This is a genomic window from Nitrospira lenta (genome assembly GCF_900403705.1).
GTDB lineage: Bacteria > Nitrospirota > Nitrospiria > Nitrospirales > Nitrospiraceae > Nitrospira_D > Nitrospira_D lenta.
Genome location: NZ_OUNR01000012.1, coordinates 573,269 through 630,131, shown reverse-complemented (window position 1 = coordinate 630,131; position 56,863 = coordinate 573,269). Strand labels below are relative to the sequence as shown.

Sequence of the window (56,863 nt, the reverse complement as noted above, 5' to 3'; positions counted from 1 at the left end):
GGCAGGCTGGCGGCGAGTCGATCAATTTCTGGAGCGCATTCGCGCGGTGACAACCAAAGACATTCAGCGAGTGGCGAAACACTATCTGACCTCGGATAATCGGACCGTCGGCATTCTGATTCCTCAACCGCCCAAAGCGCCGGAGCCCCAACCAACCGCCGCTCATGCCGGGAAGCCCTAACCACGATGCCCCAATTCGTCCGCCGCCCATGCCGGGAAGATCTGATCATGATGTCCCAATTCGTCCGCCGCTCATGCCGGAAAGATCTGACTATGATGGTCATTACCACAGCAGCAGGACGATTCACTCGAATGAACCGATGGCGTAGCACCGGCGCACTGCTTTTCATTACGGCCGTCGTTTCTCTCACTACGCCCGTACAGGCAGCCGATATCACTCCGATCAAATTCACCACGCCCAACGGAATGACCGTGCTGGTCCTGGAGCAGCACTTTCTCCCGATCGTGGAAATTCATGCCTTGGTTAAAGCCGGGTCGGCCTACGACCCACCCGACAAGGCCGGCGTCGCCAATCTTGTTGCGAGCCTCTTGGATGAAGGAACCACCAGCCGGTCGGCGAAGCAATTGGCCGAGCAAATCGATTTTGTCGGCGGGTCCTTGGAAGCGAAAGCGGGAGAAGACTTTACGACCGCCTCCGCGCGTATCCTGAAAAAGGACGTCGATCTGGGCTTTACCCTCCTCGCCGATGTGTTGATGCATCCCGCCTTCTCCAAGCATGAATTCGAACGAGTGCGCTCACAGATCCAAGGTGAAATCGCCAGCGACAGCGACGATCCCGGCCACGTGGCCATGAAAGCCTTCAACCAACTGGTTTTCCACAACCATCCCTATCGGTGGCCGGCACAAGGCACCGAAGAGACGGTCGGCAAGATAACGTTGGCGGACGTACAAAGCTTCTACGCAAAGGAATATCTCCCCAATCAGGTCATCCTGACCATCGTCGGAGATCTGTCCGTTGAACAAGCGACGGCCCTCGTACAGACCCATTTCGGAAGCTGGAAGAAAGGCACGCCGCAGAACCGCACCACAAAGAAGCCCGCTGTGGTCGATAAAAAGTCCGTCCAGCTCATCGAGAAAGACCTGACCCAGTCCACGATCGTCCTCGGCCACGGGGGAATCAGCCGGAATAATCCGGACTACTATGCCATCACCGTCATGAACCACATTCTCGGCGCCGGAGGGTTTTCGTCGCGGCTCATGGACTCGATTCGCGACAAGCAGGGACTCGCCTATGGCATCATGAGCCACTATGACGCACGCATGCAGCCCGGCTCGTTTTGGGTGAATCTTCAAACCAGGACCGAAGCCACCAATCAAGCGATCACCGGCGTGCTGACGGAGATCAAAGGAATCCGCGACAGCCCGGTCAGCGACCAGGAATTGTCGGAAGCGAAATCGTTTCTGGTAGGCAGCTTCCCGCTCCGCCTCGATTCGACCGCCAAACTGGCTCAGGTGCTGGCCCAGGTCGAGTATTATGGATTGGGATTCGAGTATTTCAGCCAGTATCCGAAATGGATTGAACGCGTCACGAAAGACGACGTGCAGCGCGTCGCTAGGCAGTACCTCGACCCGCAGCACTATGCGCTTGTCGTCGTAGGTAACGTGGCTAAAGCCAAGGTCCGCCAGTAAGAGATCTCACGACACCGGGCCGCTATGCAGCCTCTTTCACTCGAACACAAGCTCCTTCATTTACGCGAGATCTTCGCGGCCATGGATTCTGTCCTGGTTGCTTATTCAGGCGGCATCGACAGCACGGTGGTCTTGAAAGTTGCCCATGACCAATTGCTGGACCGCGCCGTGGGGGTGACGGCAATTTCACCGACCTTCCCTGCCGTCGAATTGGATTCAGCCACCCGCGTCGCAAAAGAAATCGGGGTGCGCCATGAACTGGTCCAGACCGATCAGCTGCTGATCTCCGCCTTCACCGAAAACGATGCCAACCGCTGTTTCCACTGCAAAACCGATCTCTATCACTTGCTGGGCAAGTTAAGAAAAGCACGCGCGGCTGCCGTCATCGTGGATGGAACCAATCTCGACGACCTAAGCGATGATCGTCCCGGCCTCAGAGCCGCCCGTGAATGGGGAGTCCGCAGCCCGCTGGTCGAAGCCAATCTCTCAAAAGCTGAAATCCGATCGCTCGCAAAAGATCTCGGCCTGTCGAACTGGGACAAACCAGCGGCCGCCTGCCTGTCTTCGCGCATTCCCAGAGGCATCACAATTACGAGGGAAAAACTCAGCCGGGTGGAACAAGCCGAAGAAGTATTACTGGCAGAAGGATTCCGGCACTGCCGCGTGCGCGATCACGGTGAGATCGCCAGAATCGAAGTCAGCCAGGATGAACTGGCTCGAATAATCGAAGGTGAACGAGGGACGAGGATCAGCCGTCACGTGAAGGAACTCGGCTTTCGGTTTGTGACGATTGACTTAGATGGGTATCGGCCTGGCGGGGTGAGCATAGACCCACCGCGCCCGGCCAAGTAGAGCAATGAACGATTGATTAGGAGTGTGACTTCGACAGGGCGCTGAGCGCTTCGTCGGCAAATTTCCGGTGATCCGCATCTGTAAGACTGCGCTGCACCACCTTTTCCGCCACCGCCAACGCCAGCTCCGTAGTCTGATTGCGAATGTCCTGGATGGCCTTCCGGCGCTCATGGTCGATTTCCCGTGTAGCATCGCCCTTGATGCGCTCCGCTTCCGTGCTCATCCGCTGCTCGTTCTCATCAAGCAACCGCTGCGCCCGCTCTTGAGCTGCGGCCAGAATGGCTTCGGCTTCCTTCGCCGCTGTACTGAGCTTTGCCTCATAGGTCTTCAAGGCCCGCTCAGACTCTGCACGGTGACGTTCAGCCTGGTCGAGGCTGTCCTTGATCTTCTTCTCCCGCTCTTCGAGGGCGGCCAGGATGCCTGGAAAGGCAAACTTATAGAGCACGAAGAACAGAATTCCGAAGGACAAAATCTCCCAGAAAATCAACGACGAGAAAAACCCCGATTCAAACTGCGGCATAGTTTTAACCTACACGACTGTGGCTGAATCCCGAGTACTGAGCGCAGGACTCCGCACTGAGCACCCATGGCTCAACACGGTTATTTGCGAAGACCCATGATGATGAACGCAATGACAAGCCCGTACAGTGCGATGGCTTCCACGAGCGCAAACCCGATCCACATGTACTTGCCGACGCGGGCTTCCGCTTCAGGCTGGCGAGCCACGGCTTCAATCATCTTGCCGAAGATGTACCCGATTCCGATACCGGCACCGGCAAACCCCGCCGCCGCCAATCCCATACCCAATAATGCTGCTGCTGCTGAATCCATTGTGTCCAACTCCTCCCTTGTCTGGCTGACACGCGATCAATGCGCGTGGTCATCATGGCCGTGCAGATGGAATGCGTCACCCAAATAGACGCACGTCAACACGGTAAAAATATAGGCTTGAATAAACGCAATGCCGACTTCCAACCCGTTCATTGCAATCGTAAAGGCAAACGGCAACCAACCGATAAGCAGCCCGCCGCTGATCGACAAACCGAAGAGCACCCCGAGAATGACGTGCCCGGCTGTCATGTTGGCAAACAATCGAACCGCCAATGAAATCGGCCGAGCTAATTGGCTGATCAATTCGATAGGAATCATCAGCGGCAAGAGCCATCCTGGAGTTCCCGGCGGCACGAGAATCCCCAAAAACTTGCCCCCATGCAAGAGGAATCCCATGACAAGACTGAGCCCATACACAACGCAGGCAAACACGGCTGTTACGATAATCTGGCTTGTGACTGTATACGAACCGGGAATGAGCCCGATCAGATTGCAAAAAAGAATAAAGAGAAATAGCGTCGCGACAAGCGGGAAAAACTGCATCCCCTCTTTCCCCATCGTATCGAGGATGATGCCACGAATGAAATCAACCAACATTTCAGCCAGACTCTGTAATTTTCCCGGCACAAGTTGGCGAGCCGATCCTGCTTTGAGCATTAAGAATGCGACCAACGCCACCACCACCCACATGATGATGACCGCTTTGTTAATGGAAATATCGATTCCACCAAGGGAGAGCGGGATGTAGTTATGCAGTTCAAACGAATGGAGCGGACTTTCTTCCACAGCTATTCCTTGCTTTCTGTATCAGGTGGCGAGCCCGGCCACTGCATAGCCGCCCGATATGCGTTTCGTATTCCGGCGATTACTCCAAGCACTAGCCCCACCACCATTCCCCAGGGAGTGGAATCAAGGAGGTAGGTATCTAACACCCAGCCTACACCACCCCCGACAATCAACGAGGCTAGCAGGTCGGTTCCAATTCGAACCGCCTGGCCGAGCCCCGCATAAAACGGATCTTGAGAAGGGGGCATTCTGTTACTCACCGGTCAATGCTCAGACAAGAATCTGAATGAGGCGCTCAACCGATTGCGAGCGCGCAATTCAAGCAGAATCCTCATTGAAATGTCAAGCCGTTAGGGGCCCTGTCTCTCTCGAAAGCGCTACGGTATAGTATGGCCCAACTGAAATCGGTCGGATTTTCTGAATTCATGTCAACGACACGACCATCCGCCACAGCCTTTCTTCACGGGGCTCCGCAACCCCTGTGCGTGAGCCAACGAGGCTGGCCGCTCAGCCCATTCGAACGGTATGCCCGCGTGGCGTCAGACCGGCACCCCTCATTTCTCTTTGAAAGCGGCAAAGGACCAGCAACCACTGGGCGCTACTCATTCTTCGCGACCGATCCCTACCAGACCTTTTCGGGCAAGCATCACAACTGGACTCTCCGGTCAGCCGATGGACAAACCCAAACCGGACAAGCGCCGTTTTCAACACTCGCGCGCCTGATGCAACAATCCACCATTGCTCGCCCTCCTGGAACTCCGCCGTTTTTCGGAGGGGCCGTGGGGTATCTGAGCTATGACCTGGTGCGTCAATTCGAATCATTGCCGAACGACGCCGACGACGATCTTCATTTCCCGGACTTGGAGTTCGCCTTTTACGATCTGGTGGTCGCATTCGATCACTCATCCGACGAATGGCACTTGATGTTCTGCCCCCCGCTCAAACGATTCCTCGGGGAGCCTCGAGAGAAGCTCTATCGGGAGGGTTGCGACAGACTCGCGGCGTTAGAGGCGCAATTGTCTTCGCCCCACCCCCAAGCGCCGTCAGCCCATTCATTCGCCCCAGTCAGCTTTCGACCGCAACAAACCCAAGACTCCTATATGGACCGCGTCCGACGCTGCCAGGAATACATCGCCGCCGGAGATCTGTATCAAGCCAACCTCTCACATCGCTTTTCAGTTACGAGCGACAGCTTCACTCACCAGGCGGGACTCGCGACGGAACTCCAAGCCTATGCGCGCCTGCGCCGCATGAACCCCTCACCGTTCTCCGGCCTGTTGCGCATGGGGAACACCAGCTTCATCAGTACATCGCCGGAACGCTTAGTTCGGCTGGAAGGCCGATCGGCCGATACCCGCCCGATCGCCGGAACCCGGCGCCGAGGCCGGGACGCTTCCGACGACCACAGGTTGCGGGAAGAACTGCTGAGCAATGAAAAAGAACGCGCCGAACACCTGATGCTCGTCGACCTCGAGCGAAACGACCTCGGCCGCGTGTGTGAGTTCGGCTCCGTCCTCGTCGATGAACTCATGTCGATTGAGCAATATTCCCACGTCAGCCATCTGGTGTCGCACATCTCTGGACAACTGCGGACCGAGGTGACCGGATTCGATTTATTGCAAGCCGTCTTCCCCGGTGGCACCATCACGGGCGTACCCAAGATTCGCTGCATGGAAATCATCGACGAATTGGAACCTGTACGGCGAGGCCCCTATACCGGATCGATGGGCTACCTAAGCTGGAGCGGAGACCTCGACTTCAACATCATCATCCGCACGCTGGTGCTTCACGAAGGACAGGGCTCCCTCCAGGTCGGTGCCGGCATTGTGGCGGACTCTGATCCGGCCAAGGAATACGAGGAGACGATGCATAAGGCACAGGCATTCCTGAGCGCGTTGTCGTAACATCCAGCATGTGGATTTTTCTCAACGATCGATTCGTCACGGAACAGGACGCGAAAATATCCGTCTTCGATCATGGCTTTCTCTACGGAGACGGGGTCTATGAAACGATCCGCTCATACGGAGCGCGGATCTTCATGCGCGATCATCATCTATCACGCCTACACCGCTCCGCCGACGCCATCGGACTGACTGTCCCCATCCCGCCGAGCGAGTGGCCGCGCCTCTTGCACGAAGCGATGGATCGCAATCAGCTGGGGAATGATCAGACCGACGCCTATCTCCGAATTACCGTTTCCCGCGGAGTAGGAGAGATCGGCCTTGACCCGGCCCTCTGCCAGACACCCACTGTCGTCATCATGGCCAAACCGCTCCATCCGCCCGCTGCCGAGTTGTACCAGCGCGGCGTGTCACTCGTCATTGCGCAGACAAGGCGCAACCTGCCGAGTGCGCTCTCCCCGCAAATCAAGGCCACCAATTTCCTGAATAATATTCTGGCGAAACGGGAAGCGATTGCCGCGCGGGTCTTCGATGCGCTCCTGTTGAATTGGGAAGGGCACCTCACGGAAGGTACCGTGAGCAATGTATTTTTCATCTCACAAGGCCGGCTGTACACACCTTCCGTAGAATGCGGCCTCTTAGACGGCATTACGCGAACGATCCTGTTGCAGATGGCGGGAGAGCTGAAGATCCCCGTGCACGAAGGACGATTCACTCCGGAAGAGCTGCTGCATGCCGACGAATGCTTCCTGACTAATACCAGCATGGAGGTTATGCCGGTCGTTTCAGTCAACGGTCAATCTATAGGACACAGCACCCCAGGCCCACTCACCCGCCAATTACACCGCCATTTTATCGACAATCGAAGTCGATTCCTGGAACCTCTCGGCTAACCGCTTTCCAGTCAAACCATTGCTTTCATTGCAATACCCTCACGACAAGAGAGGGCATAAGACGTGCAAATCCTTGACACCCAGGTGCAGGCTGCTATCGTTTGACCATGCCAAACACAACAAGCGCGCGAAGGAACGGTCAATTGAAAACCTCTCGACTACTTCTCGGAACAGCCCTCGTGGGAGCGCACTGGCTTCTTCAAGGACTCCCTGCCGCACAGGCAGAGATCTACCAATACATCGATGCCAACGGGACCATCTCACTGACCAATGTGCCGACGGACCTGCGCTACCGGCGAATTGCCACACAGCCAAACAGACTCCATCCCGTTCTGTCGGAACGGGAGCTCGAACCGATGATCAGCCGGTACTCCCGGCGGCACCAACTACACCCCGCCCTCATCCGGGCGGTCATTAAAGCGGAATCTGGCTTCGACCCGATGGCCGTGTCACGCGCCGGCGCCATCGGCCTGATGCAGCTGATGCCACAAACCGCCATTCGCCTCGAAGTGCGGGACCTCTACGATCCTGAAGATAATATCGGGGGAGGGACGAAATATCTGCGTCAGTTGCTGGATCGTTTCCGGGGAAATCTTCCGTTGGCCCTTGCAGCCTACAATGCCGGGGAACATACCGTGGATCGCTACCGCGGACTTCCGCCGATCGACGAAACCCGCCAATACGTCAGGAAAGTCATTCGTTATTACCGAACGTTTCTGATTAAGGACGGCGCGATGACCGGGCGCGTGCTCGCGGCTGCCGAATCTGCAGCGCCACAACCACTCCCCGCTTCTTTGCCGACCTCGGCTCAGTAGTATCGCTGGCGATCCGCAACTGACTGTGCTGCTTCCAGCCTGGCCGTTTCGCCTCGGGGCAATCTGAGCGAAAATGCGCCCCGACGCTGTTTTCCCGCCACAATGCGGCTTCCGCGACACAATGCGCGACCTGCACCATGTTCTTCACTTCCAGCTCAGCTCTCGTTGTAGAGAACCTGGCAACAAGCTGGGCCCAGCGGGATAATTGAGCCGTAGCGCGTATGAGCGACTCCCGCGACCGGATCACCCCGACCTGTCCCCACATCGTCCGGCGGAGCGAACTCCTGAGCTTCTCCACATCTTCGAGCGTCGCCTCTCCTGTGGGCTGAGGGGGCTCTGCGCGGGAAGACAGCTCAGGAAACGCGTGTCCCTGAGCAAACGCGATCGCAGTGACACCCGCCCGCATACCAAAGACCAGTCCTTCCAATAACGAATTGCTCGCCAGACGATTGGCTCCGTGCACACCACTACAAGCCACTTCGCCGGCCGCGAATAGCCCTGGCAGTGTAGTAGCCCCGTTTATGTCGGTCCACACCCCGCCCATCATGTAGTGGGCGCTAGGCGAGACAGGAATCCACTCTTCCGTGATATCAATATCGGACCGCAGACAGGTGGCATAGATTGTTGGGAATCTGCGCTTGATGAACTCGGCCCCCAGATGTGTGACATCAAGGTACACATGCCGGGCACGCGTCGCCGCCATCTCAGCCCAGATTGCCCGCGAGACGATATCCCGCGGGGCAAGGGCCCCGAGCGGATGGTATCGCTGCATAAACAGTTCGCCCTTGTTGTTGCGCAACTGCCCGCCTTCGCCGCGCATTGCTTCGGACAGGAGAAACGGCGGACTGGAAGGGAGATAGAGCGAGGTCGGATGAAACTGGACGAACTCCATATCCTGCAGCATGGCTCCCGCCCGAAACGCCATCGCCATGCCGTCACCGGTGGCGTTGGGAGGGTTCGTCGTCCGGGCGTAAATCTGCCCGGCGCCGCCTGTCGATAATACAACGGCTTTTGCGGGGATGATGAACTGCTTCGACGATGCCTCATCAAGCACAACAGCCCCGCAACAACGTCCCTCTTCAACTACCAGATCAACCGTGAAATGATAGTCGAGCCGTTGGATGCGCTTCTGCCGCGCGACCTGCGCCATCAGCGCGCGCACCATTTCGTTGCCCGTGGCATCTCCGCGCGCACGCAAAATGCGGCTCCGGCTATGCGCCGCCTCTCGGGCAAAGGCAAACTTCCCATCCGTCTTGTCGAATTTTGCGCCCCACCGGATTAACTCCTGAATCCGCGCCGGCCCTTCCTCCACCAGCACCCGAACCGCCTCGGGACGACACAGCCCGTGGCCGGCCCTCAACGTATCGGTCCGGTGAATCGCGACATCATCCTCTTCACTGAGGGCCACCGCCACGCCCCCTTGCGCGTAGATCGAATTGCTCTGCAGTGGATGCCCCTTCGTCAGCATGATGACACGGCCTTCACGGCTCAACTCCAGTGCCGCACGCAACCCGGCAACACCGCTCCCGATGACGAGGAAGTCAGCTTGAGGGCTAGTAGAAGATTTTCGCGACCGCGAAGCTGATGGTTTCATTGGGGAAGCGATTTCTGCGGCGCTGCGGGGAGGTCGGATAACGCCTGGCGCACTTTCATCCCGAACGGCAAATCACCCTGTACACCACGGAGAAGAATCGACTGTTTACCTATCCACTGTAGACGGGCATGTCCACGTTGACGAATGCCGGCATCGTCCGGATTTTTCTTCCAGACCCCCTGCCAATGCACATATACGTCAATATTCTCCCCGTCGATCATGATGCGCTCGGTCTTGAAGTCCAGCTGAATGGATTGAAATAATTCGAAGTCCTGCGCGGCTTCAGCTTGGATTTGCTCTAACGACTCCGCGGGCAGCATCACGTCCTGAAACGCAGAACGGTCTCGATGCTGATACGCCTCCCGTAGCGCTTCCACCGCCCGATCGATATGGATAAAACGCTCATGATCCTCAGGATACTGAAGCGTCTTCGATGAACAGGCCACGGCAGTCAGTAATACCGCCACTCCGCACCAACGGAGCATGCGCAGATAAAACGGAGATACCGGAAGATTCGTATCCATAGGCTTGCAGTATAGGAACGTCCTGGGGATCGGTCAAGGCGCGGCGATGCCGTCGAACCAATCGGGGAACAGCCGCATCACAATTATGCATTCGCAGCCAGTCATCGACAGGCTTGCTTTTTGACCTAAAAGTCTCTAGACTCCCGCGTCTTTGGAGATTCATTGCATGTCGAGCGTGTTAAAAAAGCGGCGGAAAAAAATGCGCAAGCACAAGTACAAGAAGTTGCGCAGACGCCAAAAATTCTTACGTCGTAAGAGCTAAGCTCACCCCGTTTACCGGGAGGAGGACATTGTGCCGGAAGGCAAGAAGGTTCGCATCCGCGTCCGTACGGTGAATTGCACCTACGTGGGGGACTTTCTCGTTCCGCCAATGCGTCATCGCGTCTCGGACGCGATCAACGAGGAAGTGCGGCTCTTTATCAGCCTGACGGACGTGGTCATTAACGATACTGATCGTTCTGACTATGTGGCCCTCAATAAGAACCTGATCGAGTCTATCTCGCAGCTCTAGCGCCTTGTCTTTCCGCCATCTCGGCTGCATCTCATCGACCTGCGTACCCCATATGGGGATAACCCAGGGCGGTGGGATTAGGCTCTCACATCGATACTCCCGCGCCCATGTCACCCTTTAGACGCTTTCTTCCATTTGTACGGCCCTACTTCCCACGAATGATCCTCGCGGGACTTCTCGTGATGGGGGTCGCCGCCATCAATCTGGCCCTACTGCGCCTGGCCGGCACGCTCTGGGACGTCATTACCGTCCAACACGATCGTGACCGCATGACGGAATTGATCGGGATATTCATCGGCCTGGTTCTCCTGCAAGGCCTCTGCTCGATGGGGCACAGCTACCTCACCGCCTGGATCTCCCAACGGGTTGTCGCCGATTTCCGCACCCATCTCTTTGCGCATTTACAAAGCCTCGCGGTCAGTTTTTTCTCCAGAAGGCGAACGGGAGAATTACTGTCCCGGCTGATGAACGATGTCACCGTCGTTCAGTCCATTGTCACGGAGACCCCCATCGACACGGCTAAGCAAGTGGTGACGTTCATAGGCGGCATCGGCTTCTTGTTGGCCATGAACTGGCGGCTCTGCCTCCTGATCCTGCTGCTCCTCCCATTGCTGGTGCTCGTCGCCAAGTTTTTTGGACGTAAGCTGAAACTCCTTTCGACCTCAATCCAGGATCAAACCGCAGCGCTCAGCACCCTACTGGAAGAAGTCATTTCCGGCATACGCATTGTGAAGTCGTTCGTGCAAACAAAACGGGAAGAAGACCGTTTCTTAACCGCGGTCCAATATGGCCTATCACTCTCACTGAGACGGGCCAGCATCATGGCCCTCTTCATCCCTGTCATCAGCCTGCTGACATTTTCAGCCGCCGCCGCCGTGCTGTGGTACGGCGGCACCCAAGTGATCGAAGGCACCGTCACACCGGGCGATCTCTTCGCTTTCGTCCTCTTCGCAGGAATTCTGATCGGGCCATTCAGTTCGGCCGCCCGCGTCTTCGCCCAAATCAAAGAGGCTCAGGGCGCCACCCAGCGCGTATTTGAAATACTCGACGCACAACCGGACATCCAAGATGCCCCGAATGCGCACGTCCTCTCCACCGTCAGGGGCCACGTGCGGGCGGAACAGGTCAGCTTCAGTTACGACCCGCGCACCCCGGTGCTGTCGCACCTGTCGTTCGAAGCACAACCGGGCGAACTCGTTGCCTTTGTCGGACCGACGGGAGCCGGTAAAACCACCATCATCAATCTACTCCATCGCTTCTACGATCCCGTCGACGGCCGCATCACCGTGGATGGGCACGATCTGAAACAGGTCACGGTGGATAGCTGGTATCGGCAAGTCGCGCTCGTTCCGCAAGAAACCATCCTCTTTGGCGGAACCATCCTCGACAATATTCGCTATGGGAACCCCGAGGCGAGCGAGGCGGAGGTGCAGGAAGCGAGCAAGGCAGCGCACGCGCACGAATTTGTCTCAGCCTTTCCTGACCAATACCTGACTGTGGTGGGAGAGAAGGGGATCAACCTGTCCGGCGGCCAGCGGCAGCGTATCGCCATTGCCCGGGCAATTCTCAAAAACCCTCGCGTCCTGCTGCTCGACGAAGCCACATCGGCGCTCGACACCGAGTCGGAACGGCTGGTTCAGGAAGCACTGGAGCGACTGATGGACGGACGGACGACCTTTGTCGTCGCCCACCGACTCTCCACGATTCAGCGTGCAGACCGCATCCTCGTCCTGGACAAGGGCCACGTCGTCGAAGCAGGCACCCACGTGCAACTCCTGGAGCGCAAAGGTCTCTATCACTACCTCTACACCATCAGGTTTAGCGAACAAGCACCCTAGCCCCGTCCGCCACGACCCGGCCCCGCCGCTCACTCACTGCAGTTTTTCCACCCGCACGCCTAAGAGCCGGATCCGTTGACGACGCGGGTTCTCCCGCCGATCGAGGAACGGGAGCAGCAGCTTAAGCAACTCGCGGCGCACCGCCGGCCCATCCCGCACCGGGTCAGGAAAGGTGTGGGCCCTGGTGACTGTGGTGAAGTCCGCGAACCGCACGGTAATCGCAACCGTCCTGCAGGCGTCGAATCCCTCCTCCACCAGTCGCGCAAACACCCCATCGCCTAACTGCGACAACCGCTCCACCAAAATCTGTGAATCCAACGTATCCTCATCAAAGGTCTCTTGCTCGCTGATTGACTTCGGCTCCCAATGCTCCTCCACCGGCGAGTCGTCCTGTGCGCGAATCTTGGCATACCATTCACGCCCCCGCTTGCCGAAGCGCGCGTCCATCTCAGCCGGGCTCAGCTGTTTCAGCTCTTCAACCAGACGAATATGCTGCGCGGCCAGCAGCGCTTCCGTCTTTGGCCCGATTCCCGGAATCGCCCGTACCGACAACGGCGCAAGAAACGCTTCCGCCTCAGCCTCTGTGACGACCGTAAACCCGTCCGGCTTGTGCATACCGGAGGCAATCTTGGCGATCAATTTATTGGGTCCAATCCCGACCGACGCCGTCAATCGTTCCTCCGAGAGAATTGCCGCCTTGATCGAACGGCACAACTCAGACGCGGCCTCGAAGGATCCGGCGCCGGAGACATCCCCGTAGGCCTCATCGATGCTCGCCTGCTCAAGCACAGGAACGGCACGGCGGGCAATGGCCATCACTGCGGAAGATACGCCGGCGTACTTGCGCATATCGACGGAGACAAATGTGACCGGAGGCTGCCCCCTTCGACGAGCTTCTTCCGAAAAACGCCAGGCTGTGGAAATCGGCGTGGCCGAATGAATCCCGTACGCGCGCGCCTTGTAATTCGCGGTCGAGACAACTCCACGCCCCCGCCCCTGCGCCGGATCGGCCCCTACCACAAGAGGAAGCCCACGAAACGCAGGCGTATCCCGCTCCTCAATCGCAGCATAAAACGCATCCATATCGAAATGTACGATGATCCTCGGCACGCCTAGGTCTCCGGATTCCCCCTGAGCCTCCACTCAAGCCCCAGGGGACTATACCGGCTTCGCCTGCGTCTACACTAGTTGCCAGAGAGTCTCGGTAGAATATGGGCACTGAGGTAGGATGAGTTGAGCCGGTCGCATGCGGAAAGCACAGACAGACGCGAACAGAAAAACCGTAGCCGGTTATCCATAGGCCAGAATCTCGTGCGAGATGGACGTCAAAGGAATTTCCCGTTCGGTCGCTCCGCGCTTCATGGCTTCTTTGGGCATCCCATAGACGACGCACGTGGCCTCATTCTGCCCCACCGTGCGGGCGCCTGCCTGCCGCATCTCAAGCAGCCCCGCAGCCCCGTCGTCTCCCATGCCGGTCATGATGATCCCCAGTGCGTTTCGCCCGGCAAATTTCGCAACCGATCTAAACAGCACATCGACCGACGGGCGATGGCGGTTCACCAGCGGGCCCTCAACCACTTCCACATGGTATTGCGCACCGCTTCGCTTGAGCAGCATGTGCCGGCCGCCCGGCGCGATCAGCGCGCGGCCTGGAATGACGCGGTCGCCGGTCTTCGCTTCCAGGACCTCGATCTGACAGATACTGTTCAACCGCTCGGCAAACGCAGCGGTGAACTTCTCGGGCATGTGCTGGACAATGACAATGCCCGGACACACGCGCGGGATTCCGGTCAGCACCACTTCAAGCGCTTGCGTGCCGCCGGTGGAGGTGCCGATCGCCACCAGCCGATCGGTCGTCTGAGCCATCGCATGGGTGCTGGCGGATAAGACCGCATCGGCGGTCAGCTTCTGCGCCACGGGAACAGCGGGAGGCGTCCCTCCCTTCATACATTTCATGTTGGCCTGAGCCGCGGCCTTGACCGCCTCGATCAATTGAGACGACGAATCTTCCAGAAACTTCTTCACCCCAAGCTGCGGTTTCGTGACAATGCTGACCGCGCCGGCGGCCAGCGCCTGCATGGTCGTTTCCGCTCCCTTTTCCGTCAATGACGAACAGATGACGACCGGCGTCGGATGGGTCGCCATGAGATGTCTCAGAAACGAAATCCCGTCCATGCGAGGCATTTCGACATCCAGAGTCACGACGTCCGGCCACTGCTTCTTCATATGCTCCATGGCAAAGAGCGGATCGGAGGCCGCGCCGATCACGCGGATCTCCGGATCTTTCTTGAGCAGGTCGGTCATCACCTGCCGCACGGTGGCTGAATCGTCCACGACAAGCACATTGATCGTTTTCATCCTATGCGACCCCCACCACATTTGGCCCGCCATTGGCGGGAATCCGTTGATGCCTCACCCACACGTCTCCGCTCCAGACATCGAAAATCACCTGGCGATGTCCGACATCGCCGACATGCTCCGCCGCCACGGGCACGCCCAAATCTTCCAGCGCCTTCCGGGCCAGCTCGACGTTGCGCATGCCGATCTCCAACGCCTTTCCCCGCTTATCGAGCGAGGGAAACATGTCCCCGCCGCCGAAGACCTTGACCTGATACTCCTTCAACGTCGTCCCCTTCCTGGCCATCTCCTGCAAAAACAATTGCAGCGCATCGCTTCCGTAGCGCCCATCCAATCGCTCCGAGGCGCGGGTGTCCCGCGACGGCAGGAGAAAGTGGCACATGCCGCCGATGTGCAGGATCGGATGCCACATCGTAATCGCCACGCACGAACCCAGGATGGTCTTGATCCGCGTCTTCGCATGGCCGAAATGAAACTCTCCCGGCTGCAAAAACACCTCCGTGACGTTCGCAGGCAGTGCCATCGCCTAGGCCTTACGATAGATCGATGACCGGACCATCTTCAGGTGATCGGTAATACCATGCAGGCTTTCCGAATGGCTGATGATGAAATACCCTCCGGGCTTCAGCACGGAAAGCAACCGATCCACGACTTGCCGCTTCGTCTCCGCATTGAAATAGATCATGACGTTGCGAAGGAAAATCACATCGAAGGTCCCGGTCTCCGGCAACGACGCATTCAAGTTGACCGACAGAAACCGAATACGGCTTCTGAGCTTCGGATCGATCAGAAAGGTTCCCGCCTGCTCCTCGACCCCTTTCAAGCAATAGGCCTTGAGATAGGCCTGCGGGATTTTTTCGGCGCGCTCCATGTTGTACTGGCCGGTTTGTGCGGCGGCCAAGACTCGCGAGCTGATGTCCGACGCCAGGATGTTCCAGGGCGTCGTCCCCAGACTATCCGCCAATACCATCGCCAGGGTGTAGGGCTCTTCTCCGCTCGAACAGGCCGCGCTCCAAATCCGGAAGGCTTCTCCCGGCTTTCGGGCAGGCAGGATCGTCGTGCGAAGATACTCGAAATGCTTCGGCTCTCTGAAAAAATAGGTCTCGTTGGTCGTGAGAAGATCGAGTGCCGTTTGCAGTTCGGCGGGTTCCTGCCCGTTCATGATCAACTGAAAGTATTCGCGGTAGGACGCCAGCTGATAGTGGCGCAACCGCTTGAGCAACCGCCCGGACACCAGCGCTTTCTTGGCAGCGGAAAGGGTGATTCCCGCGCTGTGATGGACAAATTTCTGAAAGTCGGCGAATTCCTGATCGGAAATCGCAATCTCGCCGGTAGAGGCATTCGAGGCAGACACGTCCACGATGTTCCTCGGCGTCGCCCACGCCGCTCCAAAATATCTGGGTGAAGATGATCGACTCCGTTCGAGCGCACCGCCCGGAAAGACAAGACACGACCTCGTGGTCGCCCCGCTCCACGGCTCGCGTTCGCGCCCGATCCGGTCCGCGCGCTACCCGGCCACTTGCAATGCCGAAGCCGCTGGCCCGCTGGCCGAAGTCAGCGCATCCTGTCCGCTCCGGAGCTGCGCCATTTCGTCGATCGAGAGCACCCGCGTGATTTCGAGAATGATCACAAAACGGCCATCCACCTTCCCCATGCCCTGGATGAACTCGCCGCGAAGGTTCGCCCCAAAGCTGGGCGCCGGCTCGATTTCTTCCGGAAGGATCTCGATCACCTGATTAACGGCATCGACAATAATGCCGATGTCTCGATGATCCCCCTCGGTGGCCACTTCGACGATCACGATACAGGTGCGCCGCCCCGGCTCTGTCAGCGGCCGCCCAAACCGTACCGCCAGATCGACCACCGGAACCACGCGCCCGCGGAGGTTGATCACGCCTCGCACGCACGGCGGCATCATCGGCACCGCCGTGAGGGTGCCGTATTCGATGATCTCCTTCACCCCCAAGATCCCGATGGCAAAGAGTTCCTTTCCCAAGAGAAAGGTCAGGTATTGATGCTGTTCTTCTCCGGCCTCGTCCACGCCGGCCGGTTCCTGCGATGACAATGCGGTTCCCATAACGACCTCCTAGAATCGGACAAACTGTGCCGGATCGGGCTGCGCAACGGTCTCCGCCTGGGAGGGAACACCCGGCGACGACTCCTTCCGGTTCCCCGGCTTGAACGCCTGTCGCGGTTTGTCGTTGGCTGGCCGCGCGGAACTCGCGCCGGGGGTTTGACTGCTGACCTTGAAGAACGCGATGGCCTGCTGGAGTTGCTGCGCCTGGCCGCTCATTTCTTCCGAAGTGGCCGCAAGCTCTTCCGACGCTGACGCGTTCTGCTGAGTCGTCTGGCTCAGCTGCGTCATCGCCGTATTGATCTGCGACACACCGGACGCCTGTTCGCTGGAGGCCGAGGCGATTTCCTGGACCAGGTCGGATGTCTTCTGGATCGCGGGAACCATTTCCTGGAGTAGTTTGCCGGCCCGTTCCGCCATGCTCACGCTGTCGCCGGCCAGATTGCCGATTTCCTGGGCCGCGACTTGACTCCGCTCAGCCAGCTTGCGTACCTCCGCCGCCACGACCGCAAATCCCTTGCCGTGCGCGCCGGCCCGCGCGGCCTCGATCGCCGCATTCAGCGCGAGCAGATTGGTTTGATAGGCAATGTCGTCGATGATGCCGATCTTCCCCGCGATCTGCTTCATGGCCGTCACGGTTTCTTGCACGGCCTGCCCGCCGTCATTCGCTTCCTTCGATGCCTGGGTCGCCATGTTGTTGGTGACCTTGGCATGCTCGCTGTTCTGGTTGATCGAAGCCGTCATCTGTTCGATCGACGCCGAAGACTCCTCCACACTCGACGCCTGCTCGCTGGACCCCTGGCTCAAAGACTGCGCCGTGGCGCTCACTTCTTCCGACGCGCTGGCCAGGGCGTCGGCCGATTGCCGGACCTGCCCAATCACCTGCGTCAAACTCACGACCATGCCCTTCAGCGCAAATAAGAGGCTGCTCTTGTCCCGGTCACCCACCTGAATGTCGAGCGTTAAATCGCCCTCGGCAATCCGGCGGACACTGTCCCGCGCGTACGCCGGCTCACCGCCAATGTCGGTGAGAATCGACCGTGTGATCCAGAGGCCGACCCCAGCGCCCATGACGAGCGCGATCACCATGACCGCCACGAGGACGTTGCGGGCGCTCTCATAGGTATCCGCCATCGTCTTCGCTTCTTTGTCCATCAGTTCCGACTGGAATTTCGCCATGACTTCGAGCGATTCCCAGAATGCGTTGTTGGCCGGCCCGAACTCTTGCTTGATGAACAACGTCAGCGCCTGCCGATCCGAGGATTTGATCAATTGTCCGAGCGCGGCATACTTCGTCCCCAAGGCCGTCCGCTTCTCCGTAATGGCCTTGAACAGTTCTCGCCCGCGCGGCAACGTCAGCAGCTTATCGAGCTTTTCGAGGGCTTCTCCGTTTTTGGCCCGCACGGCCTCCATCCGCTTAAACAGCTCGTCTATTTCCACCTGCGTGGTGGCGAGCGCGATATTGCGGACGGTCCGGCCGTTGTCGAGGGTGTTCTTGATGACCTCATTGGCCAAGGCCACCTTCGGCACTACTTGATTGACCATTACGCTGGTCACATCCTTGAAATTACTCAGATTGTAGATGCCGATGCCGCAGGCGATCACCAGCAGCACCAAGACCGTGGCAAACCCCAACCCTAATCGCACGCCTAACTTCATCTGCTTTCCCATCGCCCGCCTCCTCTATGTAAGACCTTCATGCCGCCTGTTCATACATCTCTTGCCTCGCCGCCTCGGAAACGCCCGCCCCGCCAGGGCTGTATCCGCTATGAGTCACCGCATAGATCAACGCCGGCACATCGAGAATCAGTGCGACGTCGCCGCTCCCGAGAATCGTAAACCCGCCGAACCCTTTGAGTTGCGCAAACAGCTGACCGAGCGGCTTGATGACGGTTTGAAACTCTCCCTGCAGTGAATCCACCACCAACCCGATCTTCTGCCCGCCGTACTGCACCACCACAATATTCTCGCGCAGCCCCGCTTCCCCGCCCAAGACAAACAGACTGCGGAGACGGATAAAGGGAAGCACCTGCCCGCGCAGGCTGATATGGCCTTCGCGCCCGGCAAGTTGTTTCTCGGCCTCGGGCATTTCCACGCATTCCAACACCATATCCAACGGAATCACGTAGCGGCTCTGCCCGACCCCGACGAGGAACCCGTCGATGATCGCCAAGGTCAGGGGTAGGCGAATTTGCACGGTGGTCCCCACCGTTTCCTTGCTGAGCAACTCCACCGTCCCTCGGAGCGCTTCGATATTCCGTTTGACGACGTCCATCCCCACGCCTCTTCCGGAGAGGTTGGATATCTGCTGCGCCGTCGAGAACCCCGCCGCGAAAATCAGGTTGTAGATCTCAGCCTCCGTCGGCACCTGGGTCTCTCCGATCAATCCGCGCTCTCGTGCTTTCTTCAGAATGCGCTCACGGTTCAAGCCGCCGCCGTCGTCCGTGACTTCGATGACGACGCTGCCCGAATCGTGATAGGCATTGAGCGTGATATGGGCCTTCGCGGGCTTGCCTCGCTCCAGCCGCAACTCGCGCGGTTCGATCCCGTGATCCATGGAGTTCCGGACCAGATGCATCAGCGGATCTCCGATGCGCTCCACGACCGACTTATCCAGCTCCGTCTCGCCGCCGGTGATCGTTAACTCGATGTCTTTCCCAAGCTCGAGGCTCACATCACGCACCACCCGTTGAAACCGTTGGAAGGTCGCGCCGATCTGCACCATCCGTAAGCCGAGTGCGTTGTTGCGGACTTCTTCCAATAAACGGCAGACGGTCGAGGTCGATTCGAGCACATCGCCCAACCCGGCCCGCTTCGCGAGCAACTGCGTGCCCGCTCCCGCAATCACCAGCTCTCCGACCAGGTTGATGAGCTGATCCAGCTTGTCCGCCTCGACACGAATGAACCGGGTTTCCTGTGACTTATGCTCTTTGACTTGCTGCTGCTTCTCTAGTGCGGCGTGCACCAGTCCCGGCGCGACCACGCCCTGCTGGATGAGAAGATCTCCCAACTGAGGGTTGCCGGGAGGAGGGGCCGCCTCCGTCGTCTGTGAAGGACCGCCGACGCTTTGCTGAGCCAGCGCCTGCTCCAATTCCGCCTTGGTCAGGGCTCCGCTCTTGATGAGGATTTCCCCCAGGCGCATGGAGTCTTCCGGCAGTGCCTGAATCAACTGCACGTACTCGGCATGCTTGCTGCGCGGAGAAAGGATGCGAATCTGGCAATCATCGCGCACAAACTCGAAGACGTTCTCGATCTGCGCCTTGTCCGCCTGACTGCGCAGCCTGATTTCAAATCCGAGGTAACAACTCTCGGGATCCATTTTGTCGACGGACGGAAGGGCGTCCGTGATCACCGTAAGATGCAGCACATCGCCCAGCGTGCCCAAGAACCGGAGAAACGACAGCGGATCCATGCCGTTCCTGAGCACCTCTGAGCCGAATCGCAGCGAGATATGCCAGGCAGAGTCGGCCGGATTCTGTTCAGAACGATCTCCCACCGAGGTCGCGGGTGCCGGAGCCGCCGGTGCGGTATGCACCGGAGCGAGCGCCGCCGCAGGCGTGACCCCAAGCTGGATATCCAATCGCGAGACCAATCCATCCCCTGTCTGCTTTGCGTCGGGAGTCAGCGGTTCACCGGTTGAGATGGCTTCGATCAGGGCGCGAATAAAATCGCAGCAGGTCAGCAAGAGCGCAACGCAATCCGCATCCAAGCTCAATTGTTTCCCGCGGATTCGGTCAAGAAGATTTTCCACTCGATGCGTGAACCGGACCACGTCGTCGAAACCGAAGAGCCCGGCCGAGCCCTTGATGGTATGGGCGGCTCGGAAAATGGCATCGATGTCCGCCCCCCCGTCAGGATTTGCTTCGAGCTGGAGCAGCTGTTCTTCCATGACATCGAGAAGCTCGCGGCTTTCTGCCAGAAATGTCTGTGCGGCTGAATCAAGATTCATAAGGCAATCCCTGTTGTGATTGTCCGACGTCTACCCTACGCAACGGCGTCGCCATGCTTCTAGAGACTCTCCAACGCTGGACTGAGAGAAAACTGCTGCAACGCTTCCTGCATGGCCGGACTCGGAGCGGACACCTGCATCCGCTTCCCGGCCGACCGCGCCTCACGCTTGGCCAGCAGGAGCAGCTGCAATCCGGCTGAATCCACTTCGGTCACGCTTGAACTGTCCACGTCCACCTCGGCATACCGGGCCAGCGATCCCAGCAAGCGCTCTTTGAGTTCGAGCGCCGAATAGATGGTCATCTCTCCGGCCACGTGCAACCGACAAACCGTTCCGGCAACTTCTTCTTGAACGTCCATGCGCCACTCCTGTTCTTCGGATCAGCCCGGCCCTTATGGAAGAATCAATTTGGACACCGCCTGCAACATCGCTTCCGGCTTGAAGGGCTTCACCACCCAGGCCTTGGCGCCGGCTTGCTGGCCTTCACTCTTTTTGGACTCTTGCGACTCCGTGGTCAGCATGATGATCGGCGTGAACTTGTAGTTCGCCAGTTTCTTCACTTCTTTGACGAACGTGATCCCGTCCATGTTCGGCATGTTCACATCGCTGATAATGAGGTGGACCTTCTGGCCCGTCAGCTTGGACAGGGCATCCTTGCCGTCACAGCCCTCAAGAACCTCGTAGCCGGCGCCCTTCAGCGCAATGCTCACCACCTGTCGCAACGAAGCCGAATCATCGACGACCAACACTGTCTTTGCCATAGTGCCCCCTAGAAGAAAGTGATCTCTGCGGCTTTCGCCTGAGCCGGTGCCCCACCACCATGAGCCGTCATTTCCTCTTCCATGGTGTAGGAACTCCGGAGTGCCCCTGCCACCTCCACGACGTCTTCCGATTGGAGCAGTCCATGTGGCGGAACCAACTTGCTGCAGAGCTGATCGATGTTCGTCTGCACATGCATCAACACTTGATTGACTCGGTCCTGGGACTGCAGCTGGACGAGCGCTTCGGACACCTCGAGCGAGATGCGCTCTGTCTCCTGCTGCAGCAGCCCCGTCGACTGCTCCAAGCCTTTGACCGCCGAGCCGAACTCATCGAGGACTTCTCGAATCTTCGCCATGGAAAATTCGAGCGCCCGCGTATCCCGCTCTGCGGACGATTCCACCATGGCCGTTGAACTCAGAATGGCCCGGTTGATCATTTCAACCTTGCTGTTGATCCGCTTGCCGTTTTCGCCCGCCCTCGTGGACAATTTGCGCACTTCGTCCGCCACCACAGCGAAACTGCGTCCGGCTTCCCCGGCGCGGGCGGACTCGATGGCGGCATTCAGCGCCAATAAATTCGTTTGGTCCGCGATCCCTTCGACCTCTGCCGCCATCTGCCTCAGCTCACGAATCACCTCCACCATCTTCCGTGTTTCATTCAGCAGGTGTTCTTTATCCTGACGCGCTTCACTGAGTGCCGTGACAATGGTATTGAGGCGCGCTTCCGTAGACGACAGCATGACGACAAGTCCATTCCTCCCCTGTTGATCTGCCGCCGCGCCCACAACCGTACGAGAGGACTCTACGGCGTCGTGCAACTTCTGGACGATCTCTGCAAATCGAACAGTCAGCCCGACGAACGCCTCTTCCATTTTTGTCCGGGAGGATTCGATCTGTTTCCCCCAAACCGCGATCACCTGGGAGGCCAGCTTCTGCATAATGGCGTTGACTTGATCGATCGCAGCATCCCGCGCCTGAAGCTCCTGCACCTCACGGTCCCGCAGCGCCGCCGCCACCATTCGATCGCGATCAACCGACAACTTCATCCCAGCCAAGAACCCAAGGCCAAGAAAGCCGGCGGCCGCCGCCACCGTACCCCAATGCCATTCGTGCTGCGCCATGAGCAGCGCAGATCCAAGGACACCGAGCCCAAAAGGAATGAGTCGATGGTGATTCACCGTTGCATTCATTGTGATTCCAAACACTCGAAGGTGAGTTGTTCAACAGCTATTGCAGCTACTTGCGCAACTGTTATCGGCCCACCAAGTCCAAACTTGATAGAGATACCAAACGAAAGTGACCCGAGCCTCACAAAGCCATGATCGACGCGACCGCGACCCTCTACATTCCGTTACTCTGTCAGATTTCGTCTGACATGCACGCCTGCCCCAAGGGCATGTCCGAACTCACAGGGGGGACGCTATGCGCGGGCAAATAGATTTGAGCGCGGCATTCGGATTGCTCATATATAACCAATCCAACGGCTCCCAGGGATGGGGAAGGCGGTCGCCCTTCACAGGGGATGAGTCAGCCTGACCAGACTATCTGTATGGATATACGCGAGGGGAAAGGGGAGAAGAGCAAACCGCTCACTCGGCTGCAGAAATGGATAGGTCAGAAACCAAGACCGGCCTTCACAGGGGATTCGAGAACGCGCAATCCCCTGAGGAAATCCTTATCGCACTTTGGAAAAGTCCGCGTCGAATTCGCTGGTCTTCCCGTCCGGGAAGAACACGATGATCTTCGTCTTCCCGTTCGGATCGAAACTATCGTAGGCGAACCGTGCGGTAAATCGCGATCGGAACGCGGGGCCCTGCCCATCGTTTTTACGGCCCTTTTCCGCAGGGCTCACATCAATGGCCTTGATATTCTTGTTCCCTTGCTGAAACGCAACCTGCGCGCCTTCGGCAAAGTATTCGTCGTCCCCGCAAAGTTGCACTTCCACTTCCATGTTCGGCATGTCGACGACTTTCTTGATGAACTCATCCGGCATGCGGATCTCTTTCTTCTGCTTCTTGGATTCCGCCGCTTCCTGGCGCCCGAAAGCTTCGAGCCGGAATCGCTTCGTACGGAGGATGGCGCTCGCACCGCAGGGATCTTTCTCAGGATCGGACCCGACCCGGGTGGCCAAGGACGCTTGCTGCAGGACCTTCTTGACGTCTTCAGGAGAATTGGCTTTGTCCATCGGAATACGGCCGGCTTCCAGAGCCTTCTGCGCGTCATCTACGGACAGCTTCACATCAATGGCTGACGCTGCCGGTGGTCCGACGAGCGACAGAATTCCCAAGAGACTCGCAATCGCCACCATTCCTTGACGCCGATGGGTACTGCTCTGCATAACCGCCTCCCTGAAGATAAAGCCAAGAAAAGAATGATGTATTGTAGGGGAAGCGCCGGGGCATTTCAATCGCGCGAAAACCGCGCCCAGTTTGGATAGGGCTTCGCCCGATAGAGGGCCTCGATATCGACGGGCACAGGGACGCCAGTATCGGCAAGTAAGGTCGCCACCTTACGCAACGGCAACCCGACGATGCCAAGAAAATCGCCGCAGATCGTCTCGATGAACTCCCCACCCATGCCCTGAATGGAATAGGCGCCGGCTTTCCCCATCGGCTCTTGAGTCGCCAGGTATCGCTCGATGGCGGCTTCGTCGTAGGCGTTCATCTGCACCGTGGCCGTCTCGATCGCGACGGCTTCATGATGAGGGGTCTGCCGACAGAGGGCCACCGCCGTATGGACAGAATGCGGCCGCCCCGCCAAGCTCGTCAGCATCGCACGCGCATCGGCCAGATCCACCGGCTTGCCCAGCATCTGTCCGTCCAGTTCAATTGCGGTATCGCTGCCGAGTACCAAAGCAGCCGATCGCGTAGTCGCAATGGACCGGGCCTTTTCACGCGCAAAATGCTCGACCTGTTGCCTCGGACTCCATCCCGGCTGAGGCACTTCTTCAAAATCTGGAGCAACAATCTCAAAGGGAAGACCGAGCAGCGCGAGGAGTTCGCGGCGGCGGGGAGAGGTCGAGGCGAGAATTAACTGCATCGCGAGACAAGGGCCTGGGTCTCATTCGACTGATCATCGCCGGACACGCCATCGGTGGCCGGACTATCAACGATCTGATTGGCCTGATAGCGGGCGATCATGGCCTCCACATCCTCCGCGGATGACACACGGAACATCTGGCCGCGCAACGCCGCCGCATGGGGGAAGCCTTTGCAATACCATCCCAAATGTTTCCGCATGCGATGAAATTGTCCCGGGCCGCAGGTCGCCTGAAACTGCCGCGCGTGGTCGAGCATCAGCGCGAAGCGCGCGGCAAGCTCTATCGGCAAGGTTTCGACGTGAGCGCCGGACGCGACCGCCTTCGCCAACGTCCGAGCCTGCTCCTTGGCGTGAAAAAACCACGGGGCTCCAAGCACGGCTCGTCCGACCAGGACTCCGTCCACCTGCGTGGAGTGGACACGGCTTACCACCTCACTGAGGCTTTGCACATCGCCGTTCCCCAATATCAAGATGCCGGTCCCTCGGGCTAACTCGACGGCCCTGGCAATCGCCGACCAATCCGCTTCGCCGCGGTACATTTGCTGGAGCGTGCGCCCGTGCAGCGTGATCGCCACAGGCTTTTCTTGAATCAGATGCGACACCCAGTCTTCTACAATCACGGAATCGTATCCCAGCCGAGTCTTCACTGACAGCGGCAGCTCGCGCCGCGGCACCGTGGCCGCCCCTTGACGCCCAACATTCATCGCCTGAATCGCCGCAATCCTGGCCGGCTTAAATCCGACCTGCTCCAACGTCTGCCCGTTCGCCCAATCCTGAATCGCACGACGCGTTGCCTGCATAATGGCATGGGCCACCTCAGGAGTCTTAATCAGGCCGGCCCCCGATCCGGATGAGGCGACGTTCTTCGACGGACACCCCATATTAATATCGATCCCGTCAAACCCTAACTCACAGGCCGCATGCGTGGCCTGGTAAAACAACGCCGGATCCTTGCCATACAACTGTGCGACGACCGGCCGTTCCAATTCACTATAGATCAGCGTGTTCAGCAAAAACTCCGGCCCCCGACACACATCATGCACGTGCGTGAACTCGGTAAAGGTCACATCCGGCAAGCCGTGCTGGGCAATCACTCGACGAAACGTCGCATCCGTCACTCCATCCATCGGAGAGAGGCCCATGATCGGACGCGGCAATGTCGACCAGAAACTCATCGGTGCACACCCGTCGACTGCGAAGACGCCTCGTTGGCAGCCTGATAGGCCAGGCGCAATTCAGTGGCTTCCCGTTGTACCAGCAGTGTCAGCTCCGAAGCGTTCTCACTGATAAACTCCACGAACCGATCGATCTTCACGTCAAAAAAATCATAGGACCGAGTCACCGGATGCGGCCGGTGAAACCAATAGGACACAAAACTGTCCGTGACGATTTGCCGACCAGCCAATTCCCGACAGGTTTCAGGGAACATCGCTTCGACATCGCCGCCCCAGTGGAGAATTTCATAGGGAAGGTACTTCGTTCGATACCAGTCAAGATCCTCGGCACAGGCCGTTGCCGCCATCCAATTCGGTCCGACCGGCTCGGCCCGGCCCGATACAATCTGCGCATACGCTTCATAGGCCTCAGCCAGAGACTCGGTCTTCGATACTACGCCGCTATCTGTCGAGAACCGTGCGTGGACCGGCAGGGAGGAAGATACACCGGCGACCGAACCTTGCAACACAGGTTGATCGAACACCTGTTTATATCGTTCTAAAAACCAGGCCAGTTCGTCTGCGATGAGACCGTTGGGCTTCGTATCGACTTCGAGCGCCATCCCACGCAATTGCTCCAACCGCCCGCACCGAAGAATCTGATCCAACATCTCGAACAACACCGAGGGAATCGGCGCGGCATGGGCATCCGTCCATCGCGGAAGCAGATTCGGGTCCGCACTCTTCGCGATACCCGCCTCGCCGACCAGAGACTCGTGAACGGCCAGCCCCGCGACATGAATCTCCACGACCCGCTCGACCGGAAACTCGCGCAGGAAGTCATCGACGAATTGCATGAGGGACTGAGTCCGCCAGGCTCCAGAATAGCGATAGACGGTCCATAGATGCCCGACATCCAACACCAGCCCACAGGCGGCTTGCTCGGTGACGCAACGAAAGTAGGCTGGAATCGAAAGGGTCCCGGCGACAAAAAATGTCAATGGCGGCATCTCCAGCAGAAAGAGCGGAGAGCCGCCGCCCGGCAGCGCAGCTGATTGATCAAAGATCGCCTGAACCATATTGATGTTCTTAGCCACAATGTCCGCGCTCGCGGTCGTGTACAACGGCGGGAGATAGGTCCCGAACGAATACCCGGCGATATGCTTCGTCGCACATTCATGATTCGACCAGGCGCTCCGAAGCAAAGAAAGGTTGGAAGCTAACATCCGCGCTTCTTCTTGAAACAACGGATCATTCCCAGCCCCCGGTTGCGTCACCCAGAGCCCTTCTCCATGATAGGGAAGTGGCAAATTCGTCTGATCACGAACCGCGGCCAGCGCACTGGAGGTCGCATGAAACACCTCCAAATACATCGGAAGGACTTGACGGCTGGTCAGATCGGCGAGCAAGCTATGAAGGTCTGGTGAATAGACATCCACCGACAGCCCAAGCCCGTGAACCGGGATCCGGTCCACTCGGCCTTGAAAATCATGACACACATCACGCGACAGGGTCATCCTCCCACCCTTCCACTCCGGCACCATCCCCAACATCAATCAGACTCAGTGTATGCCGATAAACTGTTGTCTGACAAGGCTTTGGCGGAGACAGGGAAACTCGCATTCGTCTGCTATACTTCCCATACACCGCTGCAGCCAGGATACGCACCGGTCACCCTGAACACCCTGGCGATGCGATGATACATCCAAACGATCAACAACCGAAAACGCCAAACCCCAAACTTACAGTGGTCGCACACATGATGACTCCAGGTGTCGTTCAAATTCCCGGTGACATTTCCGTGACCGAAGCGGCCACGCTCTTAGAGCGTGAACAAATGCCCTGCCTGCTGGTGAAAGACACGGAGCTGCACTTCGGCTTGATGACACCTGCAGACATTGTGAAAAAGGTGGTCGCGCTGGGCCTTGCCCCGGATGATATCGAAGTTCGAGCAATCATGTCTCACCCGGTGCACTTTATTGAATACGACCGCGCGGCGGATGAGGCCACGACTCTCATGATGTCTTCGGGCGCCCCCATTCTCATTGTCACCAAACAGGAACAGCCGGTCGGAGTGTTGACTGCGCGGGATCTCGTCTTATCCCCTAAACGCTGTCAGACTCGAGTCCCCGCGACGATTGGCGTCATGGATTCCCACTCACCCGGCGCGCAACACCAAGCCATCATCGTACAGCTCAGCCATGTCGGGGCCATGGTCCAGACCGCAACCCTTTTATTACCCGGCACGCGCGTCTTCCTCAGATTCACCCTTCCCGATCTCACCGCTCCTCTGACCGTGACTGGAACGATCCTCGAGGACTATGACCCGGTCTACGAATCCGGAAGAGCCGGAACGACGGGAAGCCCCAGTGTCGATGTGCAATTCACCGGGCTCTCTCCAGCCGATCAATCACGCATTAAGGCCTGGGTCCTTCAGAACTCGCCCAAATCAACCGATCTCGCCTAATCGTCGCGCATCTCACGATCTTCTTTGACCGCGAGAACCGCGACTGGTAGAATTTTTTCACTGACTCTTGTTCACTCGACCTAACGGTGCCTATGGACTCCCCTATGAAATCGACACAAAATCGACCGCGCACAATCCTTTCCAACGATGAGGTCCTGAACCAGGTTCGCGGCCTCCTGGATAGTCCTGAAGACGACCTTCATGCCACGCTGATGAGGGAACTGCTGACGGGAGTGCTGAAGTTCCATGACTCGCATCTCGACCTCTTGGATCTGAAAATCATTAACCGCGCAATCAAGGAACTCCGCCACGCGTTTGCCGTCTTTAACGGTTATCACGATCGGCGAAAAGTCAGCATCTTCGGCTCTGCGCGTACACCCTCCGATGATCCCAATTATCAGTTAGCCCATCGCTTCGCGGAACAAGTGGTGAAAGCCGGCTACATGGTGATCACCGGCGGCGCAGACGGCATCATGCGCGCCTCACAAGAAGGGGCCGGACGCGAGAACAGCTTTGGGGTCAACATCATGCTCCCGTTCGAGCAGGGCGCGAACGCTACGATTGCCAACGATCCCAAGCTGATCACCTTCAAATACTTCTTTACCCGCAAACTGATGTTCCAAAAAGAAGCCAACGCGATTGCTCTGTTCCCAGGCGGCTTCGGGACGCACGACGAAGGCTTCGAGATCCTGACGCTGGCGCAAACCGGCAAGAGCGACCCGCAACCGATTGTCTGCATCCAAGCCCCCGGATGCGATTACTGGGATGACTGGTCCGCCTTTATTGTGAAGCAACTCCTGAAGCGACGGCTGATCAATCAAGAAGATCTCAGCCTCTTCAAAGTCGTGAACTCAGCAGAGGCCGCCGTGGAGGAGATTTCAACGTTCTATCGCCGCTACCACTCCATTCGATTCGTCGGAAGATTGATGGCGATGCGGTTGAATTCTCCCATCTCAGCGGAACATCTCGAGCACATCCAGACTCAATTCAGCGACCTCCTCTCTGAAGGACGTTTTGAACTGCGTGCGGCCTTGGAAGAAGAACTGGACGAACCAGCCATCGTCAACCTGCCCCGACTGGTTTTTCCATCCAACCGCCGGAGCGCCGGACGGCTTCGACAACTCATCGACTATGTGAATAGTCTTTGACGATCACGCCCATTGCTGCAACCGCCCCTTTAGTCCACCCCCATACACATGGTATTGTGGCGAACTACTATGAGTGATTCGCCACGCAGCCGCCAGTTCAGCACCCCCCCAAGCACCGTCCTCTATCATGCCGACTGTGCGGATGGATTTGGCGCAGCCTGGGCCATCTGGACGCAATATCCGGCGGCTCGATTCATTCCCGTCAAGCATGGGAATCCACCTCCACCCGATATCAAGGATCAGCACGTCGTTATCGTCGATTTCAGCTATTCGCGACCGGTGCTCGAAGCGATGGCCGCTGAAACGAAAAACCTGCTGATCCTCGATCACCATATTACCGCCGAACAAGCCCTTGCCGACCTCCCCTACGCCTACTTTGACATGAAGAAGTCCGGCGCGGTCCTGGGATGGGAATGGGCGCACGGCACGTCGGCTCCGTGGCTACTGCAATATATCCAGGATAAAGACCTCTGGAATTGGGCGCTGCCGGGCAGCCGCGAAATCAACGCCGCCATTGCCTCCTATCCATTCGAGTTTGATCGATGGAACCGATTCACCCAACTCGAGTTGGAACAGGAAGGCCGCGCGATCCTTCGATATGAACAGGAGCTCGTCGGAAAGCTTGCCGCTCAGGCCGTGATGGTCGAGTTTCAAGGCGCCGTTATCCCAGCCGTACACAGCGCCATCCTCACCAGTCAAATCGGAGAGCGCCTTTCTCCGGACCATCCATTTTGCCTGATCTGGCACGACCGAGACAGCCGTCGATACTTCAGCATGCGATCACGTGAAGACGGCACCGATGTGGGAAGCATTGCGGCTTCTTTTGGCGGCGGGGGCCATACCCATGCGGCCGGGTTTTCCGTGCCTCTCAACGGCGATGGATCGCTTCCGTCAAACCCGGATCTACCTCGGCCTCTCATTGATCGTCGTCGAACGCCTTAGCGGGCTCCCATGCTCCCCCTGCGCGACGATAACCCGACTGAGCGCCCCCCGATCGTGACGAGTGCCATCATTGCAGTCTGCGTGATGGTATTTGCCTACCAGTTCACGCTTCCTGACAAGCTCGGCGAAGCATTTGCTTTTCAGTATGGGGCCATACCTGCCGTCATTTTTAACCATGCGGCGCTCCCAAACGACATTGTCTCTATTCCGGCCACACTGACCCTGATCACGAGCATGTTTCTCCATGGCGGCTGGATGCATTTGCTCGGCAACATGCTCTATCTCTGGATCTTCGGCAACAATATCGAAGATGCGATGGGTCATCTTAAGTTTGCGGTCTTCTATGTGCTCTGCGGAGTCCTGGCAGCCCTCAGTCACGCATTCACCGACCCGTCCTCTCAAATCCCCATGGTCGGCGCCAGTGGCGCCATTTCCGCAATTCTAGGAGCCTATCTCCTGCTCTATCCCAAAGCCCGCGTACTGGTGCTGATCCCACCTCCCTTCTTTGGAACCACCTCGGTACCGGCCGTCATCGTCTTGGGCTTGTGGTTCTTGGGACAGCTGTACAGCGGAGGAATGTCACTGGGGTCACGCGGCGGAGGGATCGCGTTCTTCGCTCACATTGGAGGATTCGTGGCAGGCATGGCCTTGGTAGGAATCTTCAAACAACGGGATGTGCCCTTCTTCTCCCCAGACCACTCCGGACGGTACTGATGGCCCTGAGCGTTAGGCAGCATCGAGCATCTCTCTGACTTTCTCCACCAATCCGACTTGCCGATAGGGGTGCTGCAGCACCCATCGTCGATTGATCCGATGATGCGCAATCGTCTCATCGTCATAGCTCGACACAAACAGCGCTTTCATCGCGGGGTGATGGTTGAGGAGCCGGCGAGCCAATTCCCGACCACCGATCTCGGTCATGACCAAAGGACTCACCGTTAAATGCACAACACCTTGGTACCGCTGGGTCAGCATCAATGCTTCAACGGAAGACGCGGCCTCCAGCACGCGGTACTTGTGCCGGACCAGCGTCGAGCCGACCAGCTTGCGCCGAATCTCATCTTCCTCAACCAGTAGAATCGTCTCGTCTCCCTTCGCCTGCGTCGACTTGGGAACCGGTTCCTCATGCGCCGTGACAGCTCGTGCGCCTGGCAGCCAGACTCGAACCACTGTCCCTTGCCCGGGCCGGCTATCCACCTCGACCATTCCCCCGTTTTGTTTGACAATCCCGTACACCGCCGTCAGTCCGAGTCCGATATTGGTTTCTTTCGTCGAAAAAAACGGTTCAAACATCCGCGCCTGCGTATCCAGATTCATTCCCGTTCCGGTGTCGCTGATCTGCACCAACACATCATGAGCCGGCTTCTTACCAATCCCGCTGGCATGAGTAGCGCCCGGCAGGCCTGCCCCCGAGCGAGCCTCAATCACGAGTTGTCCGCCGTTTGGCATGGCATCCCGCGCATTGACCACCAGCTGGAGCAGAACCTTTTCCAGCCCCTCACGATCGACCTCCGCATAAATCGGGGATTCGTCTTGATGAATCGCGAGATCAATCTGCCCCGGGAGTACGCTCTTGATCGCGCCCTGAAGATCCGCCAAAACCGTCTGTACCGAAAGCACCTGTCGGACCTGCCCCTCCTCCAAATTGAGCGCGATCAGTTGGGCCGTCAATGCGGCGGCTTTCTCACCGGTTGTAAAGATCTCGTCCGTTGCCACTCGCAGAGGATCGTTGGACGGCAACTGGGCCAGCAGCACCCCGGTCTGCTTCCCAATCACCACAAACAACTCGCCGAACTCCTTGGCAATCCCAGCCGCCATCCGTCCGACAGCCTCCATCTTCTGCGCCTCGCGCAAGCGCCGTTCTAACCCTTGTCGCACAGCCAGTCCCTGCTGCAACTTGTCCTGGGACTGCGTCAGGTCCTTATTCAATCCAGCAATGCGGGCTTCCAACTGCACCTTGCTCACTGCCAATTGCTCTTCGGTACGCTTCAATGATTCGATGTCTTTCAACAACGTCGACTTCTCTTCTTGGACAACGGTCACGGTTTCCAGCGCCAACCCATAAAATACCGCCATCACCAGAAGTACCGGTACGCCAAGTAAATGGCCGACCGCAACGGTTTCACTGAGGACAATACCCTCATACAACAGTGCGGCATACCCGACGCAAAGGAAAAGACACAGCCCCATCCTATGACTCAGACGCCGCACTGAGGCCGCCACCAGCATCACGATAAAGTATGCGGTATAGAGATCCGGGCGCGCGTTCCCTGACAGATAGATCGTCCCCGTTACCAAAACAGTATCAACCGCCACAAGCGCGCCATTGACCCAAGCTAACTCAAACCAGACACTCGGCAACAAAACGAGCATGCTCACGAATGCCCACATTCCAACGATCATCCCGTCGCTGTGCACACGGCTGATGACCGACTCCGTTCCGAAAAGCAGCTCATAGGATAGGATCACGCTCACCAGGCATTGCAGGAGAATCAGCCGTGAGCGGGGATGCGTAAGGAATTGGTGAAAGCGATTGTTGGTTGGAGGTACAGCTGATGCCGCCGCTGTATTCATAGGATAGCCCTCGTGGTGATAGACCACGCATAAGGGCAGCAACTTCTGTACCCTATCGAGGGATCAGAATCTGCCGATTGGCATGGTAATCCAGCGGTCTTTCCGTGAATCAGCACGAAGAGTGAACCGTACGATCCTTACAAAATCGAACGGCTGTCTGGAAATTCACAGGAGGGTCTATCGATTGTGCCCCATTGGTGAGGCATCCATACACGTGCGGGATCTGGCAATACCGATTCTTTTCGCCCTTACTTACACAGCCAGCAACTTCATACACTGGCTGGCGCGGCCCGCCGCTTCGTCGCCCGACTCTGCAAGGAAGGTGACATGCCCCATTTTTCGGCCTGGCCTGACCCTGTGCTTCCCATACAGATGGAGCGTGGCCCCAGGAATGGCCAAGAGGTCTCCACAACCAGTAGAACTCGCGACCTTCTCAACGTCATGACCGATCAGATTCACCATAACGGCAGGACTCAACAATCTGACTTCTCCGAGCGGCATTCCACACAAGGCCCGCACTTGCTGCTCGAATTGTGACACGGTACACGCATCCAACGTGTAGTGTCCGGAATTATGCGGACGCGGCGCGATTTCGTTGATCAACAGACGATCCCCGTGAAGCTGGAACAACTCGACACAAAACACCCCGATACCGCCAAGCGCTTCCACGGCACGAAGCGCCACATCCTTCGCCTGCGTGGCCACCTCGGAGGAGATCACCGCCGGCGCCACCGTCATTCGAAGAATCCCGGCCTCATGCCGGTTTTCAACGACCGGATACAGGCGGTGCTCTCCATTTGCACCCCGAACGACCAGCACCGATAGCTCCCGCACATAATCCACCATGGACTCGACAATCCACCGCGCACCGGTCGGTACCATTGTCCGAAGTGCCGCCTCCGCCTCCGCGATGTCCGCCGGCTGCCTGATAGGCCACTGACCCTTCCCGTCGTACCCCGCGGTAGCCGTTTTGCAGATCACGGCACACCCGAAGGCATGCACGGCGCCGGCAAGCTGAGCAGGATTCGTCACTACCGAAAACGACGGAACAGGAAGTCCCTGTGCCTGCAAAAATTGTTTTTGATCGATTCGGTCTTGGATGACTCGCAGAACGGCAGCAGACGGACGGACGGGGCAGATCTGGCTCAACTGCTCACAGAGCGATGCCGGCACATTTTCCCATTCGAACGTGACGGCAGACACCAGTCGGCTGAAGTCCTGGTAGGCAGCAGGATCTGAAAACGCGGCCGAGAAAGACCGGCTCGCGAAACCATGCGCCGGCGCATCGGGATCCGGATCCCAGACGGCGACATGATACCCAAGCTGCAGCGCCGCACGGGTGAACATCGCACCGAGCTGCCCGCCGCCCAATACTCCAAGAGTCGCACCGGGTCCGAGGGGCTGCATGGTCACGGCCGCAGACTCGTCCCATCCGCCTGGAGACTCCCCACGCTAGTTCCCTGAGCCTCCGGAGAATTGAGGACACTATCCGTTTGAGCCGTGCGGAACGCCTTCACACGATCAGCAATCCAGGAATACCGGCCCGCCAGAATTTGGGCAGCCAACAAGGCGGCATTTTCCGCCCCCCCGATGGCAACCGTCGCCACAGGAATGCCTTTCGGCATCTGAACGATCGACAGCAACGAATCCAGGCCTCGAAGGTTTTCCGTGGGAATGGGAACACCGATAACGGGCAGATGGGTCTTGGCGGCCAGCATGCCCGGAAGATGGGCCGCCCCGCCGGCGCCTGCAATGATGACCTCGATGCCGCGTCCCGGTGCGGTCTCGGCATATTCAAACAGCCGGTCCGGTGTCCGATGAGCGGACACGACTAAGAGTTCATAGGGAATTTCAAACTCCGAGAGCAGCGCGCCGGCTTTCTCCAGAATCGGAAAATCGGATTTGCTGCCCCCGAGAATTCCGATGAGCGGACCGTGCGCCTTACTTACCCGGCGAGAAGATCGTCCTGTTCCAGCCATACCAGCGCACTCCTTCCTTCATTCCACAGCCACCACAGCCTGAAAAACAGAGCGCCACCTTAGCGATTCTGCGGGAACGGGTCAAGGTGAACCCGCTCACCATACGCAGCTCCACGTATGCCGGTTCTGCGCTTCAAATTGACCTCCGCCCAATGTTTCTCTTATGATGGGCGGTGTCCGATTTCTACACTGCCGTCGCCTGAGGAGATCACCGTCGTGGCTCGCCTTGTGTCAGGTCTGAAACACAAAGTCCGCTCGCTCATCACGAGGGACAGCGGCCTGAGCGAGATTGCGATCGATGATCTGGCCACATCCAGCAAGCTCCAGTCATGGGAAGCGGTACAGATCCCGGAACGCTTGAAGTTTTCTTCCCGGCTGGCCATTACGCTCGTTGTCCTGTTCCTCCTCATCATTGCCTTTGTGCCTTGGACACAGACGATCACCGTCACGGGTCAACTCTCCGCCTATTCGCCCTATGAACGTCCGCAAGATATTGAAGCCCAGATCACGGGACGGATCCAAAAATGGCACGTCTTCGAAGGCGTCCGCGTCAAACAAGGGGACCTGATTGTGGAGTTGGAGGATTACGATCCGAACTTCATGGCCCCGGATCTCTTATCCTTCCTCGACCAACGCAAAAAAGCGCTCGAACAAACCCGCCAAGCCGCCATGGCGCGAGCGGACCAACTCGACAAACGCATCAAGGAAATGCAGAACCTGGTCAAAGCCGCCATTCCCTCGGCTCAGGCCCGCGTCGTCGAAGCCGAGAATAAAGTGCGCGAGGCCTACCAGAAAGTGGAATCCGCCAAGATTGCCGTCACGACCGCAACCTTAAATGTTGACCGTCACAAACAACTGGCCGAACAGGGCCTGGTGTCTCAACGGGAATTGGAGTTGACCATCCAATCCTCGATCGTCAGCAAGGCCGATTTCGAAGGGGCGCAGGCCAATCTGAGAGCAGCCGAGCAATCGATGAAAGCCATCGGCTTTGGACGAGAGCAGGTCAGCGCCGAGGTATTGCAACGATTACTGGACGCTGAAGCGGCGTGGGATGCCTCCGTCGGCGAGGCTGCCAAAGCGGCGGATCAATTGGCTGACGTCTCGCTCCGCATGTCGAATGCGACTCAACGGCGAAACGCCAGCAAAGTTCTGGCTCCCATCGATGGGACGGTCGTCAAGATGGTACAAGCGGGCGCCGGTGAAACGGTTCGCCAGGGCGACAAGATCGTTCGTATCTCGCCGAGCAGCATCGACAAAGCCATTGAAATGACCGCGGACGGCATCGATGCTCCGTTGCTCAACGTCGGGCGGAAAGTCAAAATTCTCTTTTACGGCATTCCGGCTATTCCGCTTCCCGCCTGGCCCGACGCCATGTACGGCACCTATGCCGGTGTGATCAAAGTGATCGACCAAGTAGACGACGGCAAGGGGAATTTCCGTTTCTGGGTGGTGCCGGACCCCGAAGATCGGATGTGGCCCGAGCAGAATCACGTGCGGCAAGGCACCAAAGTCATGGGCTGGGTCATCCTCAATCGTGTTCCGCTCTGGTATGAACTCTGGCGGCGCTTTAACCTCTTCCCGCCTGATTACCAAGAGCGTCCGCCAAGCCTCATCGATACGCTCTTACCGAAAGCGGGACGAGGTGCGAAGTAACCGCTCCCACCAGTATCGGTTTCTCGCTGGTTCACTTCTCCACCGCATGTCCGGTCGTGCCCTGCGCCCACGAGTCGACGGGCGGCAACGTGCTCATCTCCAGGAGAGCAAAGGAGTAGCCATGATATTCTTACGGTTCGGCCTCGTGCTTGGGGCACTCGTTCTGTCTGCGGCAGCGGTTCCGTTCAGCGCCGCCGCAGCCGAGGGAGACGCGGCAAAAGGGCTCCCCGCAATTCCCTTGAGCCTGGATGAAATCCACGCCTGGATCGATCGTTCACACCCGTTGCTCAAAGGAGCCGGGACTGAGAAAGTGATGGCACGCGGCCGAATGCTCAAAGCCCTTGGAGCCTTTGAGCCCATCTTCGTCAATGACACCGAAATCGAACGGTTCGTCTCAAAGGATAAGTTCGGCACCCAATCGGTGGGCTTCAACGACACCCTCATCGAAGCCCGGAATCCGATGGGATTTCGGTACAGCGCAGGGGTTCGCCAAGCCATCGGCGATGCCAAGATTCCTGACCTTTCTTTTGGAAACGGAAACCAGCAGGTCCTGTTAGGAGGGTTCTTTCCCCTCCTGAAAGGCTTGATGATCAATCCTGAGAATGCCGAACTGCAGCGGTCGGAGCTGGCCGATCCCCGAGCGGATATCCGTATTGCACAGACCCGGCAGGACTTGTTCCTCGCCGCAGCCACACAGTTCTGGGATTGGGTCGCCGCCGTCCGCTATGTCGAAGTTCAGCGCAAAGCCCTCAAAGTGGCAGAGGATCGGTTTAAGCAGGTGGACGGGCGGGCGAAGGCCGGAGCCGTTGCGCCGTTAGACGTCGTCGAAGCCAACCAGGAGGTCCAGCGCCGTCGAGAAATCTCCATTGCCGCGCAACGCCAGGTGGAGCAGGAACAGTTCAAACTCTCGATGTTCCTGTGGGAGAACAACGTCCCCTCGCTTCCCGCCCTCGACCGAGTCCCGGACTTCCCGGCGCAAATGCTTTCTCCGACACCTGACGCCGTGAAGGCCCATAAAGTCCAAGCGAAAGCCGAGCGGCCTGAAATTAGAGAAATCGGAATCGAAGCGAAAATGAACGATATCGACCTGGAGCTCGCCAAAAACAACTTACTCCCGAGCCTGGACGCCGAAGCGGCCCCGGCCCGCGCCCCGGAGAAATTCGTACTCGGCCTCGGATACCGCTTTGGGCTTGAACTCAGAATCCCCATTCTCCAGCGCCGAAGCCGCGGCGAAGTGCTTGAGGCTCAGGGCAAAGCAGACCGCTTTGTCATGGTCCAAAAGTTCCGTGAGCAGCAAGTGGTCGTCGATGTCGATAACGCCCTCTCGGCGATCGAGCGAGCCAAGGAGCGAATGGAAGCAGCCGTGCAGTCCTTGAAGCTCGCGAGAACGCTTGAAGAGGGCGAACGATTCCGGTTTGGCCTCGGCGCAACCAGCGTGCTGTTTGTCAATCTCCGCGAGCGCAATTCCGTGGACTCCGAAGCGCAGGTCATTCGGGCCAAAGCCGACTACCAGAAAGCCCAGGCCCTCTATCAATGGGCCATTGGCGCCTGGGCCAAAAGCAGTCCGAGTGTGGTTCCAGTCAGTTACCGGTCTCGCGACTAAGTCCATGTAAACGTGGAATTTACAGCCGATATTTGCTAGGGTGGCCCTAGCAACGTGGATTCGGCACCGTCACGACGGCGAGTGTCCTCGCGACGAGCCCCCCTCCGCACCGCCCCTCGGCGATTTAGAGTAAGGACCTGATAGACATGGCCGAAGGCCATTCGGATACGCAGCCGAACCTCTTCCAGGCTATGCTGGGACACCTGGGGCTCCTCTTCAGCCTTGAGAAGAAAGTCCTCGGGCTGATCTTCTCCTATTCACTGGCCATCGGTCTGTTCTCGCTGATTGTGCCGTTGACGGTTCAGGAGCTCGTCAACACCTTCGCCTTCGCGATTCAGCCCATCACCATCGTGACTCTCGCCGTCGTCATGGCCTTGGCCTTGGCCTTTGTCGGCGTCTTCAAAACACTCCAATATTATGCCGTCGAAGTACTGGAGCGCCGGGTGTACGCGCGCATCACCCTCGCCATGACGCAGCAGCTGCCGCTCATGCAATATCAGAAGTTCAAGCCGCGCTACGCCAACTACTTTCTTGAAACGGTGTTGATGCAACGCGCGCTCTCCGTGTTGCTTGTCGACATGATCAATGTGGTCGTCGGCGGCGCCGTGGGAATGTCGATCCTCGTCTTCTACCACCCGTATTTCCTGCTGTACGACGTATTGCTGCTCACGGGGTTCAATGTGGTGTTTTTCCTCCTGTCGCATGGCGGCCTTCGAACGACCATTGAAGTCTCCCATGCCAAATACGAGACGCTGCACTGGATACAGGAAATTTCCTACAACTTGCTGCATTTCAAGGCGACCGATAGTCAGCCCCTGCTCATGCACAAATCCGATATGTTGGTCGACAACTACGTTGCGACCAGACGCGCGCGTTTTGCCGTTCTCGCGCGGCAATACCTGGGCGCCGTCGGCTGGCAGGCAATCGCCCACAGCAGTCTGATCGCCACCGCCGGGTGGCTCCTCTCGATCGGTCAATTGACGATCGGACAGCTGGTCGCGGCCGAGGTGGTTGTCGCAGGACTCCTCAATAGTTTCGAGGCCGTCGTCAAGCGGATGGGCCATGTCTATTACTTCCTGACCGCCGTGACAGAACTCGACCAGTTTTTTTCGCTGCCCAAAGACCAGGAGTCCACAACGCTGTCCGTTCCGTTACCGGATCCCACCATCCACGGAATTCGCCTGACTTGCAAGGATCTGGCGGTTGCGCATCCTGGCACCGCGCCCATCTTCTCGAACTTCGACCTGGAGGTCATGCCGGGTGAAAAAGTCGGCATCTATGCCAGCACGACTACCGCAAAAACCGCCTTGGCCCGCGTCCTCGCTGGGCTGAGCGCGCCGACTCATGGCGTCCTCCGCTACAACGGAGTGGATCTCCGGCATCTGGATCGAACGACCGTCAATCGCTGCCGCGGATTTATGCTCGACTCTCAACTCACCCTGTTCGAAGGCACCATCGAAGAGAACATCGTGTTAGGCCGGTCCTATGTGCCGTACAGCGATGTCCGCTGGGCGCTTCGCTTCACCGAGCTGGAAGACGAGATCGATGCCTTACCGCAAGGCATTAAGTCTCACGTACGCACACCCGGCAGAGTGTTGGGCCCGACTCACATTGCGCGAATCCTGCTCGCGCGCGCCATCCTCGCCAGGCCGCAGATTCTCATTTTTGACGGCATCATTCACAACCTGCACCCGACGATGCGGGAGACGATTCTCCGTCGCCTCTGTTCGAAAGATGAGCCCTGGTCAGTGGTGTTCGTCTCCAACGATCCCACACTGACGTCCCACGTCGACCGTCGGATCATCATCGATTAACCAAGGACACCGCTGTGGGACTGCTCAATCGCCTCTCCATTCCAAAGCCGACCGGCCCCCAGCTTCTGATCAGCGCCCTCATTGCCGGGATCGGCTGGTATAGCGGACAGACCCTGAGCCAAGTCGACCAAGACCTGCGCATCATGTATACGGAGTACACACTCGGGGCGACCGACCTCGCGCACATTTCGGCCGACACGATGCGCTACCGCAATACGATTATTCGAGCCTTGGAAGCCCACAGTCAAACGGACTTCGAACGCATCACGGAATCGCTTCCCGTTCAGCGGGCGAAGATTCAACACGCCATCGACCGGTACGCGGCGGCAGGTCTGCGCGTCTCCCGCAGCGGACGGAGCGAGCCCGAAGACATTGAGTCCGTTCGGCGCAGCCTCGATCAATATTTTTCCGTCGCGAGCACGACAGTTCAGCTCCTGACTCAGGAGTGGACGGCGACCTCTCCCGCCGAGCGCGAATCCCTGCGCAGAAAAGCGGAAGAGCATGCCTCCGACAATGCCGGCCCTAAAATGATTCAGGTAAGCCTGTCGCTCGATCACTTGCTGGATACCGTCGCCGATGTGGCAAAAGATATGCGCGATGAGGGAACGAAAACGATCAAAGCCAGCAGCATGACATTGGTGGGTGGGAGTTTCTTTATCGCGTTGCTCAACCTATTCCTGGGCACACGCAGAAAACCGGTCGACGACGATATTGACGCGGCCGACGATCTCCCTTCTGACACGACGGATCGTGAACCTATCGGGGGGCCACCCGCTTCGCCCGTCGTCTCAAGCGATGTCCGCTAGGTTGGCATCCGCCCAACCGCCCGAAGCAGTTCAGCCCATTCGTCGGCCGAGAGTGCTTTCCAACTCCCCACTCCCAATCCGGCGATTCCAATGTGCATGATTCTGACGCGGTGCAACCCGGTCACCCGATAGCCCAGCGCCTGACACATCCGTCTGATCTGGCGATTGCGCCCCTCCGTCAAGATGATGCGGAACCGGTTCGGCCGCACGCGCTCCATGCGGCACGGCCGCGTCTTACTGCCGAGAATCACAACGCCCTCCGCCATGTGCGCAAGGAACGCCTCATCGAACGGCCGCTCAACATCCACGACGTATTCCCGTTCATGGCCAAACTCTACGCGCAGAATGTCGTTGACGATATTTCCGTCGTTGGTGAGCAAGATCAGGCCGGATGAATCTTTATCCAGCCGTCCGATGGGGAAAATCCGTTCGGGATGGCCGATTTCTGCGATAATATTCCGAGGCACGTGCGACTCGCTCGTCGTCGTGACTCCGACCGGCTTGTGATACTTGATGTAAATGAAGGCGTGACCCCATGGGATCACTGCCCCGTCGCAAGCGACGACATCCGTTCGACGCACGCGATCGCCCAGCGTCGCGACGACTCCATTGATCGTCACTCGGCCCGCGTCGACGCGCTGGTCCGCCTCACGCCTGGAACAAATGCCATGCTCGGTAAAAAATTTATTGATGCGGATGGGAGAGGCAGGCGCGGGCTGACTGTCGCGCAGCATCGTGGCGAACGCCTTAATGAACCCGGCGGCCGGCTTTGATCCGGCCGAGCATGCGATAGATTAGACGGGCAATCGCAAATTGCGGCGCCACGAACCCTTCGATCGGAGCAATCTCACTAATATCCATCCCGACAATCCCCGGCCCGTTAGCCAAGGCTGTGACCAGATGCAGAGTATCGTACCAGCCGAGGCCGCCCGGTTCCGGCGTACCCAGGGCAGGGATAATAGCGCTGTCCAGCCCGTCGCAATCGAACGTCAGATACACCGGCCCGGTGCAGGCCGCCACCACCTCCGGCACCCACCGCGCCGCCCGCCCCTCGTACGGACCTGACGGATCGAGAATCGTGGCGGCAAAGAATGTCGAGATGCTCTTGGTTGTCTTGATCCGTTGGATTTCTTCCGGACAGATCGACCGGATCCCAACTTGCACGAGGCGATGCCCGTCATCCACGACTCGGGCCATGACACTCGCGTGGCTGAACGGATTGCCTCCATAGGCCTGGCGTAAATCGCCATGCGCGTCGATCTGCACCACGCATAAATCGGGGTAGCGTTTCGCATGGGCCCGGATTGCCCCGAGCGCGCCGGTATGCTCGCCGGTGAGGGTGACGAGAAACCGTCCGGTCCCGACATGCGGGGCGACAAATGACTGAATCGCATCGACCGCCTGCCCGTCCACGCGCCCTTGCAGATCGAGCGTGGTCGCGGTCGCAATGCCGCCCCACTCACGGAACGGCTCACACCCGAGCTGCTCATCGTAAAACTCCACCTGAGCGGATGCCTCTAAAATAGCGGAGGGGCCGCGGTCTGATCCGAGAATATAGCTGGAGGTATGTTCGTATGGAGCCGGCAGGACATAGACGCCGGCCCGGTCAGGATGGCACCAGGGCTCATCAATCCCCAGGAAGTTGTGGTCAGGGCCTTCCCACCCAGCAGGCAGTGTCATTGCTGTTCTTCCGCCACAAACGCCGGCATGCAGTGCCTGACCCTGGGCAATCCGCGCACGCCGAACTAGCGGCGGGAACGCTTGGGGATATTTTCTTCGGGGATAAAGACGGCCAAGGCAATGACCGTCGTCCATCGATCCGGTTTGCCGACAGCCGACTGCGTGATATTCAATGTGCGCACGATTTGTCCGGCCATTTTAAAAACCTGCTCACGCTCTTTCCACGCGATGTTCGGATCGAACTCCACTCCCAGCGTGGTCGCCAACATTTGCGCGGCGAGATCTTCAGTATACTCGCCAGTCTCCTCATCGGTTTCGCCGTGAGCATGGTGCTCGGAGAGATAGCCGTAGGTTTGGCGGTCGGTTGGGATCGCGAGTCCGATGGATGCAGATACGAGGCGGTTGCGCTCATTCGTTTCGGATCGGGCCATCACGCAAAAGGTGATTTCGCCGGGATTTAACATTTTTTCACCCCGCTTGCGCGGGATAATTTTGCAGTTTGGGGGAAGGATCGACGAGACCGTCACCAGATTGCAGTAGGCCACACCGGCACTACGGAGGGCTTGTTCAAAGGACGCCAGCTTCTCCTTATGAACTCCCACTCCTCGCGTCAGAAACATCTGTGTAGGTACCATCGTCGTCTCCCTTATCTATCCGCAGGCTAACCGCGCTATCGCGCTATATTGACGTACAGTTGTATTGGGCCGCTGTTGTACCAAGATTGGGCGTGGTTCGCAATATCCTCACGGGATTATTTCTACGATCCCCCGGCCGGTTCTTTCAGATTCAGAACCAACAACCGCGGTTCGGTCATATCTTCAATGGCCGCTCGTACGCCTTCTCTCCCCAAGCCGGAATCCTTCACGCCGCCATAGGGCATGTGATCCGCTCGAAACGTGGGAATTTCGTTGGCAAGCACGCCGCCCACTTCCAAATGACGAAAGGCATGAAAGACCTTATTGATATCCTGCGTGAACACACCGGCCTGCAATCCGTAGTCAGATTGATTCAACGCCGCAATCGCATCGCTGAACTGCCGATAGGACGACACCGTCACTACCGGACCAAATACTTCCTGGCAAGACACCTTCATTTCCAGCTTCACATTCGTGAGCACCGTGGCTTCCAAGACCGTTCCTAAGCGCTTGCCACCGAGCAATACCCGGGCTCCTTGCGACACGGCCTCTTCAATCCATCCCTCAACGCGCTGCGTGGCCACAGGATCGATCAACGGACCGACGGTCGTCGTCTCATCCGTCGGATCGCCGGCTTTCAGCCGGGCGACTTGCAGCAACAATTTGGTGGTAAACGTATCGGCCACCGAATGATGCACGAGGATGCGCTGGACCGAAATACACGTCTGTCCGGCATAGCCAAAGCCGCCGCTGGCGCACCGCTTGGCCGCCAGATCAAGATCGGCATCCGGCTCGATGATCACGCCAGCGTTCCCCCCGAGTTCGAGCGTCACCTTTTTCTTGCCGCATTTGGCTTTCAACATCCAGCCGACCGGCGCACTACCGGTAAAGCTCAGCAGCTTGAAGCGAGGATCGATCACCAGCCGTTCCGCGAGCGCATTCTCACAGGGCACCACGTTCAGTCCGCCGGCAGGGAGTCCGGCTTCCAAGGCGACTTCACCCAGGAGTAACGCGGTCAATGGGGTCTGCGGCGCGGGCTTGATCAGAATCGGATTGCCGGCGGCCAACGCCGGCGCGACCTTGTGAACGACCAGATTGAGCGGGAAATTAAACGGCGTGATGCCGACGATGGGACCCAGTGGAAATCGGCGAACCATCCCCAGATAGGATTCGGTCTGGGGCGTCCAATCGAGCGGAACCACTTCGCCGGGGATACGCTTGGCCTCTTCAGCCGCGATCGTCAACGTCTGCACCGCGCGGTTGACCTCGCGCTTCGCGTCGGCGATCGGCTTGCCGGCTTCTGCCGTGATGGTTTGGGCAAACTCATCCCGCCGGCGATAGAGCAGGGCAGCCATATCCTGGAGAATATTATAGCGGGCATGGGATGGCAGCTTCGCCATGACAGGCGCGGCAACCACTGAGGAGGCAATGGCCTCTTCTACGTCGCTCTCACCGGCCTGACAGACTTCCGCAAAGACGTTTCCCGTAAATGGATTCGTCACGCCGACCGTGGTGGCGCTGCGCTTCCAGACTCCGTGGACGAGAAACGGACGTGGTTCCTGCAAACGCGCGATCTCCCTCTAGGACGAGGCAGGAATAGAGGCAGGCTGATCCGCCTCGGCGGCCTTCTGTTCAGCACCCGCCTTGGCAATAAGTTCGTCCGTCCCCCAATCACGCACTGCGTCCAACGTAAAGCTCTCATACGTGGACACCCCGTGGCAGGACGGACAGTCTGGCATCGGCACTTTCCGGTAAAACACTTCTCCCAGACAGGACATACAAACCCAAAACTCAGCCGTTCCCTCCTGCTGAGGAACCGACCAGAATGATTGCGTGGAAGCCATAGTTACTCCTACGTTATGGCACGTGTGGATCACGAACCAGCGGCGTCGAGCCTTCAACGGACCGCACGGGTCGGATGAGAGATTCGCGCTCTATCCCTCCGCGTGATTGCGGAGCACTCGCGAGCAATCGATCGATTTCTTCGGCAAACATTTCGAACGGAAACGCTCCGGGAATCGCGATCGCAGGTTCTTTCTCCGTAGGGCCGCTCGCCGTCCGGATCAGAATGAATCCGGGGGTTCCGTGAAATCCCCAGCGATTGGCTTCTTCCCGATCTTCAAAAATCGACGCGACGTGAGACTTGTCTTTGAGGCAGCGTTCAAATGTCGCTTGGGTCAACCCGATGGCAACGGCGTGCCGCAGAATGACCGCCTGATCGATCCGCCCACCCTCTGCAAACAGGCGATCATGCATTGCCCAATACTTCCCCTGGCCCCCGGCACAACGCGCTGCCAGCGCCGCATCGAGACCAGGCCCTTGATCGGCGCGCGGATAATCGCGGTAGAGAAACTTCACTTTGCCGGTATCCACATACCGCGCTTGGATTCTCGGCCAAGTCTCGCGAAAAAACTTCAAACAATAGCCGCAGGTGAAGTCCGAATACTCGATCAGCGTCACCGGCGCGTTGGCCTGGCCCCTCATACGGTTATCGGTCTGGCCGGACTCATTCTTGGCGCCTGCCTCAGGCGAAAATAGGGCGAGACACGCCATCACCAGCAAGCCCGCCGTCGTCATGCCCTGCCGCAGGCTCTTCATGACGGTCGCTTGTCCCGCGCCCGCTGCCGCTCCAGCAAACCCATCATCAACAGAGGCCACACCACTGTCGCATCGCTGAGCACTTCGGCAAACCGCCCCCCGTCGGCCGGTGGAACGAACTTGCCCCACGAGATACCTTCTTGATAGGTGCAGCCGCTCAGGCCGCCCCAATAATCCGGTTCGGGGCAGATTCGCACGCCGTATTGAAAACGCGGCGGCTTCACATTGAGCCCCAGCCGATGATTGCCGATCTCGACATAAGGGCCAACCTGTTGTGCCCAATTCCGCGGGACCCCGCCGCCGATCGTAAAAATCCCGATCTTCTTGGCAGACAAGATCTGACCGGCATAACTATTGAGGTCAAGATAGGGGTTGAAGGACGGGAGGGCCAGATGGATGCTGCGCAGCACCTCCAGGTCATCGCCCGGTTTCACTTGAGCGCGGGCCTTATCAAGGGCACGGCCCATAGCCCAGGTCCCCACATCCAATCCCATTTCCGAATCAGTATACGCGGGGATATAAACCGGGACCTTCTTCAGATAGGCGCTCTTGAGAATCCCGTCCCCTTCATACTCTTCTGCCAACGTCTTACCCAACTCACGTGTCAGGATTTCAGAAGAGAGCGGCGTATCATAATTCACGCGCTTCAACGTCTGCGAAACCACCTGCTCAACATAGTTGAGATTGGACTCCATCTCCAGCGTATCGTAGACGCGGTTGTACCCCTTCTCGAACAATTCCTCATCAGACATCGCCGGGTTGACGCGATAATGCGTCTTGCCGATCGACTCGCTCAAGCCGTGCGCGATCAGCGCACCGGTGGAAATGATACAGTGGACCATCCCCCGATCCACCATCGTGCTGATGATCTTGCCCATCTTGGCGATGGTCATAGCCCCGGAAAGGGTCAACACGACCTTGCAGTCGACATCCTTGATCATCGCATCGAGGACTTCGAACGCTTCGCCCAACCGCCGGCCGCCGAACGCCGTCTTGCCCATCGCAACCAGCAGCTCGCTAAACGAACCGATTTTATCCGGGTCGAGCGGCTCGAGGGCCTCTAAGCCATCTTTCCCGCCGTCATGAAATTCGCGCGTCGCCATAGCCCATCACCATCCAACAATATGATTACAAAAGGCGCATTCCTTATACACAACCGGCGCTAGAGGCGTCAATGAAGCGAGCGCCGTGACCCACTTGCCGCCAAGCGCGCTCCCTACTCCGCGCATACGTGTACCAATACAAGTGCGCCGAGGCGGAGAAAGAATCAGTTCATTCCATTAAGTGGGTGCCGAGTCGCCATCAATAGAGACGCACGACCAGATTACACATTCGACAGACAGCCGGTGAGGTGACAAGCAGGAAGAACGGAAAAACAACGGAAGGAAATCAGTTGGTGGTCCCAACGGGATTTGAACCCGTGTTTAAGCCTTGAGAGGGCTCCGTCCTGACCGGGCTAGACGATGGGACCATCCGGGACATGTCGGCCCTCCTGTGCGCCTCTAACTACAGCACTACCAGGCAGGACTGCCAAATCGAGGGTGGAACGGTATCACAGTGACTTTCTGGTTTGCAAACAGATCCGTGGGCTCCACTCTTACATACCGCCCGATGAGCAGACTCCGACAGAGAGAATCTGGCTATATTCTTCAGAATCTGTTGAAGCACCCTCGACTCAAGCCGAGCCATCTATATCCCCATCGATTTCCTCTGAACCGTCTTGACAGGGAGGGTGCCCAAAGCCTAGCCTCACACCTTCCCATCAGCACGCACGTACGTCCGCTAACGGACATATCGGAACGAGGATTACGATGTCAGAATCGCTTGCCCCACAACGCACAATCGGCGCTTCCGCGCCCGATCCAGCCGAGGCAGAATCCTCGCGGCAAGGCCTCGAACTGCTCATCGGTTCAAATAAGTTCCGCAATACCAACGGGGTGGTTCGGATCCAGGGAAAAGAACAGCTGTTTTTGGAATCGAAACCGGAGCAAGGCTTACTTCTCGTCACAATCGATCTGTACGGTAATGCGGGCACACACATCGGCCATCTTCGCCGCAATGTCCTGGTGCTGAATCCGACCGAACAGTTCAGCGTCGACGTGCATCGCGCGGACGACAGCGTGACCGCCGACCTTCCGTGGGTCCGCGTGACCGATCAATCCACCGGCCAGACGGTGCTGGAAGCCTGCGTCGTGGCGCACAAGAAAATCCAGGTGGCGCTGGGAAAATTCTACTCGCATAAAGGCATGCTCGTGGACATCACGCCCCATTACTGTCGCATTGGTTCCGGCACGACCCTCTTCGGCGACGTCAGTGAAAACAAAGGCGGGACCGTGGTGCTCGGCTGACGTTGCGCGGATCAATCCGCGTGTGTGCATTCTCCTTCAAATCGAAATAACCCCCGGTTCAAACTTCCGCGCCTCATTTGGAAGAGTCCTTTGAGAATCTCCCCTGATCTCATAGAATGACCTTCATGCCAGACATTCCCGCCCCCAGCGTGCAAGCCTTCTTGGTATGTGACCAAGTCATCGAAGACAGTCAGACCAAGAAGAAGAGTCTCATCGGCATCTTCACCCACTTACAGGCCGCCTCCTTCCCGTTTCAGCACAATCAGATGGGCCTGTATTTCTGCCTTACCGACGCAGAGGGCACGTACCATTTCGATATCGATCTGGCCTACATCAACACGGAGCAGCTGGTCTGTCGCGCCACCCTTCCCAATATCGTCATCGCCGACCGGCTACAGATCTCAGATTTCGGCATCAATATTCCGTCACTGATGTTTCCCGCTCCCGGCCGCTACGAATTCCGGCTTCGAATGGAAGGGCATCTCATCGCGCAAAAGGACTTCCATGTCATTCTGATGTCCTCCCGTCAGACCCAGGAACCCTCCGAGCCGCTCTCCTAATCAACGCCGCCCTCTCCCCGTTTCTCGCACACACCGGACTGTGGTACAACTACGCCGCGATCCGACTGCTCTGCGCATAACTATTGAAACTGCGAGCGACAAGCCAATGACTGACCTAGCATCCACAGGGCCTTCAGATTTCATCCGTGAGATCGTGGCAGCCGATCAAGCCGCCGGCAAGCACGGCGGCCGCGTCGTGACCCGCTTCCCACCGGAACCGAACGGCTATCTCCACATCGGCCATGCAAAATCCATTTATCTCAATTTCGGCCTCGCCAACGAAAATCCCGGGGGAATCTGCCATCTGCGCTTCGACGACACGAACCCCACCACAGAAGATCCGGAATTCGTTGAGTCCATTCAGGACGACGTGCGCTGGCTGGGATTCGACTGGCACGACAAGAAGTTTTACGCCTCGGATTATTTCGAGCAACTCTACGAGTTTGCCGTGCACCTCATTCAAAAAGGCAACGCCTACGTCGATAGCCTGACGGCCGACCAGATGCGCGAGTATCGGGGCACGCTCACCGAGCCCGGCAAGAATAGCCCGTACCGCACCAGACCGGTCGATGAAAGTCTGGATCTCTTTCGCCGGATGCGCGCGGGCGAATTCCCCGACGGGACGCATGTCCTGCGGGCCAAGATCGACATGGCATCGCCGAACATCAACCTGCGCGATCCCGTGCTCTATCGCATCCGCCATGCCGCCCACTACCGGACCGGCACCGCGTGGTGCATCTATCCAGCGTACGACTTCGCCCACCCGCTGTCGGACGCTATTGAAGGCATCACCCACTCCCTCTGCACGCTGGAGTTTGAAGACCATCGTCCACTCTACGACTGGGTCGTCGCAGAATCAGAGGCAGCCCATCGGCCGCGACAGATCGAATTCGCCCGGCTGAACCTGACCTTCGCGGTCATGAGCAAGCGAAAACTGTTGGAACTCGTGACGAAGAAATTGGTCACAGGCTGGGACGATCCCCGCATCCCGACGATCAAGGGACTGCGGCGGCGCGGCTATACCGCGGAGGCCATTCGCGCTTTCTGCGAACACATCGGCGTAGCCAAGCGCGATGCAATCGTGGAGATGCAATTGCTTGAATTCTTCATTCGCGAAGACTTGAACAAGCGGTCGCCGCGTGTGATGGCCGTGCTCAACCCCTTGAAGGTCGTCATCGAAAACTATCCTGAGGGGATGGTCGAGGACATGGAGGCCGTGAACAATCCGGAAGACTCGACGGCAGGAACCCGGCGCGTGCCCTTTTCGCGCGTGTTGTATATCGAGCAGGATGATTTCCGTGAAGATCCGCCCAAGCAATTCTTTCGGCTGGCACCCGGGCGCGAAGTCCGCCTGCGCTACGCCTACATTGTGAAATGTACCGGGGTCGTGAAGGATCCGCAGACCGGCGCCATCACCGAATTGCGGTGTACCTACGATCCCGACACCAAGAGCGGATCGTCCCAGGAGCAGCGAAAGGTCAAAGCGACCATTCATTGGGTATCCGCCGCACACGCCATCCCAGCCGAAGTGCGCCTGTACAATCCGTTACTGACGACCGACCTGGCGAAGGTTTCACCTGATCAGGACTGGACACAGTCGCTCAATCCGCAATCGCTCGAACGATTGACCGGCTGCCTGGTCGAACCCAGCCTGCAACAGGCGCCGGTCGGCGCGCGCTATCAGTTTGAGCGAACCGGCTACTTCTGTGTTGACCCAGATACCTCACCAAGCAGCCTGGTCTTCAATCGAACCGTGTCATTGAAAGACGCCTGGGCCAAACTCGAAAAAGCGCAGAAGTCTGGCTAAACTCCGAGTGCAGGGTTCCACCTGCTCTCATTGCCCTCTGTTTCCAGCTAGTTTCGCTTGTCTTTACATCCCGTCTATCCCTGCTACGCTTGTGAGGTGCTGAATACCCTTTTTACATACGATGTGACGCGCCCCCTGATCCGGCGCCTGTTCCTCACGGTGGGACTCGTGATCGCATGCGGCACGGGACAGACCCTCTGGGCCGCAGAACCGATGGTCTCCCCTTCCATCGGTTCCGCAACCGACGCCGTCAAACACACCATTACAGAACTGCAGCGCATATTGGACGAGTCCGCGCTGAAGCAGCCGGATCGATCGGACGAGCGACGGCAAGCGATCGAGCAGATCATTATGCAGCGGGTCTCCTACGAGGAAATGGCCAAGCGCACGCTCGGCACAGCCTGGGCGGAACTCCCCGAAACCGATCGCCGGGAATTCGTCGAGCTCTTCGTCCAATTGCTTCGAGACAATTTTGCCGGACGGATCAGCGAACATTCCGCCGCGGCCGTGTCGTATCTCAGCGAGCGGCAGGAGGCACACTTCGCCGAAGTCAAAACGCACCTGACGAATCCGAAAGTCGATACCCAGGTGGATTTTCGGTTATTCCTTCAATCGGGGGAATGGCTGGTCTACGATGTGGTGGTGGATGGAGCCAGCATCGTGAGCAACTACCGCGCGCAGTTCACGAGCATCATTCGCGACGTGTCCTATGTCGGGCTCGTCAAGAAGATGAAACAGAACGCCGTCTCCGTGAAGCTCTTCGAACACCCCTCCACCCGCTAATCCACCGCCGGGAGACCGTCATGATCGAGTGCCGCGAGCATCACCGTATTCCTGTCGAGCTCCAAGTTTTCTTCTCCACAACCACGCAGACCGAAATCCGCGAAGGCACGATGTTCGACATCTCCGCCGGAGGCTGCGCCGTCACCAGCACGGCCCCGATCAGTCCCGGATCAGGTGTCCGGCTCCTCATTCGGGCCACCGATCTGGGTTCGCCGATTACCGTCCACTCGGCCGCCGTCCGCTGGGCCGATCATGGTGAATTCGGCGTCGAGTTCTTGAATTTGTCCGATCTAGACCGTAGCCGCCTGCAACGCTTTCTACACGTCGCCAAACCGCAGACGAATTCCTAGCGAAACGCTCGCCCCTCTTGCCTAACCGAACAGGGAGAATGGTAGACTTCCGGCATGACATGCCCGATCTGCCGCACACCTACCGAGTGGAAAAACAATCCCTGGCGGCCGTTCTGCTCAGAACGTTGTCAACTCACGGACCTGGGCACCTGGGCCACCGGAGGCTATCGTATCCCGGGCACGCCGCTGACAATTGATTCGGAGAGACCAATTGACGAAGACCCGGACCCGCCACAAACCGGATCCATCACGCCAGACAATTGATCGCCTGGTACTCTGGTCCCACAATCGTCGTTCCTGGAATCCCCCACCACGATCGCATCAGCGTGGCATACAGACTCCGATAATCGATCCGATGTTTCAGATCACCCTCCTGAAGATCGCTTAGCGACGGCGCACTTCCATACAAGCCCCCCTTCACAGATCCGCCTAGGAACAGATGCGGAGCCGCAGTCCCATGATCCGTTCCCGCACTGGCATTCTCACCGACCCGCCGTCCGAATTCTGAATAGGTCATCAGCAAAATGCGGTCCCAGAGCCCGGCTTGAACCATCGCCTGACGGAACGCCACCAGAGCCTCAGCTAACTCCTTCAACAGCCGCTCATGGTGCCCTAACTGACCGGCATGGGTATCGAAACCCGTCTGTGAAATTTTCAGTACTGCCACCGGCACCTTGGCCGTCAGCAGCTGCGCCACCGTTTCCAGCTGGTGTCCGATCGACGAGGCCGGAAAAGCCGTCGGCAACGGCGGGGCCTGTTGCAGATGCGCAGCCAAATCGCCTGCAGCATGGGTGAGTTCCCGTTGCACCTGAAGGATGTGAGCCAGTGCGCGGTTGGTACTCGACTGTTCCACCGCCTTGACGTGGCTGGCCTGCTGGAGAAACCGCTGCGGATCGTGCAGCGCGATCGTCCGGACCGTCTTTCCACTCAACGGCCCGCCGTCCCGCTGACCAAGCAGAATCCCGTCGGTAGCAAAGGTCTCCGGCAACGGATACGCCTCAAACAAACGGGCGAGCCAACCTTCATCCAATACTTGCTGGCTGGCCGACGCCGTGTCCCAGATTTCAATCGATCGAAAATGCGACCGGTTCGGATCGGGATAGCCGACACCCTGGATAATCGCCAACTGCCGCTTCTCCCACAGAGGCATCAGCGGCTCCAGCGCATAATGAAACCCGACTGATGGCGAGAGCTGCAGCACTCGCTCACGAGGAATCGCCAAATGAGGACGGGCCTGGTAATACCGTTCGTCGGAATACGGCACAAGCGTGTTGAGGCCGTCATTGCCTCCATGCAGTTCGACTAGGATCAGGATGCGATCCCAGCGGCCCTGGGCGGACGCAGACGAAGCCGCAAGAAGGTCAAACGGCCGTGGTGCCAGCCACAGTAATGGCAACGTCGCTGCGAATTTCAACACATCCCGGCGAAGCATCTCACGTCCCTCATTTCAGCTGGAAGGTTGGATCCATCACCAAGTGATGGACCATCTGCCACCGGTCTTCTCCCGTCGGAACCGGATTCACCGGCGGCACCGGCACCAAGACCGCCTGCACAGTCTCCGCCGCTTCCTCCGTAACCCAGGCGGCGCCGTGCATCTCACCCGTACCTGCATGAGTATGCATAGGTCCGCCCATGTCTGCGCCCCGCAGGCCCCGCTGTAAGAGTTGCCAGCGATTTAGCAGGGTCGCACTGGTAATCCAGCGAGTCCCCCCGGGCCAGCCCTTCACGTTGGGCGGATCGAAGAGATCCTGCCCCAGACGTTTCCCATACTTCGCGAGCATGGCCGTGTCCTTGATCGGCAGATTTAGGAGGCGGACGGTACCGACCAACAATTCAACCGGCGACTTCACAAGCAACCCGCGCGTCTCTGGCGCCCAGAATTGCGGCAGCGTCAGCAACCCGCGTAGCAACGGCGCAATCTGATAACCACCGTTGCGAAACTGCACCGCAAGCCGCTCGACCTCACGCGCATCCGGCTCATCCGAAACAAACTCCCGCCACAGCTTTGCCGTGATGTACCGAGCGCAGGCCGGTTGGTCCAACGCAATCGCCAGAATGTCGTCGCCGCCGAAGGCACCGGTCTTTCCCAAGACATGCTTGACGCCCGCATCATGCTGACGCCGATTGAACGCAAACCCGCCGCCGTGACGCAGCGCCACATGCCAGCCGGTAAAGGCGCGCGCTGCTTCCTTGATATCGGTTTCGGTATAGTGCCCTTCCCCGAGCGTGAACAGCTCGAAGAGCTCGCGGGCGAAGTTTTCATTCGGATGGTCTCGGTGATTCGACTGCGTATCCAAATACAGCACCATCGCCGGATCCTTCGCGATCTGGAAGAGCAGATCCCGGAATGATCCCCGCGCATGGTGGCGAAGTAGCACATTCTGGTGGTATAGCAGCGCCGGCCATTTCACCTTGTGGAAGCTGGACGTGAAGTGGTTGTGCCAGAACAGCGTCAACCGTTCGGTCAAGGGAGACGGCGTAGCGAGCAATTCCTGATACCACCAGCCCTTCAGCTCGAAGACGTCCTCTCGCCGCTCCTGCTTGAGCGCCTGCTTCTGCTCAACGCTCAATCCCTTCCCCGTCATCCCCTCGGCCGGCGGCAGGGCATTGAGCAGGTGGGAGGGAGGGGTTGTCCTAGCAGTCCTGCCCACCCCGGCGAGAAGTTGATCGACGGCGACCTCACGATCGAGCCCGGTCAGTTCACGAATATCGGCGGGAGTCCCGCCGAATCCCGTGCGGGACAACAGATGCCGCGCATCCTGAAAGGTCATGGGCATCGCCAACACTCCTTCATATCGAACCAGGCACTGCATCGTACAACGCACGGAGGCCTCCCTGGTTGACGAACCGATCGCTCACGAACATTTCCAAGTTGGCATCCGTATACCCATTTTGCTAAATTTATAGCCTTCCCTGCTTATTATTTAGAACCAGGAGCACCCACGATGCTACAGACCAAAGGCTACGCGGCGATGACCGCCAAAGCGGCACTGACCCCCTTCTCATTTGAACGGCGCGAGGTCGGCCCTCACGACATTTTGATCACCATCACCCATTGCGGCATCTGCCACTCCGACATCCACCAAGCCCGGGACGGATGGGGCGGCTCGCTCTTCCCCATGGTACCGGGGCATGAAATCGTCGGGACCGTGGCGCGCATCGGAGCAGAGGTTAAGACGTTCAAGATAGGCGACCGTGCGGGAGTCGGCTGTTTTGTCGATTCCTGTCGAAACTGCAGCGCCTGCAAGGAAGGGCAGGAGCAATATTGCGAAGCCGGCATGCTGTTCACCTACAGCGCACGCGATCAGGCCGGCCAGATTACGCAGGGCGGCTACTCTAACCAGATCGTGGTCGACGCGCAGTATGCGTTGCGGATTCCCCAGACCCTCTCAGCCGCCGGCGCCGCGCCGCTCCTATGCGCAGGCATCACGACCTATTCTCCGCTCCGTCACTGGGGTGTCGGCAAATATCACAAACTCGCGGTGGTTGGCTTAGGCGGACTGGGCCACATGGCCGTGAAGATCGCGCGGGCGCTCGGCACCGAAGTGACCGTCTTGAGCACCTCGGAGAAGAAGCGGCAGGATGCCATGCGACTGGGAGCCAATCATTTCGAGATCACCTCGCAGCCCGGCACGCTCACGAAACTGCAGCGACACTTCGACTTCATTCTCGATACGGTGTCAGCCCCGCATGACTACACCACCCTCGTCAACTTCCTAAAGACCGACGGCACCCTGATTCTCGTCGGAGCACCGGAACAGCCGAGCCCGCTCGAACCCTTCCCCTTGCTCCTGCAGCGGCGGCGCATCGCCGGCTCCATTATCGGCGGCATCCGGGAAACTCAGGAAATGCTCGACTTCTGCGCGGAACACAAGATCGAGTCCGACGTCGAAGTGATTCCAATCCAGCAGGTCAACGAAGCGTACGAGCGCGTCCTCAAGGGAGACGTGCGTTTTCGCTTCGTCATCGATATGGCCTCGCTGCGCTAGCAACGTGGCAGCGTACTGCCGCGCGGCTGCTTTCGCTGGACCGCGCGGCAAATCCCTCGCTGCGACGAAGGGCTTCTTCAAGATCGAGAGACGATATCGCGCGTACCCAATGAGAGGCGTCAGTGGCTGAAAAACCAAGGCGACGTCTAGGATCGAGAAAAATGGCGGCACTGTAGGGGCCTATGAAAACCTTTGGAGTGGGTCTGCTAGCGGCAATCCTCGGCTATGTCGTCGGGTTATTCGGAACGATGGCCGCGATTGAACTCTTCTCTTCCAACACTCACGACAAGTCCATGGAAGCCGCGATGACCAGCGCATTTGTCGGCGGCCCATTGATAGCGATAACCTCCGTGATTGCGATTCTCGCGATCAGGCGACAACGGAATTCATGATGGATGCGCCGCGTGTGAGACCCAGAGAGCCTTTGTTGAAAATTCTTCCAGCTCTTCTGCTTGCCATGCTCCTCGGCAGCTGCACGAGTGACCGCCCGCTGCCTCAAGATCCGCTTGCGGCCCAGGTGGGACTCGCCGCGCAGTATCCTGGGGATGCGGGGATTGAGCGGGATCCTGCTGTGCTCTTCGCGGAGGATTTTGACCATGCCCCGCTGACTGCCATTCTTGCGCGCTTTAGCGATCGGAAACGCCCCGCCAGTTTCTCGCTGGCACACGATGGGCCCTCGGTAAGTCCCGGCCAGTACGCCCTCAAGATCGCGTCCGTAGGCGGAGTCAGCACCGGGGGAACGCTCTACAAACGGCTCGCGAAGAATTACGATCTCCTGTATTTTCGCTATTACGTGAAATATCCCTCAGGAGGCACCTACCATCACACCGCCGGATGGCTTGGGGGCTATAACCCGCCGACGGATTGGCCGCAAGGCCACGCTGGCATCAGGCCCAGCGGGAACGACCGCTTGTCCATTGCGGCAGAGCCGGTCGATGCGAATGGGCGGCTCGATTTCTACACCTACTGGATGGGCATGCACGGAGGACCGGTCGAGTATTGGGGGAACTTCTTGATCCACGACCCCTCGCTCGTCTTTTCGCGGGACCGATGGACCTGCATTGAAGTGATGGCCAAGATGAACGATCCGGTCTCAGCCTTCAATGGCGAACTGGCCTTGTGGGTTGACGATACACTCGTGAGCCATCTTGGGGCTAGGTTTCCTGCTGGCCACTGGACCGGAGGCATCTTTACGCCCGACAGATCCGGTGAACCGTTCGAAGGGTTTCAGTGGCGCCACGACGCCGGGCTCGCGCTCAATTGGTTCTGGCTCCAGCACTATGCCACGGCCGATCCCACAGGATATGCAGGCGCAGCCCTCTTCGATCACGTAGTCCTCGCCACTAACCGTATTGGTTGCCTTGCACATACGGCCACCCCTCCGGCGAATCTGAACCCGGTAAGCCCCTAACAGGCTGACACCCATTGCACCGGACTGCCTCGCCTTGATAAAGATGAGTCAGACAAACTCACTACCGGAGCATCTGACGACCATGTCATTCCGACTTTCCCTTCGCACCGACCGCCGTGTCCTGACTCATGCACTATTGAGCCTGCTGCTCCTCAGCCTGCTTCCTGCCTCACTCCATGCCGCACG

General features: G+C 58.3%; 58 protein-coding genes, 1 tRNA gene and 1 pseudogene (2 of these 60 cut by a window edge). 27 read left to right on the top strand and 33 right to left on the bottom strand.

All coding sequences use genetic code 11. The features are described from left to right. The 3 genes from NITLEN_RS09415 to larE all read left to right on the top strand — a co-directional run. Positions 1-181, top strand: partial view of a M16 family metallopeptidase gene (locus NITLEN_RS09415; protein WP_121989329.1) — the 3' end only. 1,193 nt of this gene lie to the left of the window's left edge; the window shows 181 of its 1,374 coding nt (coding positions 1,194-1,374); its start codon lies beyond the left edge, outside the window; it ends in the stop codon at positions 179-181. A gap of 131 nt (positions 182-312) precedes the next feature. Further along, positions 313-1,650, top strand: a complete 1,338-nt coding sequence (locus NITLEN_RS09410) for a M16 family metallopeptidase (protein WP_181416754.1) — start codon at positions 313-315, stop codon at positions 1,648-1,650. A 24-nt stretch (positions 1,651-1,674) separates the two neighbouring features. After that, the gene (larE, locus tag NITLEN_RS09405) at positions 1,675-2,502 is read left to right on the top strand and encodes an ATP-dependent sacrificial sulfur transferase LarE (protein ID WP_121989327.1); all 828 of its coding nucleotides are present in this window, start codon (positions 1,675-1,677) and stop codon (positions 2,500-2,502) included. Positions 2,503-2,518: 16 nt separating this feature from the next. Here the strand turns inward: larE and atpF are convergent, their stop codons facing one another. From atpF to NITLEN_RS18880, 4 genes are all read right to left on the bottom strand, one after another. Further along, complete coding sequence (gene atpF, locus NITLEN_RS09400; RefSeq protein ID WP_121989326.1) at positions 2,519-3,022, bottom strand: F0F1 ATP synthase subunit B; 504 nt, start codon at positions 3,020-3,022, stop codon at positions 2,519-2,521. Between the two features lie 80 nt (positions 3,023-3,102). Then, complete coding sequence (atpE, locus tag NITLEN_RS09395; protein WP_121989325.1) at positions 3,103-3,333, bottom strand: ATP synthase F0 subunit C; 231 nt, start codon at positions 3,331-3,333, stop codon at positions 3,103-3,105. Positions 3,334-3,369: 36 nt separating this feature from the next. Then, positions 3,370-4,119, bottom strand: a complete 750-nt coding sequence (locus NITLEN_RS09390) for a F0F1 ATP synthase subunit A (RefSeq protein ID WP_121989324.1) — start codon at positions 4,117-4,119, stop codon at positions 3,370-3,372. A gap of 2 nt (positions 4,120-4,121) precedes the next feature. Next, entirely contained in the window at positions 4,122-4,367 is a 246-nt protein-coding gene (locus tag NITLEN_RS18880; protein ID WP_121989323.1) for an AtpZ/AtpI family protein, read from the bottom strand. Between the two features lie 177 nt (positions 4,368-4,544). Here NITLEN_RS18880 and NITLEN_RS09380 point away from each other — a divergent pair, with 177 nt between their 5' ends. From NITLEN_RS09380 to NITLEN_RS09370, 3 genes are all read left to right on the top strand, one after another. Continuing rightward, complete coding sequence (locus tag NITLEN_RS09380; RefSeq protein ID WP_181416753.1) at positions 4,545-6,023, top strand: anthranilate synthase component I family protein; 1,479 nt, start codon at positions 4,545-4,547, stop codon at positions 6,021-6,023. Positions 6,024-6,031: 8 nt separating this feature from the next. Further along, positions 6,032-6,913: an aminotransferase class IV gene (locus tag NITLEN_RS09375; RefSeq protein WP_121989321.1), complete on the top strand. Its 882-nt coding sequence runs from the start codon at positions 6,032-6,034 to the stop codon at positions 6,911-6,913. A 143-nt stretch (positions 6,914-7,056) separates the two neighbouring features. Beyond that, positions 7,057-7,728, top strand: a complete 672-nt coding sequence (locus NITLEN_RS09370) for a lytic transglycosylase domain-containing protein (protein WP_281267793.1) — start codon at positions 7,057-7,059, stop codon at positions 7,726-7,728. Here NITLEN_RS09370 and nadB read toward each other — a convergent pair. Next, on the bottom strand, positions 7,634-9,322 hold the full coding sequence (gene nadB / locus NITLEN_RS09365) for an L-aspartate oxidase (RefSeq protein ID WP_121989319.1): 1,689 nt from the start codon (positions 9,320-9,322) through the stop codon (positions 7,634-7,636). The two genes, NITLEN_RS09370 and nadB, sit on opposite strands and share 95 nt — an antisense overlap. Then, on the bottom strand, positions 9,319-9,846 hold the full coding sequence (locus tag NITLEN_RS09360) for a hypothetical protein (protein WP_121989318.1): 528 nt from the start codon (positions 9,844-9,846) through the stop codon (positions 9,319-9,321). The genes nadB and NITLEN_RS09360 overlap by 4 nt, the downstream gene beginning before the upstream one ends. A gap of 166 nt (positions 9,847-10,012) precedes the next feature. Between NITLEN_RS09360 and NITLEN_RS18875 the strand changes: the two are divergent. The 3 genes and pseudogenes from NITLEN_RS18875 to NITLEN_RS09345 form a co-directional block, all read left to right on the top strand. Beyond that, positions 10,013-10,070: pseudogene (locus tag NITLEN_RS18875) on the top strand (AURKAIP1/COX24 domain-containing protein); the annotation flags it as partial. Between the two features lie 68 nt (positions 10,071-10,138). Then, entirely contained in the window at positions 10,139-10,357 is a 219-nt protein-coding gene (locus NITLEN_RS09350) for a DUF6812 domain-containing protein (RefSeq protein WP_121989317.1), read from the top strand. Between the two features lie 107 nt (positions 10,358-10,464). Further along, positions 10,465-12,195, top strand: a complete 1,731-nt coding sequence (locus NITLEN_RS09345; protein ID WP_121989316.1) for an ABC transporter ATP-binding protein — start codon at positions 10,465-10,467, stop codon at positions 12,193-12,195. A gap of 33 nt (positions 12,196-12,228) precedes the next feature. Here NITLEN_RS09345 and dinB read toward each other — a convergent pair whose 3' ends face one another. The 14 genes from dinB to NITLEN_RS09275 form a co-directional block, all read right to left on the bottom strand. Beyond that, the gene (gene dinB / locus NITLEN_RS09340; protein ID WP_146216152.1) at positions 12,229-13,305 is read right to left on the bottom strand and encodes a DNA polymerase IV; all 1,077 of its coding nucleotides are present in this window, start codon (positions 13,303-13,305) and stop codon (positions 12,229-12,231) included. Positions 13,306-13,485: 180 nt separating this feature from the next. Then, positions 13,486-14,553 (bottom strand): protein-glutamate methylesterase/protein-glutamine glutaminase, encoded by a 1,068-nt coding sequence (locus NITLEN_RS09335; protein WP_121989314.1) that lies wholly within the window; start codon positions 14,551-14,553, stop codon positions 13,486-13,488. Between the two features lies 1 nt (position 14,554). After that, positions 14,555-15,076: a chemotaxis protein CheD gene (locus NITLEN_RS09330; protein WP_121989313.1), complete on the bottom strand. Its 522-nt coding sequence runs from the start codon at positions 15,074-15,076 to the stop codon at positions 14,555-14,557. A gap of 3 nt (positions 15,077-15,079) precedes the next feature. Next, positions 15,080-15,907: a CheR family methyltransferase gene (locus NITLEN_RS09325; RefSeq protein WP_342776539.1), complete on the bottom strand. Its 828-nt coding sequence runs from the start codon at positions 15,905-15,907 to the stop codon at positions 15,080-15,082. Positions 15,908-16,060: 153 nt separating this feature from the next. Continuing rightward, the gene (locus NITLEN_RS09320; protein WP_121989312.1) at positions 16,061-16,630 is read right to left on the bottom strand and encodes a chemotaxis protein CheW; all 570 of its coding nucleotides are present in this window, start codon (positions 16,628-16,630) and stop codon (positions 16,061-16,063) included. A gap of 9 nt (positions 16,631-16,639) precedes the next feature. After that, positions 16,640-18,298, bottom strand: coding sequence for a methyl-accepting chemotaxis protein (locus NITLEN_RS09315; protein WP_219999421.1), 1,659 nt, complete (start codon positions 18,296-18,298; stop codon positions 16,640-16,642). Positions 18,299-18,323: 25 nt separating this feature from the next. Next, on the bottom strand, positions 18,324-20,576 hold the full coding sequence (locus tag NITLEN_RS09310) for a chemotaxis protein CheA (RefSeq protein ID WP_121989311.1): 2,253 nt from the start codon (positions 20,574-20,576) through the stop codon (positions 18,324-18,326). A 59-nt stretch (positions 20,577-20,635) separates the two neighbouring features. Further along, positions 20,636-20,935 (bottom strand): STAS domain-containing protein, encoded by a 300-nt coding sequence (locus NITLEN_RS09305; protein ID WP_121989310.1) that lies wholly within the window; start codon positions 20,933-20,935, stop codon positions 20,636-20,638. 33 nt (positions 20,936-20,968) lie between these two features. After that, complete coding sequence (locus NITLEN_RS09300; RefSeq protein ID WP_121989309.1) at positions 20,969-21,337, bottom strand: response regulator; 369 nt, start codon at positions 21,335-21,337, stop codon at positions 20,969-20,971. 8 nt (positions 21,338-21,345) lie between these two features. Continuing rightward, complete coding sequence (locus NITLEN_RS18870; protein WP_425464144.1) at positions 21,346-22,077, bottom strand: methyl-accepting chemotaxis protein; 732 nt, start codon at positions 22,075-22,077, stop codon at positions 21,346-21,348. A gap of 935 nt (positions 22,078-23,012) precedes the next feature. Then, positions 23,013-23,675 carry a hypothetical protein gene (locus tag NITLEN_RS09290; RefSeq protein WP_121989307.1) on the bottom strand — a complete coding sequence of 221 codons (663 nt, stop codon included), beginning with the start codon at positions 23,673-23,675 and terminating at the stop codon, positions 23,013-23,015. A 65-nt stretch (positions 23,676-23,740) separates the two neighbouring features. Further along, positions 23,741-24,376, bottom strand: coding sequence for a Maf family protein (locus tag NITLEN_RS09285; protein ID WP_121989306.1), 636 nt, complete (start codon positions 24,374-24,376; stop codon positions 23,741-23,743). Continuing rightward, positions 24,367-25,551: a tRNA dihydrouridine synthase gene (locus NITLEN_RS09280; protein ID WP_121989305.1), complete on the bottom strand. Its 1,185-nt coding sequence runs from the start codon at positions 25,549-25,551 to the stop codon at positions 24,367-24,369. Before NITLEN_RS09280 ends, NITLEN_RS09285 begins: the two co-directional genes overlap by 10 nt. After that, a complete protein-coding gene (locus NITLEN_RS09275; protein WP_181416752.1) occupies positions 25,548-27,047 on the bottom strand; it encodes a multinuclear nonheme iron-dependent oxidase in 1,500 nt (499 codons plus the stop codon). Before NITLEN_RS09275 ends, NITLEN_RS09280 begins: the two co-directional genes overlap by 4 nt. A 242-nt stretch (positions 27,048-27,289) precedes the next feature. On the opposite strand from NITLEN_RS09275, the gene NITLEN_RS09270 reads away from it, so the two are divergent. The 4 genes from NITLEN_RS09270 to NITLEN_RS09255 all read left to right on the top strand — a co-directional run bounded on the left by NITLEN_RS09270 (position 27,290) and on the right by NITLEN_RS09255 (position 30,801). After that, the gene (locus NITLEN_RS09270) at positions 27,290-27,997 is read left to right on the top strand and encodes a CBS domain-containing protein (protein ID WP_181416751.1); all 708 of its coding nucleotides are present in this window, start codon (positions 27,290-27,292) and stop codon (positions 27,995-27,997) included. 104 nt (positions 27,998-28,101) lie between these two features. Then, positions 28,102-29,145, top strand: coding sequence for an LOG family protein (locus NITLEN_RS09265; RefSeq protein WP_121989302.1), 1,044 nt, complete (start codon positions 28,102-28,104; stop codon positions 29,143-29,145). 69 nt (positions 29,146-29,214) lie between these two features. Next, positions 29,215-30,087, top strand: a complete 873-nt coding sequence (locus tag NITLEN_RS09260) for a DHHA1 domain-containing protein (protein WP_121989301.1) — start codon at positions 29,215-29,217, stop codon at positions 30,085-30,087. A gap of 9 nt (positions 30,088-30,096) precedes the next feature. After that, positions 30,097-30,801 (top strand): rhomboid family intramembrane serine protease, encoded by a 705-nt coding sequence (locus NITLEN_RS09255; RefSeq protein ID WP_121989300.1) that lies wholly within the window; start codon positions 30,097-30,099, stop codon positions 30,799-30,801. 12 nt (positions 30,802-30,813) lie between these two features. On the opposite strand, the gene NITLEN_RS09250 is transcribed toward NITLEN_RS09255, so the two are convergent. The 3 genes from NITLEN_RS09250 to purE form a co-directional block, all read right to left on the bottom strand. Further along, entirely contained in the window at positions 30,814-32,661 is a 1,848-nt protein-coding gene (locus NITLEN_RS09250; protein WP_121989299.1) for an ATP-binding protein, read from the bottom strand. A 252-nt stretch (positions 32,662-32,913) separates the two neighbouring features. Continuing rightward, entirely contained in the window at positions 32,914-34,068 is a 1,155-nt protein-coding gene (locus tag NITLEN_RS09245; protein WP_121989298.1) for a 5-(carboxyamino)imidazole ribonucleotide synthase, read from the bottom strand. Positions 34,069-34,070: 2 nt separating this feature from the next. Continuing rightward, positions 34,071-34,640, bottom strand: a complete 570-nt coding sequence (gene purE, locus NITLEN_RS09240; RefSeq protein ID WP_121989297.1) for a 5-(carboxyamino)imidazole ribonucleotide mutase — start codon at positions 34,638-34,640, stop codon at positions 34,071-34,073. Positions 34,641-34,856: 216 nt separating this feature from the next. Here purE and NITLEN_RS09235 point away from each other — a divergent pair, with 216 nt between their 5' ends. The 4 genes from NITLEN_RS09235 to NITLEN_RS09220 all read left to right on the top strand — a co-directional run bounded on the left by NITLEN_RS09235 (position 34,857) and on the right by NITLEN_RS09220 (position 40,516). Continuing rightward, on the top strand, positions 34,857-36,293 hold the full coding sequence (locus NITLEN_RS09235; RefSeq protein WP_245924421.1) for an HlyD family secretion protein: 1,437 nt from the start codon (positions 34,857-34,859) through the stop codon (positions 36,291-36,293). A gap of 121 nt (positions 36,294-36,414) precedes the next feature. Beyond that, complete coding sequence (locus NITLEN_RS09230) at positions 36,415-37,896, top strand: TolC family protein (RefSeq protein WP_121989295.1); 1,482 nt, start codon at positions 36,415-36,417, stop codon at positions 37,894-37,896. 146 nt (positions 37,897-38,042) lie between these two features. Then, a complete protein-coding gene (locus NITLEN_RS09225) occupies positions 38,043-39,710 on the top strand; it encodes an ATP-binding cassette domain-containing protein (protein ID WP_121989294.1) in 1,668 nt (555 codons plus the stop codon). Between the two features lie 14 nt (positions 39,711-39,724). Continuing rightward, entirely contained in the window at positions 39,725-40,516 is a 792-nt protein-coding gene (locus NITLEN_RS09220; RefSeq protein ID WP_181416750.1) for an MCP four helix bundle domain-containing protein, read from the top strand. On the opposite strand, the gene NITLEN_RS09215 is transcribed toward NITLEN_RS09220, so the two are convergent. The 8 genes from NITLEN_RS09215 to NITLEN_RS09180 form a co-directional block, all read right to left on the bottom strand. Continuing rightward, entirely contained in the window at positions 40,513-41,214 is a 702-nt protein-coding gene (locus tag NITLEN_RS09215) for a pseudouridine synthase (protein WP_121989410.1), read from the bottom strand. The genes NITLEN_RS09220 and NITLEN_RS09215 overlap by 4 nt on opposite strands. Positions 41,215-41,263: 49 nt before the next feature. Then, positions 41,264-42,196: an agmatinase gene (gene speB / locus NITLEN_RS09210; RefSeq protein WP_181416749.1), complete on the bottom strand. Its 933-nt coding sequence runs from the start codon at positions 42,194-42,196 to the stop codon at positions 41,264-41,266. A gap of 65 nt (positions 42,197-42,261) precedes the next feature. Further along, entirely contained in the window at positions 42,262-42,831 is a 570-nt protein-coding gene (locus NITLEN_RS09205; protein WP_121989291.1) for a pyruvoyl-dependent arginine decarboxylase, read from the bottom strand. A 122-nt stretch (positions 42,832-42,953) separates the two neighbouring features. Next, a complete protein-coding gene (locus tag NITLEN_RS09200; protein ID WP_121989290.1) occupies positions 42,954-44,396 on the bottom strand; it encodes an aldehyde dehydrogenase family protein in 1,443 nt (480 codons plus the stop codon). Positions 44,397-44,411: 15 nt separating this feature from the next. Then, a complete protein-coding gene (locus NITLEN_RS09195; RefSeq protein WP_121989289.1) occupies positions 44,412-44,675 on the bottom strand; it encodes a hypothetical protein in 264 nt (87 codons plus the stop codon). 13 nt (positions 44,676-44,688) lie between these two features. Further along, complete coding sequence (locus NITLEN_RS09190) at positions 44,689-45,429, bottom strand: DsbA family protein (RefSeq protein ID WP_121989288.1); 741 nt, start codon at positions 45,427-45,429, stop codon at positions 44,689-44,691. Further along, the gene (locus NITLEN_RS09185; RefSeq protein ID WP_121989287.1) at positions 45,426-46,532 is read right to left on the bottom strand and encodes a deoxyhypusine synthase family protein; all 1,107 of its coding nucleotides are present in this window, start codon (positions 46,530-46,532) and stop codon (positions 45,426-45,428) included. The genes NITLEN_RS09190 and NITLEN_RS09185 overlap by 4 nt, the downstream gene beginning before the upstream one ends. 291 nt (positions 46,533-46,823) lie before the next feature. Next, positions 46,824-46,900 (bottom strand) — tRNA-Glu (locus NITLEN_RS09180). A 340-nt stretch (positions 46,901-47,240) separates the two neighbouring features. Here NITLEN_RS09180 and NITLEN_RS09175 point away from each other — a divergent pair. The 6 genes from NITLEN_RS09175 (at position 47,241) to NITLEN_RS18675 (ending at position 51,541) form a co-directional block, all read left to right on the top strand. Then, a complete protein-coding gene (locus tag NITLEN_RS09175; RefSeq protein WP_121989286.1) occupies positions 47,241-47,777 on the top strand; it encodes a hypothetical protein in 537 nt (178 codons plus the stop codon). 125 nt (positions 47,778-47,902) lie between these two features. Further along, positions 47,903-48,337 carry a DUF6941 family protein gene (locus tag NITLEN_RS09170; RefSeq protein WP_121989409.1) on the top strand — a complete coding sequence of 145 codons (435 nt, stop codon included), beginning with the start codon at positions 47,903-47,905 and terminating at the stop codon, positions 48,335-48,337. 106 nt (positions 48,338-48,443) lie between these two features. Then, positions 48,444-50,144 (top strand): glutamine--tRNA ligase/YqeY domain fusion protein, encoded by a 1,701-nt coding sequence (locus NITLEN_RS09165; RefSeq protein WP_121989285.1) that lies wholly within the window; start codon positions 48,444-48,446, stop codon positions 50,142-50,144. 96 nt (positions 50,145-50,240) lie between these two features. Beyond that, positions 50,241-50,927, top strand: a complete 687-nt coding sequence (locus NITLEN_RS09160) for a Tgt2/MlaC family protein (protein WP_121989284.1) — start codon at positions 50,241-50,243, stop codon at positions 50,925-50,927. Between the two features lie 20 nt (positions 50,928-50,947). Next, a complete protein-coding gene (locus NITLEN_RS18115; protein WP_181416748.1) occupies positions 50,948-51,277 on the top strand; it encodes a PilZ domain-containing protein in 330 nt (109 codons plus the stop codon). 54 nt (positions 51,278-51,331) lie between these two features. Further along, positions 51,332-51,541 (top strand): DNA gyrase inhibitor YacG, encoded by a 210-nt coding sequence (locus NITLEN_RS18675; RefSeq protein WP_121989282.1) that lies wholly within the window; start codon positions 51,332-51,334, stop codon positions 51,539-51,541. On the opposite strand, the gene NITLEN_RS09145 is transcribed toward NITLEN_RS18675, so the two are convergent. Both NITLEN_RS09145 and NITLEN_RS09140 read right to left on the bottom strand, forming a co-directional pair. Next, positions 51,525-52,709, bottom strand: a complete 1,185-nt coding sequence (locus NITLEN_RS09145) for a DUF1501 domain-containing protein (RefSeq protein ID WP_121989281.1) — start codon at positions 52,707-52,709, stop codon at positions 51,525-51,527. The genes NITLEN_RS18675 and NITLEN_RS09145 overlap by 17 nt on opposite strands. A gap of 10 nt (positions 52,710-52,719) precedes the next feature. Continuing rightward, positions 52,720-54,054 carry a DUF1800 domain-containing protein gene (locus NITLEN_RS09140; RefSeq protein ID WP_181416747.1) on the bottom strand — a complete coding sequence of 445 codons (1,335 nt, stop codon included), beginning with the start codon at positions 54,052-54,054 and terminating at the stop codon, positions 52,720-52,722. Between the two features lie 168 nt (positions 54,055-54,222). Here NITLEN_RS09140 and NITLEN_RS09135 point away from each other — a divergent pair, with 168 nt between their 5' ends. From NITLEN_RS09135 to NITLEN_RS09120, 4 genes are all read left to right on the top strand, one after another. Further along, on the top strand, positions 54,223-55,266 hold the full coding sequence (locus NITLEN_RS09135; RefSeq protein ID WP_121989279.1) for an NAD(P)-dependent alcohol dehydrogenase: 1,044 nt from the start codon (positions 54,223-54,225) through the stop codon (positions 55,264-55,266). Positions 55,267-55,448: 182 nt separating this feature from the next. Continuing rightward, on the top strand, positions 55,449-55,658 hold the full coding sequence (locus NITLEN_RS09130; RefSeq protein WP_121989278.1) for a hypothetical protein: 210 nt from the start codon (positions 55,449-55,451) through the stop codon (positions 55,656-55,658). Positions 55,659-55,672: 14 nt separating this feature from the next. After that, the gene (locus NITLEN_RS09125; protein WP_181416746.1) at positions 55,673-56,677 is read left to right on the top strand and encodes a hypothetical protein; all 1,005 of its coding nucleotides are present in this window, start codon (positions 55,673-55,675) and stop codon (positions 56,675-56,677) included. Positions 56,678-56,759: 82 nt separating this feature from the next. Further along, a protein-coding gene (locus NITLEN_RS09120; protein WP_121989276.1) for a hypothetical protein crosses the window boundary here: on the top strand, positions 56,760-56,863 show its beginning. It continues 562 nt past the right edge of the window; only the first 104 of its 666 coding nucleotides appear in the window; the start codon lies at positions 56,760-56,762; its stop codon lies beyond the right edge, outside the window.

Excerpts from the sequence above, each read along its gene's own strand:
- NITLEN_RS09410 (WP_181416754.1), top strand. The coding sequence starts at position 313 with ATGAACCGATGGCGTAGCACCGGCGCACTGCTTTTCATTACGGCCGTC.
- larE (WP_121989327.1), top strand. The coding sequence starts at position 1,675 with ATGCAGCCTCTTTCACTCGAACACAAGCTCCTTCATTTACGCGAGATC.
- atpF (WP_121989326.1), bottom strand. The coding sequence starts at position 3,022 with ATGCCGCAGTTTGAATCGGGGTTTTTCTCGTCGTTGATTTTCTGGGAG.
- atpE (WP_121989325.1), bottom strand. The coding sequence starts at position 3,333 with ATGGATTCAGCAGCAGCAGCATTATTGGGTATGGGATTGGCGGCGGCG.
- NITLEN_RS18880 (WP_121989323.1), bottom strand. The coding sequence starts at position 4,367 with ATGCCCCCTTCTCAAGATCCGTTTTATGCGGGGCTCGGCCAGGCGGTT.
- NITLEN_RS09380 (WP_181416753.1), top strand. The coding sequence starts at position 4,545 with ATGTCAACGACACGACCATCCGCCACAGCCTTTCTTCACGGGGCTCCG.
- NITLEN_RS09375 (WP_121989321.1), top strand. The coding sequence starts at position 6,032 with ATGTGGATTTTTCTCAACGATCGATTCGTCACGGAACAGGACGCGAAA.
- nadB (WP_121989319.1), bottom strand. The coding sequence starts at position 9,322 with ATGAAACCATCAGCTTCGCGGTCGCGAAAATCTTCTACTAGCCCTCAA.
- NITLEN_RS09360 (WP_121989318.1), bottom strand. The coding sequence starts at position 9,846 with ATGGATACGAATCTTCCGGTATCTCCGTTTTATCTGCGCATGCTCCGT.
- NITLEN_RS09345 (WP_121989316.1), top strand. The coding sequence starts at position 10,465 with ATGTCACCCTTTAGACGCTTTCTTCCATTTGTACGGCCCTACTTCCCA.
- NITLEN_RS09335 (WP_121989314.1), bottom strand. The coding sequence starts at position 14,553 with ATGAAAACGATCAATGTGCTTGTCGTGGACGATTCAGCCACCGTGCGG.
- NITLEN_RS09330 (WP_121989313.1), bottom strand. The coding sequence starts at position 15,076 with ATGGCACTGCCTGCGAACGTCACGGAGGTGTTTTTGCAGCCGGGAGAG.
- NITLEN_RS09320 (WP_121989312.1), bottom strand. The coding sequence starts at position 16,630 with ATGGGAACCGCATTGTCATCGCAGGAACCGGCCGGCGTGGACGAGGCC.
- NITLEN_RS09315 (WP_219999421.1), bottom strand. The coding sequence starts at position 18,298 with ATGGGAAAGCAGATGAAGTTAGGCGTGCGATTAGGGTTGGGGTTTGCC.
- NITLEN_RS09310 (WP_121989311.1), bottom strand. The coding sequence starts at position 20,576 with ATGAATCTTGATTCAGCCGCACAGACATTTCTGGCAGAAAGCCGCGAG.
- NITLEN_RS09305 (WP_121989310.1), bottom strand. The coding sequence starts at position 20,935 with ATGGACGTTCAAGAAGAAGTTGCCGGAACGGTTTGTCGGTTGCACGTG.
- NITLEN_RS09300 (WP_121989309.1), bottom strand. The coding sequence starts at position 21,337 with ATGGCAAAGACAGTGTTGGTCGTCGATGATTCGGCTTCGTTGCGACAG.
- NITLEN_RS18870 (WP_425464144.1), bottom strand. The coding sequence starts at position 22,077 with ATGCTGTCGTCTACGGAAGCGCGCCTCAATACCATTGTCACGGCACTC.
- NITLEN_RS09290 (WP_121989307.1), bottom strand. The coding sequence starts at position 23,675 with ATGCAGAGCAGTACCCATCGGCGTCAAGGAATGGTGGCGATTGCGAGT.
- NITLEN_RS09285 (WP_121989306.1), bottom strand. The coding sequence starts at position 24,376 with ATGCAGTTAATTCTCGCCTCGACCTCTCCCCGCCGCCGCGAACTCCTC.
- NITLEN_RS09280 (WP_121989305.1), bottom strand. The coding sequence starts at position 25,551 with ATGAGTTTCTGGTCGACATTGCCGCGTCCGATCATGGGCCTCTCTCCG.
- NITLEN_RS09275 (WP_181416752.1), bottom strand. The coding sequence starts at position 27,047 with ATGACCCTGTCGCGTGATGTGTGTCATGATTTTCAAGGCCGAGTGGAC.
- NITLEN_RS09270 (WP_181416751.1), top strand. The coding sequence starts at position 27,290 with ATGATGACTCCAGGTGTCGTTCAAATTCCCGGTGACATTTCCGTGACC.
- NITLEN_RS09265 (WP_121989302.1), top strand. The coding sequence starts at position 28,102 with ATGAAATCGACACAAAATCGACCGCGCACAATCCTTTCCAACGATGAG.
- NITLEN_RS09260 (WP_121989301.1), top strand. The coding sequence starts at position 29,215 with ATGAGTGATTCGCCACGCAGCCGCCAGTTCAGCACCCCCCCAAGCACC.
- NITLEN_RS09255 (WP_121989300.1), top strand. The coding sequence starts at position 30,097 with ATGCTCCCCCTGCGCGACGATAACCCGACTGAGCGCCCCCCGATCGTG.
- NITLEN_RS09250 (WP_121989299.1), bottom strand. The coding sequence starts at position 32,661 with ATGAATACAGCGGCGGCATCAGCTGTACCTCCAACCAACAATCGCTTT.
- NITLEN_RS09245 (WP_121989298.1), bottom strand. The coding sequence starts at position 34,068 with ATGCAGCCCCTCGGACCCGGTGCGACTCTTGGAGTATTGGGCGGCGGG.
- purE (WP_121989297.1), bottom strand. The coding sequence starts at position 34,640 with ATGGCTGGAACAGGACGATCTTCTCGCCGGGTAAGTAAGGCGCACGGT.
- NITLEN_RS09230 (WP_121989295.1), top strand. The coding sequence starts at position 36,415 with ATGATATTCTTACGGTTCGGCCTCGTGCTTGGGGCACTCGTTCTGTCT.
- NITLEN_RS09225 (WP_121989294.1), top strand. The coding sequence starts at position 38,043 with ATGGCCGAAGGCCATTCGGATACGCAGCCGAACCTCTTCCAGGCTATG.
- speB (WP_181416749.1), bottom strand. The coding sequence starts at position 42,196 with ATGACACTGCCTGCTGGGTGGGAAGGCCCTGACCACAACTTCCTGGGG.
- NITLEN_RS09205 (WP_121989291.1), bottom strand. The coding sequence starts at position 42,831 with ATGGTACCTACACAGATGTTTCTGACGCGAGGAGTGGGAGTTCATAAG.
- NITLEN_RS09195 (WP_121989289.1), bottom strand. The coding sequence starts at position 44,675 with ATGGCTTCCACGCAATCATTCTGGTCGGTTCCTCAGCAGGAGGGAACG.
- NITLEN_RS09190 (WP_121989288.1), bottom strand. The coding sequence starts at position 45,429 with ATGAAGAGCCTGCGGCAGGGCATGACGACGGCGGGCTTGCTGGTGATG.
- NITLEN_RS09185 (WP_121989287.1), bottom strand. The coding sequence starts at position 46,532 with ATGGCGACGCGCGAATTTCATGACGGCGGGAAAGATGGCTTAGAGGCC.
- NITLEN_RS09175 (WP_121989286.1), top strand. The coding sequence starts at position 47,241 with ATGTCAGAATCGCTTGCCCCACAACGCACAATCGGCGCTTCCGCGCCC.
- NITLEN_RS09170 (WP_121989409.1), top strand. The coding sequence starts at position 47,903 with ATGCCAGACATTCCCGCCCCCAGCGTGCAAGCCTTCTTGGTATGTGAC.
- NITLEN_RS09165 (WP_121989285.1), top strand. The coding sequence starts at position 48,444 with ATGACTGACCTAGCATCCACAGGGCCTTCAGATTTCATCCGTGAGATC.
- NITLEN_RS18115 (WP_181416748.1), top strand. The coding sequence starts at position 50,948 with ATGATCGAGTGCCGCGAGCATCACCGTATTCCTGTCGAGCTCCAAGTT.
- NITLEN_RS18675 (WP_121989282.1), top strand. The coding sequence starts at position 51,332 with ATGACATGCCCGATCTGCCGCACACCTACCGAGTGGAAAAACAATCCC.
- NITLEN_RS09145 (WP_121989281.1), bottom strand. The coding sequence starts at position 52,709 with ATGCTTCGCCGGGATGTGTTGAAATTCGCAGCGACGTTGCCATTACTG.
- NITLEN_RS09140 (WP_181416747.1), bottom strand. The coding sequence starts at position 54,054 with ATGCCCATGACCTTTCAGGATGCGCGGCATCTGTTGTCCCGCACGGGA.
- NITLEN_RS09135 (WP_121989279.1), top strand. The coding sequence starts at position 54,223 with ATGCTACAGACCAAAGGCTACGCGGCGATGACCGCCAAAGCGGCACTG.
- NITLEN_RS09130 (WP_121989278.1), top strand. The coding sequence starts at position 55,449 with ATGAAAACCTTTGGAGTGGGTCTGCTAGCGGCAATCCTCGGCTATGTC.